Source organism: Paenibacillus zeisoli (assembly GCF_003994465.1).
Taxonomy (GTDB): domain Bacteria; phylum Bacillota; class Bacilli; order Paenibacillales; family Paenibacillaceae; genus Fontibacillus; species Fontibacillus zeisoli.
Map to the genome: position 1 here is coordinate 173,015 of NZ_RZNX01000005.1, position 57,671 is coordinate 230,685.

Genomic DNA, 57,671 nt, shown 5'->3' on the forward strand with positions numbered 1-57,671 from the left:
TTATCCGCGATCTGCCTGGCGGACTTGACACAGATGTAGGAGAACGCGGCCTCAAGCTGTCAGGTGGACAGCGTCAACGTCTGGCGATTGCCAGGGCGCTGCTAAGAGATCCTAAGATTCTTATGCTGGATGAAGCAACCTCCAGCCTGGATAGCCAGTCCGAAGTGGTGGTCCAGAAGGCTCTGCTGAATTTGATGAATGGCAGAACGACAGTTGTGATTGCACACCGTTTGTCCACAGTGGTAAGAGCAGATCAGATTCTCTTTATTGATAAAGGCAAACTTACGGGAAAAGGTACTCATGCAGAGCTGCTACAGTCCCATGAGATGTACAGGAAATTTGCCACCCAACAATTCCAGAAATCTGCTGAGGAAGAACCATTCTTAACAGAGAAGTCGGGTGATTATTGATGGCCAAAATTATGGTAGTTGATGATGACCCTCACATTCGGGAGCTGGTCACTGTTTTTCTTGATGGAGCAGGGTTAGAGAGTATTGAAGCTTCGGATGGACTTGAGGCACTGGACCTGCTTGAGAAGGAAAAAGTAGACATGGTCATTCTGGATATCATGATGCCAAATATGGACGGTTGGCAGCTCTGCAAGGAGCTGCGTGCCCACTATGACTTTCCCCTTCTCATCCTGACGGCAAAAAGCGAGACTTCACAGGTTGTCAAGGGATTTGATCTTGGAACCGACGATTACCTTGTTAAGCCGTTTGAACCTCCCGTTCTGTTAGCCAGAGTCAAGGCTCTTCTCAAGAGGTATCAGATATCCTGCTCTCAGGTTGTAACTGCAGGACAGGTTCAAATGAACCGCAGAATCTATGAAGTCACCTTGGGCTCCGAGGCGCTGAATATGCCCCTGAAAGAGTTCGAGCTGCTCTTCAAGCTGGCAAGCTATCCAGGTGCAACATTAACACGTGACCAGTTGATTGAAGAAATTTGGGGCTATGATTTTGAAGGAAACGAGCGGACGCTCGATGTTCACATCAATCGGCTGAGAGAGCGGTTCCCAGAGACTAAGTGCAAATTTAGAATCCGTACTATAAGGGGACTGGGTTACCGGCTGGAGGTTCAAGATTGAAAAAATTCAAAAGTATCATGAGGCTAGTGTTCGACATCCTTCTGTTAATTGTGGTCGCCTTTGGGGCCGCTTCAGCCGCATACGGGATTAAGTCACTATATCAAAGCCGACCAAGTTCGGTGCAGGAGTATACGGAGTATGTAATCTTTTTTGGAATGGGCATCTTTCTTTTTATTTCAACGTTTGCAATCATTAGCCTGCTGCTGCTGAGAAAAAAAGAAATTCGAAAAATTAATAATATTATCGACGCGATGAAACGGGTATCTAAAGGTGATTTCTCGGTCCGCCTGGATATAGAGCAGTACGAAGAAGGATATGAAAAAGTGGTGGCGACAATCAACGAGATGGTCAGTGAGCTCGGGACAATGGAGACCATGCGTCAGGATTTTATTTCTAACGTGTCCCACGAAATTCAATCCCCGCTCACTTCTATCGGAGGATTCGCAAGGGCTTTGCTGCAGGAAGATGAGGTTAGCCCTGAGACAAGAAGGCATTATCTGGCCATTATTGAATCAGAAAGCCAAAGGCTCTCCAAGCTGAGTGACAATCTGCTGAAGCTGACTACGCTGGAATCCGTAGTGCCGCTGTTCGAGAAGAAACATTACAGGCTAGATAAGCAAATACAGCGGGTAATCCTGTCGGCTGAAACCCAGTGGAGCGACAAGGATCTCAACATTGAACTTGAGCTGGAAGAAACGATGATTAAAGCTGAGGAAGACCTGATGAGTCAGGTATGGATTAACCTGTTCCATAATAGTATTAAATTCACGAAGCCCGGCGGTTGGATCAAGATTAGGATGAGGAAATTGGGAAGCCAGGTAGAGGTTCAGATAGCAGACAATGGAATTGGAATCTCCCCTGAGGATTTGCCTCATATCTTTGAACGATTCTTTAAAGCGGATAAATCGAGAAATCGTGAAGCTGGAGGGAGCGGACTAGGTCTCTCTTTGGTGAAGAAGATTATAGATATCCATGGAGGCGAGATTACGGCGGTCAGTGAACCCGGAGTAGGAACTACCTTTAAAGTGATTCTAAATAAATAGCAGGATAGGCGATATTTATGGGCACCGATCAGGTGCTTTTTTTATTTGGACTGATTACCCGAACTTGGTGAAAAATAGGGTTGTATTTTTTTAGGGATGAAGCTACAATGTAGTCAATACAAGTTGTACGTACAAATACTTAATTTATTAAATTACACATAGCTTGTACGTATAAGTATCAAAAGTTGAATATATGAATCTATTATTCTGGGAGGCGTTAGTAAATGAGTTTGAAACCGCATTCATTTTGGTTTGTTACAGGCAGTCAGCATTTATATGGACCCGAAACACTTCAAGAGGTGGCAGAGCACTCCCGCATTATTGCGGAGCAGCTGGATAAGGATCCGAAGTTCACCTATCCTGTTGTTTTCAAGCCAATCGTAACTACACCGGATGAAATATATAAGCTGATTCTTGAGGCTAACAGCGATGAGTCTTGTGCGGGAATTATAACCTGGATGCATACCTTCTCACCTGCAAAAATGTGGATTGCCGGGTTGTCCCAATTGCAGAAGCCTCTACTTCATTTCCATACCCAGTTCAACAGGGATATTCCTTGGGAGACGATTGATATGGATTTCATGAACCTGAATCAATCTGCTCATGGAGACCGTGAATACGGCCATATCGGCGCACGCCTTGGAATTGCCCGCAAAATTGTTGTTGGACACTGGGAGGATGGCGAAGTCCGTGATGGAATCGCCGGCTGGATGCGCACCGCAGCAGCTTATGCAGAGAGCCGCCGGTTAAAGGTTGCTCGCTTTGGTGACAACATGCGCGAAGTAGCTGTTACTGACGGCGACAAGGTGGAGGCGCAGATCAAGCTTGGCTGGTCTGTAAATGGATACGGGATTGGCGATCTCGCTACTGTGCTTCAGGAGGTTAGCGATGCTGAAGTGAAGACGCTGCTTGAGGAATATGCGGAGCAATACACGATTACCAAAGAAGGCTTAAGTGCCGGACCGGTACGTGACTCGATTGCCTATCAAGCCAAGCTAGAGATTGCGCTCAAACGGTTCCTGAAAGATGGTGGATTTGGAGCCTTTACAACGACCTTTGAAGATCTACATGGTCTTAAGCAGCTTCCGGGACTTGCGGTACAGCGATTGATGGAAGCCGGATACGGGTTCGGTGGAGAAGGCGACTGGAAGACAGCCGCGCTGACACGTGTTCTCAAAGTGCTGGCGGATAACAAGAGCACTTCCTTTATGGAAGATTACACCTATCATTTCGAGCCGGGCAATCATATGATTCTGGGTGCTCACATGCTGGAAGTATGCCCGACCATTGCAGCAACCAAGCCATCGATTCAGGTTCATCCGCTTGGGATTGGGGGCAAGGAAGACCCGGCACGGATCGTCTTTGACGGACAAGGGGGGCCAGCAGTGAATGCTTCGCTCATAGACCTTGGTCACCGGTTCCGCCTGCTTGTTAATGTTGTGGATGGCGTTCAGGTAGAGAAGCCAATGCCCAACCTGCCGGTTGCACGGGTACTGTGGAAGCCGCAGCCATCTCTTCGCGAATCCGCAGAGGCATGGATCTTGGCCGGCGGTGCTCACCATACGGTTCTCTCCTATGCAATTAGCGCAGAGAATCTGACAGATTTCGCCGAGATGGCCGGGATTGAGGCGGTCATTATTGATAAGAATACGACGATTCCAAGATTCAAGAATGAATTGTTATGGAGTGACGCAGCATACCGTCTGCAGCGATGAGATCTGCTTCGTTCACCCAGTCTGTGTTACAATAATCCGTATATAACAAGAGCGGTGGCTGAGGTGACGTATGAGTAATAGACGAATTCCTAAGTATTTACAATTGAAAGAAGAGCTTCTCTCCTGGTTGGAGTCTGGCAGGTTGCAGACCGGCAAACAGTTCCCGTCCGAGAACGAAATTTCCGAACAGTTCAAGCTAAGCCGTCAGACGGTTCGTCAGACTTTTGGTGAGCTGGAGAAGGAAGGCTGGCTGGAGCGGATTCAGGGCAAGGGGACTTTTGCTAGAAACCCCGGTAGACGTGAAGGAGAACAAGTTAAGACGATCGGCATAATTACAACCTATATTTCCGATTATATCTTTCCGCATATTGTAAGAGGAGCTGAGGCGGAGCTTCGCAGTCAAGGTTACCGGCTTCTCCTGTCCAGCACGGACAATAAGAAAGAGAAGGAAATGGAGAGCCTCCAATTAATGACAAGCCAGCCCCTCAGCGGTCTCATTATTGAACCGACCAAAAGCGCGGAGGGCAATCCCAATCTGGGTTACTTTCTGGAGCTGCAGGAGAAGAACATTCCCTACCTGATGATTAACGAGAAGTATCGTGAGCTGGAGTGTCCAAGTCTTAGAGTGGACGATGAGGCGGGTGGATATAAGGCGGCAGCGCATTTACTGGAGAACGGTCACACACAAATTGCCGGCTTCTTCAAGCGGGATGACCTTCAAGGCGTGAACCGGTTAAAAGGCTTCCTGCATGCTCATCGGGAGTCTGGGATCACCGTATCTCCGCAGCGGGTAGTTACGTATACCACGGAGCAAAAGCAGGATCTACCTTACAAGCAGGCTCTAGAGCTGCTGAAAAGTAACGAGCAGAACCGCCCGACCGCCTTTGTGTGTTATAACGATGAATTAGCGGTGCGTCTAATGGAGGCAGCTGTGTTGTGCGGTCTTCGGATCCCAGAAGACATCTCCTTCATCGGATTCGATGATTCCAGTCTGTCCTTGGGCACACGTCTGACCACATTAACTCATCCCAAGACTACGATGGGCGAGATGGCTGCAAGGCAGCTCATCAGTATGATCGAACAAGGAAGTACCTATGAGGACACCGTATTCGAGCCGGAACTCATTAAGCGTCAATCTGTTTTTAAGCGTAAATAAAGCACAAACGAAGAATTAACGAAGTCCATAAGTGGACTTTCATACGATGACTTGTACGTACAACATCTTAATGGAGAGGGAGTGTCTGTACATGCTTGAAGCACTCAAACAACAGGTGCTGGAGGCCAATCTGGAGCTGCCCAAACATAATCTGGTCACCTTTACATGGGGAAATGTCAGTGGTATTGACCGGGAGCAAGGGCTAGTTGTGATCAAACCAAGCGGGGTGCCTTACGAGGACCTCAAGGCTGAGCACATGGTTGTAGTTGATCTGGAAGGTCGGGTTGTTGAGGGGGACCTGCGTCCTTCATCCGATACACCAACGCATGTCGTATTGTATCGGTCATTTCCTGAAATCGGGGGAATTGTGCATACACACTCTCCTTGGGGAACCAGCTGGGCACAGGCAGGGCGTGCGCTCCCTGCTTATGGAACAACTCATTCGGATTATTTCTATGGCGAAATTCCGGTAACTCGTCCCATGACCAAGGCGGAGATTGAAGGAGATTATGAACGGGAGACCGGGAATGTGATTGTAGAAAGATTCAAGAACCTGGATCCTAATCAGATCCCTGGTGTACTGGTTCATGCACACGCTCCATTTGTCTGGGGCAAGGATGCTCATAATGCGGTGCATAATGCCGTCGTGCTGGAGGAAGTGGCGAAGATTGCTGGACGGATGCTCGCACTCAATCCAGAAGCCGCACCTATGGATCAAGTGCTGCTTGATCGGCATTATCTGCGGAAGCATGGTGTGAACGCTTATTACGGACAGAACTAATTACTTTTATCAAATTCGAATAGCGGGAGGAAGCCAATATGGGACAAAAATATACGATTGGTGTTGACTACGGAACCCAGTCGGGGCGTGCGGTACTTGTGGATTTATCGAGCGGTCATGAAGTTGCCGATCATGTAACTCCGTATCCTCATCATGTTATAGATGAATATTTACCGGGTTCAGGGATTAAGCTTGCGCATGACTGGGCTTTGCAGCACCCGGATGACTATCTCGAGGTGCTTAGAAGATCCATTCCTGCGGTCATCAAGGAATCGGGAGTTAACCCTGAGGATGTAATAGGGGTTGGAATTGACTTCACGGCTTGTACGATGCTGCCCGTTGATGAAGCCGGAGAGCCGCTGTGCTTCCATAAGGAGTACGTGGATGACCCTCACAGTTGGGTGAAGCTGTGGAAGCACCATGCCGCCCAGCCGGAAGCCGACAAGATTAATCAGATTGCTGCTGAACGCGGAGAAGCCTTCCTTCCCCGCTATGGCGGGAAGATTTCCTCCGAATGGATGATCGCAAAGATCTGGCAGATTCTTGACGAAGCTCCGGAGATTTATGATCGTACGGATCTTTTTCTGGAGGCTACGGACTGGGTTATTTCCCAAATGACAGGGAAAGTTGTACGGAACAGCTGTACAGCCGGATACAAAGCGATCTGGCATAAGCAGGAGGGATTCCCTAGCCGGGAATACTTCAAGGCACTTGACCCCAGACTTGAGAATCTAACGGATACGAAGCTGCGTGGAGAAGTGATTGCTCTGGGTTCATCGGCAGGCGGGCTAACGGACGCCATGGCTGAACTCACCGGTCTTAAGCCGGGTATCGCAGTGGCGGTGGGCAATGTGGATGCTCATGCTGCGGTTCCAGCCGTTGGTGTGGTAACCCCAGGGAAATTAGTCATGGCCATGGGAACCTCCATCTGCCATATGCTGCTGGGTACGGAAGAGAAGCAGGTAGAAGGTATGTGCGGTGTGGTTGAGGATGGAATAATACCGGGACTATACGGTTATGAAGCGGGGCAATCCGCCGTTGGCGATATATTTGAGTGGTTCGTCGAAGAGTCGCTCCCTTCCTATGTAAAAGAGCAGGCTGAGAAGGAAGGTCTGGGAGTTCACCAGTGGCTGGAGAGAGAAGCTGCCAAGTATCAGCCTGGAGAGACGGGATTGCTTGCTCTCGACTGGTGGAACGGCAATCGCTCCGTTCTGGTAGATACCGATCTAACCGGTATGATTCTTGGTTTGACTCTATTAACCAAGCCGCAGGAAGTGTATCGTACGCTGCTGGAGGCTACTGCATTTGGAACACGGAAAATCGTTGATGCTTTCCACTCAAATGGGGTTCCTGTAGATGCCCTGTATGCTTGCGGGGGACTGCCGCAGAAGAATCGTCTGCTTATGCAGATCTATGCCGATGTGACCAACCGCGAAATTTATATTGCTGACTCCAAGCAGACACCGGCTCTTGGGGCGGCGATGTTCGCCGCCGTTGCCGCCGGAGCGGAAGCCGGAGGATACGATTCGATCATTGATGCGGCTACAAGCATGGCCAGAGTTAAGGAAGAGACCTTCAAGCCGATTCCCGCCAATGTGGAAATTTATGAGCTCTTGTACCAGGAGTACAGCAAGCTTCATGACTATTTTGGACGTGGTGAGAATGATGTGATGAAGCGCCTGAAGGCGATTAAGAAATCTGCCGAATAGAAGACACCGCAGATTAGGAGGCTGTCTACTGATATGAGTATCTTGAACGATATCAAGGCTATCCAGCAAGTGTCGCTTAGCTCAGGCGCCATTCATGAGGTCGCTCCATTCTTGCTGGAGCGAGAGTACAGGCGAGTTCTGCTCGTTGCTGATGAGAATACGTATAAGGCCGCAGGTGAACATCTCTTCAATCTCCTTGAACACAAGGGAATCCAGGTTGGCGAAATGCGGATTAGCCCTAATCCACAGGGCGATTGTGTCGCTGATGAACAATCGATTGTTGAAGTGCTTCTAAGTTTGAACCCCGATCAGACGGATTGTCTGATTGCAGTGGGTTCCGGAACGATTCATGATATCGTCCGTTTTGTGAGTCATAAGACAAAGGTGCCCTTTGTCTCCGTACCTACTGCTCCTTCTGTGGACGGATTCACTTCTGCGGGAGCTCCCCTAATTATAAGGGGAGTGAAGACAACGATTGCGGCCGTTCCGCCCTTTGCCATATTTGCTGATCTAGATATTCTCACACGAGCACCCCAGCCTTTAGTTGCAGCAGGATTCGGGGACATGCTCGCCAAGTACACCTCGTTATTCGATTGGAAATTCTCACATCTTACCGCAGGGGAGCCTTACGATGAACAGGCCGCTGTAATTACACAGCGGGCGCTGTGGTCCTGTGTTGAACAGGTGGAGGCGATCGGGAAGCGAACCGAGGAAGGCATCCGGACACTGATGACGGCACTCATTGAATCAGGCTTGGCCATGCTTCTGTTCGGGCAGTCACATCCGGCCTCTGGTGCTGAACACCACCTTTCCCATTACTGGGAAATGGAATACCTTCGCTTAGGCAGGCGGGCGATCCTTCATGGGGCGAAAGTGGGTGCAGCCTGCGCGGAGATCTCACGTGTATATCACGAAGCCGTAGATAAGGGGATTTATCCCGGGGCAGAGCCGGAAGCCCTACGGGCACACGCGGCTGAGGTTCAGCAATGGATAGCTGAGATTCCTCCAGAATCCGCAATCCGTGATCTGCTCCGAGTTGCAGGGGGTCCTGCTGACAGAACCGAACTGGGGATTGACGATGAGCTGCTTGAGCAGAGTCTGCGCACAGCTCATCGTCTCCGCAATCGGCATACGCTTCTTCGCGCCTTGAACGAAGCTTAATACACAAAAGGATCACGTCTAAGAAGTAGACGTGATCCTTCATTCTATATACCTGTTGACGTTCTGAATAAATAAGACGTGCGTCTTATTTAACTTCTTATTATTCTTCCACGTTATATAGCACGCGTGCGGATAAATCTTGACCGTAGTTGCCAAAATGCTTGCCATAGATGGTCAAGCCCCGCTTGTTAACCGGCTTATCTGTTACTGCAATACGGAAGGTGAGTTCGCTCTTATAGTTCAGCTGGATTTGGTCCAGAGTTACATCCGAAATCCGGCAGCCATCGATAAAGCTGCCCTCATTGTTAATCCGAATTAATTTGAGCATTCCATATTGATTAAGGTGGGGCGGCCACCACTCCGGATTGAACGTGCCGCGGGTGTCCCCAAAGTCCCCTGGACTTGTCCAGAACCCAAGCTCAACCCCATTTAAGTAGAAATAAATATCTGAGGGGTAGTTGTCACAGTAGCCAGGTGCTTCTGATCCTATCTCCATGCAGAACTGAATCTCCCGGAAGGATTGATTCGGCTTGAGATAATTCGGTATCCGATATTCAAGATAGCCTTCAGACAGCCAGATAATCTCGGAATCAATACGCTGTGGATCTGCAAAATATCGAGGATCGTCAAAATCTCCGATAATACTGTCTTTGGTAGCGAGTCCGCAAGTGGGGGATACCTGATAATCGCTGTAATGTCCAACCTGAATATCTACTTCGTATAAATTCTCCATATCTTTGCTCCGCAAATCAACAATCAATTTGTCTTTATTCAAATAACAGATCTTTTGGATGCCGTGCTTGCCTACAGAGGTATTGATCTCGATAAGTCCGCTCTCTTCAAGCTTCTTAATGTGCATGGTGATGGCCCCGTTGCTTAAATTCAGCTTCGTGGCAAGTTCATTCAGGTTCAAGGCCTGGTTATTAGCCAGCAGTTCAAGGATCTGTATTCTGATCTCAGAACTTAAAGCTTTAAAAATTTCAATCCCACTCATCAAATCCTTGATGTATATCATAGGTTATGAACCTTCTTCCAAAATGAATTAGTTAATTCGAGTTTATTTTAGATAATTATAAACTAATGATACCTTTAAATAAAGGTGCGAATCAAAAATTGTATTATAATTCAAATAATCGGCAAATTTTTGTATCAATTCACAGATGGTATTTATATAAATGTGAACTAAACTGCTGAATACACAAGAAAAATCAACTAAAATGTTACTTTTAGACATTTGATTTATAAAAATATAAAAAGGTTTAAATAAATTTGTTTACAACACAGATCATATATGTTAATTTATAAATGTAAACGTATTCATTAAGTATATTATAAATCATTTTACTAATTATTAAAACGGATGGTGGACACATGTCATTAACTGCAATGAAAGCAAGAATGGTCGTGGATCAAGCATTCCGAATCGCTGAAATTGACAATCGCATCTACGGCTCCTTTATAGAGCATTTAGGCCGGGCCGTATATGGAGGCATCTATGAACCCGCACATTCGGCAGCCGACCCAGAAGGCTTTCGGGAGGATGTTAAGCAGCTGGTAAGAGAATTAAATGTACCGATTATAAGGTATCCGGGAGGAAACTTTGTATCCGGGTACAACTGGGAGGACGGAGTAGGTCCGGTAGATCAGCGTCCGAAGCGTTTGGAGCTGGCCTGGAGAACAGTTGAGCCTAACCAAGTGGGAACGAACGAGTTCATGAAGTGGGCCAAGGGAGTTGGCTCAGAGGTCATGATGGCTGTGAACCTCGGAACCCGCGGTGTGGACGCTGCAAGGAATCTGCTGGAGTACTGCAACCATCCAGGTGGCAGTTATTGGAGTGATCTGCGTCGTAAGCATGGATACGAACAGCCGCACAAGATTAAGACCTGGTGTCTTGGAAATGAGATGGATGGGCCGTGGCAGATAGGACAGAAGACGCCGGTGGAGTATGGCAGACTCGCTTATGAGACAGCCAAAGCCATGCGTCTGGTCGATCCCACGATAGAACTGGTGTCTTGTGGAAGCTCCAGCACTGGAATGCCCTCTTTCCCGGAATGGGAAGCGGTTACACTGGATCACACCTATGATGTAGCGGATTATGTCTCTCTTCACCAGTACTATGGGAACCGGGATAACGATTCGGCCAATTTCCTGGCCCGAACCATGGATATGGAGCATTTTATCCATACTGTCGCTTCGACCTGTGACTACATCAAGGCGAAGAAGCGCAGCAAGAAGACGATGATGCTCAGCTTTGATGAGTGGAATGTATGGTATCACTCCAATGATTCAGACGCGAAGCTTGAACCTTGGAGTATCGGGCCTCCGCAGCTTGAGGATGTATATAATTTCGAGGATGCGCTGCTTGTCGGAAGCATGCTGATTACCTTTCTGAGACATGCGGACAGGGTGAAGATGGCTTGCCTGGCCCAGCTTGTCAACGTTATTGCTCCAATTATGACGGAGAATGGCGGCAGGGCATGGAAGCAGACGATTTTCTATCCATATCTTCACGCTTCACAGTATGGACGGGGTGTCTCACTCATGCCTATTGTTGATTCTCCGAAGTATGACGCGCAGGATTACACCGATGTTCCTTATCTGGATAGTGCTGTTGTCTTCAACGAAGAAGCTGAGGAAGTGACGATCTTTGCGGTTAACCGTCATTTGGAGGAAGCTCTTGAACTTGAGTGTGATGTGCGAAGTTTTGAGGGTTATCGCCTTGCCGAGCACATTGTGCTTGAACACGCTGACTTGAAAGCCGTGAACACCGCGGCCGAGGAGAAGGTGAGACCTCACTCCAGGGGAACTGCCGAATGCAGTGACGGCTATGTACGGGGCCGGCTGACTAAAGCATCGTGGAACGTGATTCGTTTAAGCAAGGCAAACTTGAATTAACTGATTTAGCTCATTGATTTATGAATGCGGTTCCAACTCAGGTTTCTTGGTAGCTCGAATTGAATTATTCGCAGCCAGCCCATCCATGAACTAGCGATCTGCATATCTGGCTAGACCATCTTCAGTTCTTTCTATCTTTTATTAGATTACAGGAGGGGTTATTGTGACAAAGAAAAAAGGTTGGTTGATGCTGGTCTCATTGATTCTTGTATTCTCAACCGTATTGGCAGGCTGTGGCAAAGGCAGCTCAAGCAGTGCAGAAGGAGGGAACAAGGAGCTTACCTTTATGTTCCGTGGAGGTCCTGACGAACAGACAGCCTACAAGAATGTGGTTAAGCAATTTGAGAAGGATCATCCCAATATTAAAGTCAAGTTGGTTATCACTACAGCAGATCAATACGCAACCAAGCTAAAGGCAGCCATTACCGGGAATAAGCTTCCGGATGTGTTTTATTTCGGCTCAGGAGATCTTAAAGCATACGTGAACGGCGGCGTACTCATGAATCTCTCTCCATATATCGAGAAGAACAAGAATATTGATCTGAACAACATCTGGAAATACGGTGTAGACCTCTATCGTTATGACGGCAATATGGCAGGTCAAGGTGATAACTACGGTATGCCGAAGGACGTTGGGCCATTTGCGCTCGGTTATAACAAAACCATGTTCGAGAAGGCTGGCATTCCACTGCCAGATAAGGATAAGCCTATGACATGGGCTGAATTTCTGGATGTTCAGAAGAAGCTGACCAAAGACACAGATGGGGATGGTAAGCTCGATCAGTTCGGATCAGGCTTCAATATTACTTGGGCACTGCAGTCCTTTGCATGGAGTAATGGTGCAGATTTCATAGATTCCACCAAGACTAAGGTCACCGTGGATGATCCTAAGTTCGCTGAAGCCCTTCAATATCTGGCCGACCTGCAGAACGTAGCTAAAGTAACTCCTTCCATTGCAGATTCCCAGACTCTCGATACGTATCAGCGCTGGATGAAAGGGCAGCTCGCCTTCTTCCCTGTCGGTCCATGGGATATGTCAACTTATGAGAAGCTGCCGTTCGATTATGATCTTATTCCTTACCCAGCCGGGTCTACTGGCAAATCAGCAACATGGACGGGTTCCCTTGGTATCGGGGTATCCAAGAAAACCAAATATCCGGATGAAGCCGTGGAGCTGGTGAACTACCTGACTTCCTCCAAGGAAGGTATGGACGCGCTGGTGAAAGCCAAAGTACAAATTCCGAACATGGTCGATATGGCAAAAACATGGGCAGCCGATACCTCCACCAAGCCGGCTAACAAAGAAGAGTTCATTCAAATTGTGCAGGAATATGGCAGACCGCTGCCGGCTAACTTCACTTACAATTCCGAATGGTATGACTTGTTCTTCACGGATATTCAGCCAGTTCTTGACGGCAAGATGTCTGCGGCAGATTACGTGAAGCAGGAGCAGCCAAAAATGCAGAAGCTTCTCGACAAAGCCATCGAGCAGGAGAATAAATCCAAGAAGTAACCACGAACCGGACATGTGATGTTAGCTGCCTGATGGCTAACATCATTTGCCATTCCGGTATCCGAAGCTGAGGTGAAACCGATGGAAACCAAATCAAATCTCTATCGAAAAGAGAGAATATACGGGTATTTGTTCATACTTCCTCCCGTGCTGGGACTGCTGATTTTCACATTGTTCCCTGTCATTTATTCCTTCTACGGGTCTCTGACAGACTGGGACGGACTTGGTCAGATGAGCTTTGTCGGCTTAAGCAACTTTAAGGATCTATTCTCGGATGATTTGTTCTACAAGGCTGCTTTCAATACCATTTATCTTATGATTGGCATTCCGATCGGGTTGTTCCTGGCCCTGCTGCTGGCTCTCGGGCTTAACCGCAGAATCCCTGGAACTACAGCGTTCCGCGTTATCTATTACGTCCCGGTGATCTCGTCCCTGGCTGCCATTTCGATTCTCTGGAACTGGGCTTACAACGGGGATTATGGACTTGTGAATCAGTTCCTTGAGCTGTTCGGCATCAAAGGACCGAACTGGCTCGCCAATAAATATACCGTGAAGCCGGCAATCATTATCATGACCGTATGGAAAGGTCTCGGTTATACAATGCTCCTCTATCTGGCTGCACTTCAGAGCATTCCAAGAACGTACTATGAAGCGGCAGAGCTCGATGGGGCCACCGGCTTCAAGTCTTTCAGACATATTACCTGGCCGATGGTGAAGCCGGTGACGTTCTTCATCGTCGTGACCAGCATTATTGGCGGATCACAAATTTTCACTGAAATTAACATTATGACCTCGACCGGTGGCACAGAGTACTCCTCCGCATCCGTGGTGTTCTACATCTGGCAGAAGGCCTTCGGCAATCTGCAAATGGGATACGCCTCAGCCATGGCCGTCGTACTTGGACTGTTCATATTTGTGATTACTCTGATCCAATTCAAAATGAACGAGAAATCATCCTACGAGGCCGATTGAGCACAAGGAGAAAGGAGCGAATACGAACATGTCCCATTCACAAAAAAGACGTACGGCCAACTTCTTTATTTTTATCCTGCTGGCCATAGGCGCGATCTTCATGATTGCCCCACTACTATGGATGCTTACCACATCGGTTAAAGATCAGCAGGATGTATTTGCACTTCCGCCAAAATGGATTCCGGATATATTCCACTGGGATAAATACGCGGAAATATGGGAAAAGGGCCCTTTGCTTACCGGGATTACGAACAGCTTAATTGTAGCTTTGAGTGTAACTATAGTGGGTACTTTCACATCTAGTCTAGCAGCGTTCTCGTTCGCCAAGCTGAAGTTCCCACATAAGAATAAGATCTTCCTGCTGCTGCTGTCTGCCATCATGATTCCTTATCCGGCAGTGATGATCCCGCAGTTCATTATGTTCTCGGAGCTCGGTTGGGTCGATACGCTGCTGCCCTTGATTGTTCCGGGTTTGTTCGGAAATATCGTCATGATCTTCTTCATCCGGCAGTACCTCGTCAGCGTGCCGAACGAGATTATTGAGGCGGCCAAGATCGATGGCAGCTCTTACTTCAGACTCTTCTCGACCATCACTTTCCCGCTAATCAAGCCGGCGGTTGCTGCTCAGCTTATTCTCTGGTTCATGGGAATCTGGAACGATTATCTGGCACCCATCATCTATCTGAACTCCCCGGAGAATCAGACGCTGCAGCTCGTTATTGCCAATTATAATGCGACTTATGCCATTCAGACGGACTACCCGTTAATTATGGCAGCTTCCATCATTGCACTGCTGCCGGTCTTGATTACGTTCTTGGTGTTCCAAAAACAAATTATTGAGTCGGTGGCTATATCCGGAGTTAAGGGATGAATCCACAGGCCAAATGGAGGGCGATTATGGTTATTCCTATGCTTCTGTTATTCGGGGCAGGCGGATGTACGGCGGACAATACGGCGAAGCCCGTATTCCCTACCTCTCCCGGCGATTTCACCATGTATGATACTTCTGTAATTGACAATGAGGCTTATTGGACTAGTAACAATGCTCATGATCCAGGCATTATCAAGACGGATCAGGGATACTATGTGTTCTCGACCGATGTGAAGGTTGGCGGGGAACCGAAGCCAGGCGTCATGGTCCGCCAATCAGACGATCTCATTCATTGGAAATGGGTGCAGTACGCCCTGCCAGGTGTGCCTGCTGAAGCCAAAGCCTGGTCTGGTGCGCTCGGATTGTGGGCGCCTGATGTTGTGAAATACAAAGATTCCTATCGTATCTATTATTCAGCTTCGACCTTTGGCAGCAGACAATCTATGATCGGAATGGCTACATCCCGTTCAATAGAGGGGCCTTGGACCGATGAGGGCTCTGTCATCAAGACGAGAAATGAAGACACGCTCAATGCGATTGATCCCAATGTTATAACGGACGCGGACGGCAAGATGTGGATGGTCTATGGTTCTTTCTTCGGAGGAATTCATATCATTCAGCTGAGCCCCGAGACCGGCAAGCCTGCAGAAGCCGGGTTCGGCACCTTGATTGCCGCACGGGACCGGGTCACCGAGGACGGAGCGGTGGAAGGACCTTACATCGTATATAACGAGAAGTTCAAGAAGTATTATTTATTTGTCTCCTATGATTCCTTATTCGAGGACTATAACGTACGGGTTGCCCGTTCGGATACCCTTACAGGTCCATATGTGGATTATAACGGACGTGAAATGACGGATACATCTTACAAGCCCCAATATGAAGTGGGGAATAAAGTTCTTGGCGGTTACAGACTCGGGGATGATCCGGGATGGATTGCTCCAGGACACAATTCCGTTCTGAAGGACGGCGAGAATTACTTCATTGTCCATCATGCACGGGGGGAACAGGACAAGAATTGGTCTTACCTGCATGTCCGCAAGATCCTGTGGACCGAAGACGGCTGGCCTGTTGTGTCACCGGAGCGGTACGCGGGAGAGACCCAACAGAATATTCCCAAATCTCTGATTGCGGGAGAATGGGATTACCTCATTATGGACCCGTCTGTAGATGGTCAAGTGGAGTCAAGCCGTGTTGAACTTATGAGCGATGGGTCCATTAAGGGTTCGGCGGATCAAGGGACTTGGTCCTTTGACGGTAAATATACGCTGACTTTGACATGGGATAACCCCGAACCTGGCAAGGGGAAGGTGGAACAAGTTCAACTGCTGCCATCCTGGGATTGGGAGCAGAATCGCCAGACACTTGTTTTTACCGGAATGGATGAGAAAGGGATCTCAGTCTGGGGCAAGCAAGCCGCATCGGGTCAATAAATCTGGAGTGGAGAGGACGAGTCATAATGATAAACATAAAGCTAAATGCAGAGGAGAAGAAGGGCCAAATAAGCCGTCACTTGTACGGACATTTCGCGGAGCACCTGGGCAGATGTGTATATGAGGGACTTTGGGTGGGTGTAGATTCGCCCGTTCCCAATACGGAAGGTATCCGTAACGATGTGCTCGGAGCTCTGAAACGCCTGAATATTCCGGTTCTGCGCTGGCCGGGCGGGTGTTTCGCTGATGAATATCACTGGATGGATGGAATTGGACCGGCGTCCGGGCGGGCTAGGATGATCAATAACAATTGGGGCGGTGTGGAGGAGAATAATCACTTTGGAACACATGAATTCCTGCGTTTGTGCGAGCTTCTGAATACGGAACCTTATATCAGTGGAAATGTGGGCAGTGGTACAGTTCGCGAAATGCAGCAGTGGGTGGAATATATGACCTTTGACGGGGAATCCCCGATGGCGAACCTGCGCCGTGAGAACGGCCGTGATGAGCCATGGTCCCTGCAATTTTTTGGCGTGGGGAATGAGAATTGGGGCTGCGGCGGGAATATGCGCCCGGAATATTATGCGGACTTGTACCGGCATTATTCCACTTATGTTCGGAACTACGGCGGGAATAAGGTCTACAAAATTGCCTGCGGTCCGAATACAGATCATTTCCACTGGACCGAGGTGTTGATGCGCGAAGCGGGGGGGCTGATGGACGGACTCAGTCTTCATTACTACACAATTCCATCCGGTAACTGGTTTGGGAGCAAAGGCTCGGCTACAGAATTTGGCACAGATGAGTGGTTCGCCACATTGAAGAATACGCTCTACATGGAAGAGCTGATTGTGAAGCATTCCGAGATTATGGATAAATATGATCCCGAGAAAAGAGTCGGGCTTATCATTGACGAATGGGGCACTTGGTGCGATGTAGAGCCCGGTACGAATCCTGGTTTCCTGTACCAGCAGAATACACTGCGGGATGCGCTGGTTGCAGGCATTAACCTGAATATTTTCCACAAGTATTGTGACCGGGTAAAGATGGCCAACATTGCCCAGATGGTGAATGTTCTTCAGGCATTGATTCTAACCGAGGGTGACAAAATGCTGCTGACGCCAACCTACCATGTGTTCGATATGTACCAGGTTCATATGGATAATCAGCTGCTCGAACTTCAGTTCGACAGCCCGGAATACACCTATGGGGATGTATCCATTCCTCAGATCAGTGTCTCGGCATCCCAGGATTCCGAGGGAGCAATCCACTTGACGGCTTGTAATCTGCACCATGCAGAACGTGCCAAGTTCAGGTGTCATATTGAAGGAGCGAATAATAGACAGGTGTCAGGCCGAATTCTGACCCACACTTCCCTGAACGCACACAATACGTTCGAGCAGCCGGATCTGGTAGCTCCAGCTGCTTTTGAGGAAGCGGTTCTGAAGGATGGAGTTCTTGAATTTGAACTGCCGCCGGCCTCTGTCCTCGTGCTGTCCCTTAACTAGAGATGCGCCGGGTTATGCAGAGTGTCCAAGGCTGCAAAGGCTGCTCGGAGAGTGTTCAGGTATCACCAGAGAAGCTAGCGCGGCTGGTTGAAATGGCGACACTGAATCGTATCGCGGCAAGCGATGAAGAGTACGAGCGGCGTCTTGACCGCTGCCTTAGCTGCCCGTCTCTTCAATATGGAACCACATGCAGGCACTGTGGTTGTCTGGTGGCGGTGAGAGCGAAGCTGCTGGATTCCGAATGTCCATATCCGGGAGAGTCAAGGTGGGGAGAGTAACTGCTATCCCGGCGAAAGAGGACGGAGACTGACGAAGCTAAGCATGGTGAGAAAATATATATAGGGCAGATAATGCTTAATTTAAAGGAGACGAGAACAGTGGACGCAACCAGAGAATATAACAATCCCTTGGTGGAACAGCGAGCTGATCCCTGGGTATATAAGCATAATGATGGGTACTATTACTTCACCGCATCGGTTCCGGAGTATGACCGGATTGAAGTTCGCCGTTCTTCCACATTGGAAGGATTACGTGATACCCAGCCTGTAGTAGCATGGCGCAAATACGAGACCGGGATGCTCAGTGCGAACATCTGGGCGCCGGAGATTCATTTTATCCAAGGGAAATGGTATATCTATTTCGCTGCAGCCAGAACGACAGAGACGAAGGAAGGTCTGTTCGATCACCGGATGTATGTGCTGGAGAATACTTCTGCCAATCCGTTGGAAGGGGAGTGGGTGGAGAAGGGACAGGTGCGGACAGCTTGGGAGAGCTTCGCGCTGGATGCAACGACCTTTGAACACCAAGGCAGGCTCTATTATGTATGGGCGCAGAAGGATCCCGAGATTGAAGGGAACTCCAATCTGTATATCTCGGCCATGAGCAATCCATGGACGCTGAGCGGAGAGCAGGTCATGATCTCTACACCGGAGCATCCGTGGGAAGTGATCGGCTTTAAGGTAAATGAAGGAGCGGCATTTCTGAAGCGTAATGGACGGATCTTCATCAGCTACTCGGCAAGTGCAACAGATCATAACTACTGTATGGGTCTGCTAAGCGCCGACGAATCATCCGATCTGCTTGATCCACAGTCCTGGACCAAGTCGCCTGAACCGGTGTTCCAGACGAATGAAGAGACAGGCCAGTATGGACCAGGGCATAACAGCTTCACCGTATCTGAAGATGGACAGGATGTCCTTATCTATCATGCCCGCAATTATAAGGAGATCACCGGAGATCCGCTGTATGACCCGAACCGGCATACCCGGGCCCAGGTATTCGGTTGGAACGAGAATGGAACCCCGAATTTCGGAATTCCGGTGAGAGATGGAATCAGGCAAGGTAAATAGGGTAGAATGAGAGCCTGGCTGATCTTAGCCAGGCTTTTTTATAAGATTAGCGTTAATTGAGGACAAAGAGTCAATTTGATAGTAAAAGAAGTCTTGCTCAACTAGGTAAAGCAAGACTTCTTTTTATTATGTTGGCTAAGTTATATTCCAATATTGATAGTTTGATTACAAGATTCCGACTTGTGGGGAAGGCGGTTCATTAAGCTATTGTATCCCGTTAGCTTAGCGGTCTAGTTGAACTTAATAGTTGATTTTGTTGGTCTAGACTTCTTATTGTGTTCTAATGATTTTTCACTTGAGTCGATTATTTCATCATCAAATTCCCATGAAACCATTATGGTTACCTTAGTTCCTACAGGAAGGAAAAGGTTTCTCCTAAACCATCTCGCTCGGTTATTATCACCTACGATTTTTAACTGTTGTTTTTCCTCATCTTCAACTAACACTTCATATTCCTTTCCTCGTGTTAATGCATTTATATATGTCCCTACATAATCGCAAACTACAATTTTGTTGGTAATGTTTCCACTATTCATAGCAATTCCGCCCTCATATATTGCATTTGAAATAAGATTATCATAAACCTTCGAATTCCACTAAACTGCCCGTTAGTTGAGAAAACCGACAATCTCCCGTGGCTACCGGTTCTTTACCTTTGAGCTATAGTTTCCCGTTACTTCAATGACGCGCAGTAATCTTCAGCCAATGTTTGTCAAAAGAATTTGACACTAAATTATTTTTCTTATATCATCAAGGTGTAAAAACTTTTTTACAGGAGGGATCTGGTTGGGAATTTTAGTACAAATTTTCATATCTATATATTATGCCGGTGTCATTTTCGCTTGCATGTTCATATGCGGTCATAAATCAAGTGGTGGTGACGAACGTCAGAAAGAAATCCGGAAACGAGCAACCCAATCCAGTTGGATTGGCATGATGCTTTATAGCATAGAAAGGGGAATTAGAGAGATTCCTTTTGTAAAGGAGTTCTATAAGGAAACGGTAACCGTGGGACCTTTTATACCGCAAAGCTGGGTAAGTAATTTACAAAATGGATTCGATGTTGTTTTGGTAGGCTTTATTTTTTATATTATCTTTTATATCCAAGCCAAAAGGAAACTGTCTTAATGGAAAATCGAATCAGACAACTGAGAGAAGAACATAAATTTTCACAGAGCGATCTTGCTACAAAGTGCCGCGTTTCCCGTCAAACCATCAATGCCATTGAAAACAATAAATACGATCCAACCTTAGAGTTGGCTTTCCGTTTAGCCCGAGTGCTGGGTGTGAAGGTCGATGAGTTGTTTATATATTGAGATAAGGGCAGTTGTTATTGCTGCCCTTTGATCATATTATATTCCCCTAGTATCCTGCCCGTTAGCTTAACGAGGCTGCCATATATATTCTTGGCAGCCTAGTCAGTTTCCCTTATTTAACTATCGTTTCCCGTTAGCTTAATCTCATCTCTCTTGGTTCAAATCTTTAGTTGCCAAATCTAAAGCCACTGCAATTTTGATTTGGTGCATTTTGCTACGCCCTTTAAGTAATAATTCAACAGGATACATCTCAATAATAGGGTCAACTTGTTGATCGAAACGATCAAGCTCAATTGTAATTACGGAATGTGTATCCACTAGGAAAGTGATAATATCTTCACCTTGTTCGGGTATCCAGTAAAGAATGTATGCTATTTCATTGCTGGAAAGCTTTCTTTAATAATGCTTAAAAACCTGGACATGGATTTATCATTGAATAAGCGAATTTTCGATGCTTGTAATTCCTTTCTGTATTCCTGTTCAGTGATAGTTCCTTTAAGTTTCAACGCACCCACCTACTTTCTTGCCACCCGCTTTTGTTAATCAATCCTGCCCGTTAGCTTAATCAGAGCACAGGTTTCAGTTCTCCCATTCTTTCCAGAAAGTCCACTCCTATCTTCTCAAGGAGTACAGGTGTCCTCTTTGTATATCACAAATGCGGAATTAATTACCGTGGTTTATTCAGGTCCACCCACCGTCCTGCTCCTTAATATCTCCTTATAAACCCCGATCGCCCGCTCCCGGGAAGCCTTCAGGTCCACAATGGCATGGGGCCGCGGACGGTGAATCTCCCGTCCCTCTACATCCGCAAGCTGCGGAAGCCATCTGCGGATATATGTGCCCAGAGGATCGAACTTCTCCGACTGATTCACCGGATTCATGATCCGGAAGTAGGGGGCTGCATCGAAGCCGAGAGAGGAGCTCCACAACCAGCCCCCGCGGTTCGGGGCGTTATCGTAGTCAGCCAGCTTGAGCCGGAAGTAGGCCTCTCCCAGAGGGAAGGGGCACAGCAGGTTCTTGGTGAGGAACATGGCCGTCACCATGCGCAGCCGGTTAGGCAGCTGCCCGGTCTCGTTCAGCTGCGTCATGGCTGCATCGATAACCGGAATTCCGGTTTCGGCATTGGCCCAGGCGCTGAACAGCTTATCGTCCAGCAGGGACAGATCATAGCGCTGTTCGTAGTGGTAGAAGTCCGGGTCAAACACTGATTGATACAGATAGAAATCTCGCCAGGCGAGCTGTCTACGCCAGGCTTCGCCTTCCGGAATGCCCATCACCCGCTGGTAGACTGTCCGAATCGACAGCGCCCCGGTATTCAGTATCCCGCTGATTCGGCTTGTCCCGTCCGATCCGTATTGATCCCGTCCCTGCTCATAATTATGCAGATCGTCCTCAATGAAATCAGCGAGCCGAATGCTCGGCTCTTCGGCAACTGGGTAGTCCTCCAGAACAAATGGAAGCCGAAAGCGATCCGAGAGCTCCGGTTCTAGCTCTGCGGTACGCAAATCAGACACCAAGACAGATCCCGGCGGCCGGAAGAAAAGCTCCATATATTCTTTCCATTTGCGATAGAAGGGCGTAAATACCTTATAAGGCTCCTTACGTCCGGCAAAAGCATGGAAATCCTCTAGATCGATCAAGGTCTGATCCGGAAGTGAGGTGAACGGAACGCCATGCTGCTCGGCCTTCTTCTCAAGCTTATGATCCCGTGCGAGCGCATAGGGCGTATAATCACGTCCAACTACCAATTCGCTAACCGGATACTGACCAAGGATGGAATCCACAATCTCAGCGGGGTCCCCATATAGAATATGAAGGTTCCGTCCTGCCTGTATATATAATTCCTGCAATCTCCTTACCTGACTCAGAAAGTGAACCCCACTATGCTCATCTTTGCGTATAGAGGTAAGCAGCGCGGGATCGGCAATGAATACATGCAGGCCCTGCTCTCCTAGGCCGGCAATCCGCTCGAACGCGGCTAGATCCTGAGTGCGCAGATCTTTTCGGTGAATAAATAGAATCATGGTTCCACTCCTCCTGACTGATCCTCATTGTAACGTATTAACCCATTGCCGAATCCTTCAAAATATTAAGAACTTCTTAACTCTTTCTTAACCTTTTGTTTGAAAACGGAATTCAGAATCATGATATGATGATTCAAGCACAAATCAATGACAAAGGATGAAGAGTATGGAAAGACACATACTGATCGTAGATGATGATGACAAAATTGCGAAGCTGATCGAAATTTATCTTCTCAATGAAGGTTATGTCGTGTTCAAAGCCGAGAACGGCTTCAAGGCACTGGAGATTATGCAGAATGAAGTGATCCATCTGGTTGTTCTGGATATCATGATGCCGGGAATGGACGGGATTACGGTATGTCTCAAGATCAGGGAGACGAATATGACCCCCATTCTGATGCTGAGCGCCAAGGACGGCGATATGGATAAAATAACGGGCCTGATGACCGGAGCGGACGACTATATGGTGAAGCCATTTAATCCGCTGGAGCTGGTGGCCCGGGTTAAGTCATTATTAAGACGAGCCTTCTACAGTGCCCAGCCGGCACTGACGGCCCGAGATCATCTGATTGAGCTTGGCTCCCTGCAGATTGATAAGGAGACCCATTCGGTTAAAGTGGACGATCGTCCGGTTAAGCTTACCCCGATCGAATTCAGCATCCTCTTCCTGCTGGCCAGCCAGCCGGGCAGGGTGTTCAGTTCAGAGGATATTTTTGAGCTGATCTGGAAGGACAAGTACTTCGAGAATAACAACTCGGTCACGGTCCATATCAGCCGCCTGCGCGACAAGCTGGAGAAGGAGATGCACGGAGAGAAGCTGATTCGCACCGTATGGGGGGTAGGCTACAAAATTGAGATCTAGCTTAAGATTCTTCAAATGGTTCTTCTGGACCGTCGTGGTCTCGGCCATACTGTGCTCCTTGCTCTATATTGTGATTAATTACCTTTACTACAACTACGGATACATGGATATCGTCAGTGTTGTCCGATTCTTTTATTATGGGTTAGGTCGTCCAGAGGTTTATTACGTCGCCTCCTTTCCGGTCATCGTATTAACGGGAATCTATCTTTACCGCAGAGAGAGCCGAAGACAAGAGCAGAATTACCTGGCCCTGCTTATTGAAGAGGTGCACAATCTCGAAGAGGGACAGCTTGACCGCAAAGTAACGGTCCGTTCGGTAGGTAAGCTTGGTCAGCTCGCTGCTGACATTAACCGGATGATGGAAAGGCTCAGAATATCGCTGGAGGAAGAGCGGCGGGCGGAGCAGACCAAGAATGAACTCATAACGAATGTATCTCACGACCTTAGAACGCCACTAACTACCATTACCGGGTATCTTGGCCTTATCGATCAGGATCGGTACCGGGATGAGGTTGAGCTCAGATACTATAACAACATGGCCTATGAGGAATCATTAAGGCTGAAGCAGCTTCTGGAAGATTTATTCGAATACACACGTCTGCGTAACAGGGAGATGACCCTGAATAAGTCGAGAATTAACCTGGTGGAGATGCTTCATCAGATTACGGCGCAGTTCCAGTGGCAGCTCGGTGAGTGCGGAATGGAGTCCAGGCTGTTCTTCGAGCAGAACCAGATGATTGTGATGGCGGACGGTGACAAGCTTAGAAGAGTATATGAGAATCTAATTTCAAATGCGATCCGTTACGGCAATGAGGGCAGGTTCCTGGATATTCGCGGGAGAGTTGAAGGGCAGGAAGCGGTTATAGATGTCATCAATTATGGCGAACCGATCCCCGATTCGGATATCCCGCGCTTGTTCGAACGGTTCTACAGGGTGGAGAAGTCCCGAGATAAGAACACAGGCGGCTCGGGAATTGGACTTGCCATAGCCAAACACATTGTAGATCTTCACCAAGGTTCGATTCGGGTTACAAGTGATGAGGAGCGGACGGTGTTCACCGTACGGATCAGTCAGAATGCACCGAGTATGAACCATTAAGAACGTCAAAGCATGTTACTCCCTTGAGGAGGGGCATGCTTTTTTGTCGTTATCATACACAAGTTTAAATCCCCTAATCTACCAACTTATAGGAAATCTTAATATATTCTTAATATTTTCTTAGGCGCAGCGAAAGTTATACCCCGGATAATAGAATTATTGATGGATGCAGTAGAGGAGAATTTTAAAGTGATTAACCGAAAAATAGCGATTATGGCGGGGTTTATTGTAATCGTACTTCTGCTTGTCGAAATAAGCTCCGGGAATTTAATGCGGCACACGACCGCCCTAATGCACGAGGTCAAGATGCAGTGGAGGGATATGAATCACCCTTCTTTGCCTGGTCTGGAGGGAGAAGGACTTCTGCTTATGGATGAAGATACAGGAAATATCCTGTTCTCCATTAATGATACCGAGAGGCTGTACCCGGCAAGCACAACCAAGATTCTAACAGCGCTCATAACGCTGGAGAAAGGAAATCCGCATGATCTCATCACGGTTGGGAAGGAAGTAAACCTCCGAACGCCGGGCGAGAGTTCTGCCGGGCTCAAGCAGGGGCAGAAGTTACGGCTAAAAGACCTTGCCGCAGCGATGCTGCTGCCTTCAGGGAATGATGCGGCCCGGACCGCAGCCAGGTATATCGCAAGACTGGACTCGGGACACAGTATGTCTCCGGAGGCGTCGGAAGTATATTTTGCGAGTCTGATGAATGCCCGGGCTAAGGAACTGGGAGCGAAATCTTCTCACTTTGTGAATCCACACGGCCTGCATGACCCGAACCATTACTCTACGGCAAAAGATATGGCGATGATCGCCCGGGCAGCCATGAGAAATAAGGAGTTCCGAAGTATTACTGCTGAGCAGAAGCACACAGCTGCGCTGTCCCATGTTACATTCACCAATCGCAACAAGCTGATTCAAAGCGGCAGTGAGTATTATTTTCAGGGAGCGGATGGAATTAAGACAGGCTTCACCGATGAAGCAGGGTACTGTCTGGTGGCTTCTGCAAGCAGGCAGGGCAGAAATCTGATCAGTGTGGTTCTTCACTCCACCGCTGAGGGTGTATGGTTGGATTCCAGCAAGCTGTTGGACTACGGTTTCAAGCTGAAGCAGTAACTAATTATGAACAATCAATATCAGGGGGAGAGTCTAATGGACCATACTCAAATAGAGAAAATATATAGAGAATACAAAAAAGACGTATATCGTTATCTGCTGTATCTAGGGAAAAATCACCATCTGGCGGAGGACTTGATGCAGGAGACTTTCTCCCGGGCTTTGGTTAATCTAAAGCCTGAACACCAAGACCGGGTAAGACCGTGGCTGCTGAGGGTGGCCTACCGTGTGTTCATTGACAAAATGCGCAAAGACAACCGGATGCAATCCTATGATACAGATTACTTCAATGAGCTTCCGGAGATGGATACACCGGAGTCTCTCTTCATGATCAAGGAGAAGCAGCAGGCGGTCTCTGAAATGCTGGATTCCTTGACCGAGGTCCAGAGGCAGACTGTGCTTCTGTATGATTTCAAAGGCTTCTCGTATCAGGAATCTGCAGATATGATGGGGATCGGGTTATCAAGGTTCAAAATTCTGCTGTACCGGGCAAGACAAAAACTGCGCAATCAGCAGCTCAATGAACAGATGATGCACAGACTATACTCGGATGTAATCTAATGTCAGCGAAGCTGCTGAGCTACATAATTAAGGGCCATAATTTGACCGGAATCCGAGTGGGGTTCAGGTGAATTTATAGTTGAACGAATATAAAAGGGGCTGCCCGGTAAGTCACATTGGACTTTGCCGGGCAGCCCCTTATTCACTTTCGGGACAGACCTTTCATTATTGCTCAGAAACGCTGGAACTCGACGGCTTCACATATGGAACAACAACCAGAATACCGGCTGTAACGGTATGCCCTTTATAAGTCGCCGTGATTTGTGTAACACCTTTGCTCACACCTGTAAGGACGCCGTACTTGTCAACCGTAACCACTTTAGGATTCTTGGAAGTGTACACGGCATCTGAAGAGACATTCGTGACCTTGCCATTCTGATCCGTGAACAGAGCTACGGTCTCAAATTGTTCTCCCACTAACAGGGAATAATCATCAGAATCAAGGTTGAACACGCCCGGTTCAGGCGTTCCTGGATCTGTGCCCCCGGATTTGACAACAACTTGTACCGTATTAAGTCCAGTTACAGGGACTTGTACAGCGCCAGCTTTCACACTAGCGGTTGCGAGTGTAAGGGCGTATTGGCCCGCAGTAGCGGATTGGAAGCTTACACTAGCAAGTTGATCTGAGCCAGTAAAAGTACCGCTCTTCAAACTTACTGAATAGTTCAGCTGCTTGTCCCCGTTCGGCGCATCGACAATATTCTGCGTAACCACCGCATTCTGGGGATCAGGAACTACTGCTGAGTTCAGCTTCACGGCATTCAGGGTCAAGTTCTTCGGATAAACAAGGCTGAAGGAGGCCGAGTTGGCTTTGGCTGTAGTAGCAAATTTAATTCCAACCTGGAATTCCGTGTTCGTCTTGACTTCCTGGGTCGCTGGATCAGCGAAGATCTTGGCCTGCTCCTGGTTCTTCTTCAGGGTGGCAAGCGGAGTCAGCAGACCATTGGAGGCTGCATCATACACATACACTTCATAGCTGTTGTCGATATCCGGATAGACAGGAACATTCACGCTGAAGTGTCCTTTGTCATCGACCACACCATCGGCTTGAGTATAAGTACCGCTAGGATCTGTGGTCAATACGGCGACGCCAATTACGTCAGAATACTTCACATTTGGAAGCACATTAAGGAGGGTATCTCCCAACACCTGTCCGGAGATGGTTCCTTTAGTTCCATCAGCTTCATTGATGACAAGCCCTGGCTGATCAATCTCAGCTTTCGGAGCTTCGCGGTCGACGACGAACGGCGCCCGTTCCTGATCAAGTCGTGAGTTCGTGTCATGGATAACCGGTGTCAGCCAGTAAAGCCCATCTTTGAGTGACTTTTCTTGGCCATGATCAGTGACTTTGGCATCCCAGTCGGGAAGCGTATACGTGTCTGGATTATGAACCGGGGCATGGCTAAGTCCGCTGTACAGGATGCCTTGATCTCCTTCTGTGTCACTGTTAACAACCAAATCGAAGTCTTTAATTGGATAGTTCACATTGAAGGAAACGTCGGTTGTATCGGCCAGATAATCTTTGTTCGGTGAGAAAATATCATTCGAGAAGGCGATATTATTAATTTCGCCAAGCTTATATGCATCTCCAACATATACGCTTGCCGGAAGACGAAGGGTATGGCCGTCCCCTTGTTTGACCAGGAGGACCTGACCTTCAAATTTGCTCTCCGGTGTTCCTTTAGGAATGGTGAGCTTCACCGTAAAGGTGGTCTGCTTCTGTCCAGGCTGCAGTGTGATCTGCTGGGTGGAGGAGACGAGAGAAGGAACGTTCTTGCCATCGGCACTCCATTTCACCTGTACATCATAGGTTTGCTTGGTATCCGCAATATTCTTCAGCGTAATCTCCTTCGTTACAGTGGAGCCGCCTGCCTGCTGTCCAAAGGACAGGCTTCCGGTCTGATACTCACTGTTCGTAGATCCCTGAAGCTCAATTGGCAGCTTCTCTTTGACCGAAGCGATCGCTTCTGCTGTCAAAGCATTGCTAAGATCAATCCGTCCCGCCCCTTGAAGCTGAACCGAATAAGGCGTTCCTGAGCGGTCATGAATCTCTACCGCATTATTGGTCAGCAGTGCCTTGATCTGTTCAGGATCCAGATGCTTCTCCTTGCGTTCGGACTTGAAACGCTCAATCAGAAGGGCTGCTGCTCCTGCCACGTGAGGGGCCGCCATGCTTGTCCCTTGCAGGGATTCATAGGCATTGCTGTAATCCCCGGTCCAGGAAGGAATGGATGAAGTAATAGCTACGCCTGGTGCTGTAATATCCGGCTTGATCGAATAGTCCGGAAGTGCAGGTCCGCGAGAGCTGAAATCCGCAAGCAGATCCTGTTCATGGACAGTACCGATATGGATTTTGTAATCCGATGCTTCAGCCTTCGCTTTCAGATTAAGTCCATCTTCCTTAGTGATGGTATACGTTGGCACATAATCGCCTTCACTGCCAAGGGTGGCTTGAATTTCACCTGGAACATTGTTGAAAATGATCACACCGGCAGCGCCCGCCGCTTTAGCATTTACAGCTTTATCATGGAAGGAAATTTCGCCGCGTGAGATCAGAGCGATCTTGCCTTTAACATCCACCCCGGCGAAGTCAGCTGGCTTGCCAAGACCTGCATAAGCAACTCCCCAGCCGTCCTTGTTATCCTTAAGCTCGGGCGAGTAGGTGGTCAAGTATGCATACAGATCACCAAGCTCAGCCGATTTGAAGATAGGGGTCTCACCAGGAGGGGTAGAAGCCCCAACGGAGATCGCGAGCTGGGAACCGCCCGGACTTCCGAGTGTCTCATCTCCCGGGCCTTCATTACCTGCGGATACGGCCACTTCGACTCCAGCCTTCACTGCATTATCTACGGCCACACTGTCCGCTGTATATTGATTGTTGAAGTCAGAGCCCAGAGAAAGGTTGATTACGTCATTGCCATCGGCAACCGCTTCCTCAATGCCGGCAACGACATTCTCGGTTGATCCGTTGCCATAAGGTCCAAGTACCCGGTAGACATACAGATCAGCTTCCGGCGCAACGCCTCGTGCCCATCCTTGTGTGCCCTGCGGATCATTTGGATTCCCTCGTCCCACGATCGTTCCGGATACATGTGTGCCATGTTCGGTATCGTAAGGTTTGCCGTCAACAGGAGGTTTGGTTGGATCTGGCTTCGTCTCGAAAGGATCCTTGTCATTATCTACGAAATCGTAGCCGCCTTTATAAGCTCCTTTAAGACTTGGATGATTATAGTCAACACCCGTGTCAATAACAGCTACTTTTACACCTTTACCTTTGTAGCCTTCATTCCACCACTTCGGAGCACCGATGTAAGGAATACTGTTATCCTCGGAGGGTCCTACTTCACCACCCGTGGATTCGACCGGAGTGGCATGATAGGTCAGGTTAGGAAATACAGCCTTCACCCCTGGCAGCTTGAGCAGGCCGTCTACCTGATTCGCGGGAAGTTCGACAGAATACCCGTTGAACACTTTGGAGTACTCTCTCTTAAATGTCAGTCCGCGCAGCGCCTGGGCAGCCGACTTAAAGGTATTATGCTCAATCCGCACCTTGCTCGTATGATCTGCCAGACTGGCCCCGGCAGACTGTTTCTCGAACACTTTGATCGGATCATTCTTCAGCTGCACAATCACCGTAGTCAGACTGCTGCTGTCACTTTCAGGAACGAAGTTTTGCGGTGAGGCAGAAGATTTCAGAAGAGGTGCGGCACTTGGAGTCAGCTCACCGCTGCGGGGAATATTCAGATTGGAACTCAATCTGGATTGGACCTTTAATTTGGATGCAGTCTGGGCATCTGCTGAAGCAGCGGATGCGAGGCCAGGAGAAGCTGCGCCAAGAACTAGGGATACACTAAGAACTCCGACCAGCCATTGCTGACGTGAAATAGGCTTCAAATGGTTTCCTCCTTCTCGATTTGGATGCTTGTCTAGTAGTTAAAAATGATAGATTGATGATACTAAGAGTTTACATATTTTTGACAGGAAACATATCCTACGGTTTAACTATGTTATTTGTTGAAGTCGAACCTGCGCGGAGGCGGCGGCTTTTCTCACATGCAGTCGAAAGATAGAGGAAGATTACAATCCGGATTGGAATTTAGATACAAAAGTAACTGGTTTCTTCCAAAATTAGCAATTTGTCATTCGATAGTCTTATAGACCAGCCTAGGGGAGAGGATACATGAACAAGGTAGGTTTTAGTTCATAAGCACTCGGGTAGAGGACAGGCATACCCGGGATAGACTGATGAAATATTTACCGGGGTAAATAAATAAATGAATTCAACGCCAAAATTAGACACTGGCTTTATAGTTTTTTCACGGATTAAAAGGTAAGATAGAGGATACAACTTTTTAAGTAAGTTATTCCAAGGCGGGAGGAATACCTGTTCCAACCGGCTCAAGTCAAATTATGGAGGGATGTCAAAATGGTACCCGAGCGCGTCACCCTTGTTACTTTGGGAACATTCTCTATGCCGAAGCTGAGAGCGTTTTACCGTGGAATTGGCTGGGAAGAAACACCTACTAGCAATGATCAGTACAGTGTGTTCACCACGGCGGGTGTGCTGCTGTCCCTTTATCCTTATGAAGAGTTGTTAAAGGATGCCGGGCTTCAGCTAACGGGCATTCAGCCAGTGGAGCCTGCCTTTAGAGGGATTACGCTTGCTATTAATGTGGAAGAACCCGAGCAAGTAGACGACATTATGGAGCAGGTCAGGAAAGCAGGAGCAAAGATTCTCCGTGAGCCTCACGAAGCATCTTGGGGAGGACGAACCGCGTACTTCGCCGACCCGGAGAATCATGTCTGGGAAGTGGCCTGGAATCCTTCCGCCTTATTTGATGAAAGCGGGGCTATGATCTCTTTCTGACCCTGTTCCCTTAGAATTTAGAAGAACGTCTGCCAAACTCACAGTTTGGAGGCGTTCTTTTTGCTTTGAATTAAGGGTCTATTTAAAGTCGTTGTCTTTTAATATAGGGGGTCCTACTATGGGGGTAGAAATACCAGAGCAGGCGATTAAATGAACAGATGAGGTGATGGGTAGTGAAAACAGTATCCGAATTGGAGCAGTGTCTAAGTGAGCCGTCTGCTGCGTTGGCCGCTGATCTGGCTAAGCTGGATGGCGATATCCTGATTCTTGGCGTCGGCGGAAAGATGGGACCAAGTCTGGCTAAATTGGCAAGGCGGGGAGCCGAGGCTGCTGGTGTGAAGAAGAAGATTATTGGTGTATCCAGGTTCTCATCAGGCACTTTGCAGAAGGAGCTTGAAGATTTCGGGATTGAGACTATTAGTGCGGACCTGCTGAGTGATCAGGCGCTGCGTGCACTGCCGGATGTGCCCAATGTCATCTATATGGCCGGGAACAAGTTCGGCACCACAGGAAAAGAGTATTTCACCTGGGCCATGAATGCCTATCTTCCCGGACGTGTTGCCGAGAAGTATCGCAATTCACGAATTGTATCCTTTTCCTCCGGTAATATTTATCCGCTGACTCCAGTATCCCTTGGTGGAGCATCGGAAGAGCATCCGGTTGGACCGATTGGGGAGTATGCGCAGTCTTGTCTGGGCCGGGAGCGTGTATTTGAATATTTTTCCAGAGAGAACGGTACCCCAGTTGTGAATTTCCGTCTGAATTATGCCATAGATTTACGATATGGAATCCTGCTTGAGGTTGCCAGTGCCGTGAACGAAGGTCGTCCCATTGATCTGGGAATGGGCCAAGTGAATGTAATCTGGCAGGGAGATGCCAATGAAATGGCGATCCGATCCCTATTGATCGGTGATTCCCCGGCCGTGACGCTTAATGTAACAGGTCCTGAAACCGTTTCCATTCGTTGGTTGGCAGAAAGATTCGGAGACGGCCTTGGCAAGCAGCCGATTTTTACGGGCGAGGAGCGGGACACGGCACTTCTGAGCAATGCTTCCAAATCGCATCAACTGTTCGGCTACCCTCGGGTATCGCTCCGGGAAATGATCGACTGGACACTGGAATGGGTGGCAAGGGGAGGTGAGACCCTGGGCAAACCTACACATTTCCAAGAAAGGACAGGTGCGTTCTAAATGGGAGAATCTCGTGAGCTAAGCGCTTCGGTCCAAAGCCTGCTGGAGAGAGGGACGGTTATCCCTGCACATCCCTTGGCGCTGAATCAAGACCGTAAGCTGGATGAGCGCCGGCAGCGGGCATTAACTCGCTATTACATGGCTTCCGGTGCAGGAGGGATCGCGGTTGCCGTGCACAGCACGCAGTTTGAAATACGTGACCCGGGCGTTGACCTGTTAGAGCCGGTCCTGCGTCTTGCGGCCGAAGAGGTGGAAGCTGCCGGGCTTAACCGTCCGCTGATCAAGGTAGCAGGCATATGCGGGCCAACCGATCAGGCACTTCGGGAGGCTGAGCTTGCTGTCAAATACAATTACGATCTTGGGCTTGTAAGCGTTGGCGGTCTGGGTGACTGGACTGAAGTTCAGCTGTTAAAGCGGGCCGAGGCGATTGCGGACATTATTCCGGTATTTGGATTCTATCTCCAGCCCGCAGTAGGAGGTAAGCCGCTCAGTTATTCCTTCTGGAGGGAGTTTGCGGAGATTCCGGGTGTTAAAGCCATCAAGATGGCTCCTTTCAACAGGTATCAGACTCTGGATGTCGTGCGGGCAGTCTGCATGTCGAGCCGAAAGGATGAAATTGTGCTGTATACGGGCAATGATGATAGCATCGTAGCCGATCTGCTTACTACCTACAGGTTCGAGGAAGAGGGGAGAACCATCGAGAAAGGAATTGCCGGAGGTTTGCTTGGGCACTGGGCCGTATGGACACGGACAGCCGTAGAGCTGTTTGATGAGATTCTGGAGCTTCGGGACAAAGGAGCCGCTATCCCGGCTGAACTGCTTCAACGGGGAGCCCAGATTACCGATTCCAATGCAGCCTTCTTCGATCCTTCTCACGGATTCCACGGATGTATTCCAGGCATCCATGAGGTTCTGCGCAGGCAGGGGCTTCTGGAAGGAAGATGGTGCCTGAATCCGGAAGAGGAACTATCGGAAGGACAAATGGAAGAGATCGACCGGGTATACCGGCAGTATCCACATCTGAACGATGATGCCTTTGTGAAGGCGCATCTTGAGGAATGGTTGAACCTATGAAATTCAGATCCGTATTCGACATTATTGGTCCGGCTATGATTGGGCCATCCAGCTCCCATACCGCCGGAGCAGCGCGAATCGGAAGGATGGCCCGCATGCTGTTTGGCAGGCCGCCGAAGAAGGCCGAGTTCGTGCTCTATGGTTCGTTTGCCGAAACGTATAGAGGCCATGGAACAGATGTGGCCCTGGTTGGCGGCATCCTGCAATTTGATACTTTTGATCCACGAATCAAGGATGCTCTCCTCATGGCGAAGGATTTGGATATTGATATCCTGATCTCAAAGGCAGACGATCCCGAGGAGCATCCGAATACGGTTAGAGTTATCCTGACGGATGATCAAGGAAGCTTGGAGATCAAGGGCATTTCTATAGGAGGAGGAAAGATCGAAGTCAAAGAAGCCGGAGGGTTCGCTGTGAATCTGACGGGAGATTACTGGACGATGCTGGTCTTCCACGAGGATCATTTCGGCATGATTGCCTCCATTGCCCAGGTTCTCGCTGATCACCAAATTAATATTGGAAGTATGCATATGTCTCGTAAAGGGAAGGGGCAGGAGGCTCTACTGCTGATTGAAACCGACCAGCCTATGGATGATGACGCAATGGGAAGCAAGATCGAGGCTTTTGCCCATGTACACGGGGTCCGCATTATAGCTCCTCTATAGACCACGCGAAAGGAGTGCAGCTGCCATGGAATTCAAGACAATCGAACAGTTGGTCCAGCTAGCAGTGCATGCCGGAGTCTCGATCTCTGAAGTCATGATCCGGGAGGAGATGGCGGCTTCTGATCATACCCGCGAACATGTGATCAGCCGGATGCTGGCTCATTTGGAGACCATGGAGCAGGCAGTCGAACGCGGACTCACCGAGGATATTCGTTCGCACAGTGGTCTGACAGGCGGGGAAGGCAAGAGGCTTCACGCTTATGCTGCAGGCGGAAATACGGTATCTGGCAGAAAAATGTTAAATGCCGTTAGCCGGGCTATTGCAACCAATGAAGTCAACGCTGCGATGGGCACGATTGTAGCGACCCCGACGGCTGGTGCCTGTGGCGTGATACCCGGATGTTTATTCGGGTTAGCGCCTGAGCTTGGGGTTAGCCGGGAGGAGATGGTTCGCTTCCTGTTCACCTCAGGAGCCATCGGGATGGTCATCGCGAACCAGTCTTTTATTTCAGGTGCTGCAGGCGGGTGCCAGGCTGAGGTTGGATCAGCTTCTGCGATGGCAGCTGGTGCTGTAGTTGAATTAGCTGGCGGCACGCCGGAACAGTCGGCCGAGGCTGTTGCCATAGCCTTGAAGAATACGCTCGGATTGGTGTGCGATCCCGTCGCGGGACTGGTCGAGGTACCTTGTGTAATGCGCAATGCCATGGGTGCAGCGAACGCACTGGTGGCTGCAGATTTGGCGCTGGCAGGGGTGAGGAGCGTGATCCCTGCCGACGAGGTAATTGCAGCTATGTACCGGATTGGTCAGGCGATGCCAAATACACTGAAGGAGACCGCCATGGGCGGGCTTGCTGACACGCCAACCGGCAGGAAGATCAAGGATCGATTATTTGGTGATCCGCCGCCCTCAGGATCAATCAGAGAGGAGTAGTCGAGCCAAGTGAATACTCAGAATAAGACCCATAGCCCACGATTCTACTGGTCACAAGAAGATAAGGAGTTTATCGTGTCCACCTGTCTCAGGAACTGGCCAGAAGAAGTCAAGGAAGTGCTGCACCGATCCAATTTGGCCTGTGAGAATACGTTTATCTTCACCCATCGATGGGATATGGAACGATGTACGGAACCCGTGAGCTTCCAGGACGAGATCAATTGGAATTATCGTCATCACGATGATTTGGAGTGGCTTGTCATGCTGAATCGTGCCAGATATATGAGCGAGCTCGGGCAGGCTTACTGGCTGACGAATGAAGATCGGTATGTGTCCGCGTATATCCGGCTGATGAAGGATTGGATCAGGCAGAATCCTCTTTCTCTTGAGGAGCTCGAGGCCAGCGCCGGCAGAGCCTTTAATGTGAAGGATACCTGGCGGAAGCTGGACAGCGGAATAAGGATTACACATTGGTTAAAAGGCTATTTCTGTGTCCGCTCCTCTCCGCTCTGGACAGAGGAGGAGGAGAATCTCTTCAAGGAAGCGGTACACCTGCATGGCATATACCTAAACCGTGCATATACTACTCATGACAGACAAAGCAACTGGGGATATCTCGAGACCAATGGCTTGTTCCAGTTGGCCCTGCTGTTCCCCGAGTTTGAAGAGTCTGCGGAGTGGCTCAAAACAGCGGCACATCGATTGTCTGAAATGGCCCCCATTCAGGTATTTGGTGACGGGATGCACAATGAGCAGTGCACGATGTATCACCACGAGGTTCTTCATTGCATCTTTGAATCCGTATGGCTCAGTGAGGTGAACGGGATTCAGCTTCCAGACCCGCTTCGGCAGACCTTGGACCGAATGTACACAGCTACACTTTCCTTTGTCCAGCCTGATGGGCATCAGCCTATGCTTGGAGATAGTGATGGAACGGATGTAAGGGATGTTCTTAGCCGGGGAGCCTGTCTTTACGGGCGTGGGGATCTGAAGAGCCAGGGCTACGAGCATCTGGATTATGAAGGCATTTGGTATTTCGGCAGTGACGGTTACCACCGTTATGAAGAACTGATAGCCGCGGAGCCCGCTTTCTGCTCCACTCTGCTGGAAGACAGCGGTTATATGTTCATGCGCAGTGATTGGTCACCTGACTCCAAATACTTACTCTTCGATGCAGGCCATATGGATGTAATTCGGGCACATGGCCATGACGATCTGCTTCATTTCAGCTTATCCGCCTACGGCCAAGAATTTCTGGTTGATCCGGGTCGCTGTACGTATATGGAGAACGAGGATCGGCGGTATTTCAAAGAGTCCCTGCAGCACAACACTATCTCAGTAGACGGCAGGACGATCTCGGAATATGTGGATTCATGGAGGTGGAAAGAGGAAGCCAATCCGCTCGGCAGCGTATGGCGAAGCAGCTCTTCATTTGACTATGCTGAAGCAGGTCACGATGGATATTGGAGACTTGGGCAGCCTGTTCAGATCAAGCGGCAGATTGTATTCATGAAGCCGGATTACTGGGTTGTAGTCGATACTCTTCGTTCTCATGGCGAGCATGAGTATGAGCTTCCCCTGCATTTTGCCGAGGGAATGACACTGACCGAGCTGCAGGATCCGAAGGAGATTATTGCTTCAGCCGAGCAGCATGGTTCTTGTGCTGGCCCCTCTCTGAGAATCATTCCCGTTACGCCGGTTCAAATCAGGTTTGAATCTTCGTGGGTGTCCAGAAATTATAACGAGAAGACCCCCGCTGTGAAAGCAGTACTTCAGCAATCCGGTCAGGGTGTGACCCGGTTCGTTACACTGTTCTATCCCGAGAGACCTGATGAACAGACCAGCCTTCAAGTAAGATATGGAAGCTGCGAGGACAGTTATGGCCGGCAGGTGGATACTGATTTGGCAACTGTGGTCGAAATTGTACGGGATGATACAGTGGATACCCTCCTCATTTCCCATCAGGGTCCGAAGGGATATCAGTTCGCAGGTGTCCACCTGACGGGCGAGGTCTTGGCCGTCCGCAAGAAGTCAAATAAACCTTTAGAAAGCTTGATCTTGAAAATATAATCTATTATTCACCCGCGGATAGAAGCTAGCTGCTTCTCCCGCATTGTTTGGCTCATTTATGGAAGCGCTTCATCTAACAGAATGGATTAATCTCCCATATTCTCGGCGCAAATTCGGTCTTATTAAGGACGTTGACCAATAAGAATGAACTGGGTAGTTTTATGAATATAAAAGAAAGTAATTGCTGACATCAGATGTGATTACTTTTGTTTATAAATTTGATTAAGGGGGCTTATCATGAAACATCTGGCATTCAAAAGGGGAGCTTTGATACTTGCTGTGCTTATGTTATCTTCCATCCTTTTGTCAGCATGCTCGGGAAGTACTAAGAAGGAGGAAGGTGAAGTTTCTCCTGGAGACAAAAAACAAGAACAGGTGGAATTGAGACTCGGCTACTATTCCTCTGCTCAGACCGACGCCAAGATGCAGGAGCTGGTCAAGAAGTTCCAGGATTCCCACCCGAACATCAAAGTGAAGACCGAATCCGCACCTTACGGACAGTTTTTCCAAAAGCTGGATACCCAGATTGCGGCAGGTAACGCACCCGATGTATGGCTGTCAGATGGGGTACTTGTCCCTAAATATGCTGAACGCGGAGCCCTTAAAGATCTTACCGACCTCATCGGCAAAGACTTGAAACATGATGACTACTACGGCCTGGATTTCAATAAAGACGTGAACGGCAAGTATTGGGGCGTACCACAGGGAATCCAGATTGGAGTTCTCTATTATAACAAAGACTTGTTCGATGCGGCCAAGGTTGCTTATCCGACTACGGACTGGACTTGGGATGATCTGAAGGCCGCAGCTGAGAAGCTTACGCTAGACACCAATGGTAAATATGCTACAGATGCGGCGTTCGATGGCAAGAAAGTGAAGCAGTATGGATTAACCTTCTTCAGTATTACGGAAGGCTGGATGCCTGTCCTGAAATCTTTTGGCGGCGGAGTTCTTGATCCAACTCTGCAAAAGTCGATTATTAACTCTCCGGAGAACAAGAAGGCGCTCGACTGGATCGTGGATGGTATGAATCGTCACCTGCTTCCAACTCCAGCTGATTTGAAGAGCTTCCAGAGCAATATGGCCCCATTCCCGAGTAAGGCAGCCGCCATGCGGATCGGGATCTACGCCCGGACGATGGATGCCAATAATGCAGGTCTGAACTATGATGTTACCCTGCTGCCAAAAGGTCCTGACGGCAAACGTTTCTCCCCGGTAATCGCTAACAGCTGGGTGATTAACAAGAAGGCAGAGAACCAAATTGGTGATGCGGCTTGGGAATGGGTGAAATTCTGGGCTACTACAGATGAAGCTCAGAAGGAATGGGCTTCACTTGGGGAGGCTGTACCCGTTAAGAAATCTGTTGCCAATTCCGATCAGTTCCTGAACGGCAAGCCAGCCAACAAGAAAGCATTCCTCGATAGCTTTGATTTTGCGGGTACCCTGGATGTTAATGCAGTATGGAGTGAGTGGGTAGGTAAATTCAATGACAGTATTAACCGTGCGTTCCAGGGCGAAATTCCGGTAGATCAGGCACTCAGCACCGCTGACAAAGATGTGCAGCAGGTACTTGACGAATTCTACAAGAAGAAATAACAGCTCTCCCGGAGCGGGTATAGGCGGTCCTGTCCACTTCATGTGACAGGGCTGCCCGTATCCATTTAGAAAGAAGACGCTATAGCATTTGTCCATATAACTCCACCGGTCTTCCGGCGCTGCCATGAAAGCCGGATCTCTGGAGAAAGTGAGGGGATCGTGATGGGAAATACGGAACTTGCGCATACGGAAGTCAAGAATGTGGTCCGCAAGCGTAGAAAGAAATTAAATTCCGACGGAAAATGGGGCCTTGTGATGGTCGCCCCCTATCTTGTTCACTTTGTTGTGTTTGTTCTCGGTTCGCTGCTAGCCTCCCTGTACTTCAGCTTCTCGGAATACGATATCCTTAACCCGCCGAAATGGACGGGGCTCGAGAATTATACGAAGCTGTTCAATGAGGAGATCTTCTGGAAGGCACTTGGAAATACGTTATATTTTGCAGTCCTGTTCGTTCCGCTTCAGACGATCTTTGCCCTGATTCTGGCGACGGCGCTTAATCAGAAGCTTAGAGGACTCAAGCTGTTCAGACTGGCCCACTTCCTCCCGGTTATTTCTTCCTGGACCGTTATTCTGTATGTGTCGGATGCGTTCTTCAATACGCGGTTTGGTCTGGCGAATGATTTCCTGAACCGGATGGGCCTTGAACCGCAGACATGGCTCCAGGATCCGCATCTGGTGATCCCGCTTCTGGTGCTCATTGCGGTTTGGAAAGGGATCGGCTACATTATGGTGATTTTCCTGGCAGGGCTGCAAAATGTGCCCTCGGACGTATACGAAGCCGCAGAGATTGATGGAGCCGGAACCTTCAGGAAATTCATGAATATCACAGTTCCTCTGATCTCGGGAACCACTTTTCTGGTTGTTGTGCTCAGTACGATCTCCACCTTCCAGGCATTTGAGCAGATCTATGTCATGACGGGTGGAGCACAGGATGCTACGGCTGCGGGCGGCCCTAACAATTCAAGCCTTGTGCTCATGATCTATCTGTACCGCGAAGGCTTCTCTTTCCTGAGGATGGGTTATGCTTCCGCGATCGCCTGGGTGCTGTTCGTGCTGCTGTTTATTCTTACGATCGTACAGGTCACCCTGCAGAAGAAGTGGGTGCACTATGAATAAGCGACGAGAACATTTGTGAGGGAGGTTGCCCCAGATGAATCGATATAAGCTCCGCAAATCCGTTAGTTATATCATCATTACGATCAGCTCGCTGATCATGTTCGTGCCATTCCTGTCGACAGTCTTCAATTCACTCAAGAATTATGCCCAGTACACGGCTGTTCCTCCGAAGTGGATTCCGAATCCGGTACAGTGGAGCAACTACAGCGAGGTATGGAAGCTGGGCCCGTTCGGACAGTATACGATGAACAGCGCGATTGTCACCGTACTATCTGTCATCGGAGCGCTGATCTCCTGCTCCATGGTGGCCTATGCTTTTGCGAGAATTGAGTTCCCGTTCCGGAATTCGCTGTTCATGGTGGTGCTGGGAACGATGATGATTCCACCTGTCGTTCTGATTATTCCCCAGTTCGTTATCTTCAAAAATCTGTCGATGCTTGATACGCTGACACCTCTATGGCTGCTTGAATGGCTCGCCCAGCCTTTTGGAATCTTCCTGATGCGCCAGGCTTTCCTTGCTATTCCGAAGGACTATGAGGAATCCGCCAAGCTGGACGGCTGCAATCCGTTCCAGATTTACTGGAGAATCTTCATGCCTATGTGCAAGCCGACCTTCGCCACACTTGCGGTATTCACCTTCATGACGAAATGGAATGAGATTCTGTCGCCGGCGATCTTCCTGACCTCCAAAGAGAACTTTACTCTCCCGATCGGGATTCTGTCTCTGGGTGGTCAATATAACGGGAGCGAGCAGTACGTGGTTGCCGCTGCAATGTTGAGTCTCGTGCCGATCCTGCTGGTGTTCCTGTTCGCGGAGAAATATTTTGTCCAGGGCAGCAATTCTGCAGGGATCAAGTAGAACTGAAGGGAGGAACACCCCATGAGCTACAAGGCAGCCATAATCGGTGGAGGTATTATTTCACGGAACCATCTGGATGCCATCCGCCAGTTGCCTGAGATGACGGCCGTTGCCGTGGCGGATCCCGATCTGTCGAAAGGTACCACACTCGCTCAGGAGTATGCCATAACTCCATATACGGATTACCGTGAAATGGTGCTGGTGGAAAAGCCGGATATCGTAGTCATTGCGGTCCCGCATTACCTGCACCGGGAGATCGCAGTCTGGTGCTGCTCCAAGGGCTGTCACCTCCTTCTTGAGAAGCCGATGGCTCTTAATGTGAAGGAGTGCGACGAGATTCTGGAAGCCGCGGAATCCGCCGGGATCACCCTCCTTGTCGGCCATACCCAGCACTACCTTCCTGCGAATATACAGGCGAAGAAGCTGATCCAGAGGGGCGAGCTTGGAGAGCTTATCGCCATCCAGGATACCCGCCATCTTCATTATTACAAGGACGACCGCCCCGACTGGTTCTTTGAGAAGGCCAAGTCGGGAGGAGGAATTATGATGAATCTGGGCGCCCACTCGATCGACAAAATCCAGTTTATTACCGGAAGCCGGGTTGCCCGTATCCGTGCAGCATTAAGTTACTACGGCTCTAAAGGCGATGTGGAAGGCAGCGGAATGGTCTTCCTGCAGACAACAGATGGCCTGTCCGCCACTATTGTTCAGTCTGGTTATGAAGGTGTATCCGTAGACACTACAGACCTGATCTTCACTCAAGGAATGGCCAGGCTTATCTCTGGAAAAGGACTGTGGATCTCGCGAAATGGACAGTATGAGCAGTCCCCGCTGGAGGTACAGGAAGACCCCTTTGTTCTCCAGTTCAGAGATTTACTCGAGGGGATCAATTCCGGACAGGAGCCGGAGAGCTCCGGTGCATACGCCAGAACCGTCATTGCGGCTATAGAAGCCATATATGCTTCGGATGCGCAAGGAGGGGAACAGTTCCTTGAAACAATCTAAATCTCCGGGGTGGAAGTACAGCATCTGCTCGACCGGACTGAAATCCAAGTCATTTCTTGAAGTGCTTGATGCGGCCCAGAGTCTCTCTCTGGACGGAGTAGAGCTGTGGTCTCAGCATCTTGAAGACTTCCTTGGCCAAGGTGGAACCTTGGAGGAGGCCCGGGAGCTTCTTATGGCCCGTGGGCTTCAAGTTCCAGCCATAGCCTCTTATGCGTATTTCTCCAAGAGTGCGGAGGATATTCGCGAAGATATGAACCAGATAGGCCGGGCAGCTGAGCTCGCACAGGGAGTAGGCAGCCCGCGAATCCGTACTTTTGCCGGGCATGTACCCTCAGCCCATGCCGGCGCAGAGGAATGGATCCAGACCATGAACGGACTCGGGGAGGCCTCAGCTCGTTGTGCCGATGCAGGAATCCGGCTTGCGGTCGAAATTCATAACAACACGTATGTTGACCGTCTTGACCGGATCAGGGCACTCACCCAGGAGACCGGGTCCGCAAGTGTAGAGCTGATCTATGATCCTTTTAACCTTTATGTCGATCGGCAGGATCCCATGCCTGTGCTTACAGAGCTTTACCCCTGGATATCTCACGTGCACTTCAAGAATTACCTCTGGGATCACCAGAATTGGAACCTTAGTGAGCCTGTTCCAGTGCTTCAAGGGGATTGCGAGCATAGACACCTGATCGCTCACCTGCTTGCGTCTGGATATGATGGATACATTTCGTTTGAGTATTTTGGAGATTCATGCCTTAGTCTGGCCCGTCGTTCTCTCGCAGAAATTCAGACTTACCTGCACCATGTTCTTTCGTAAATAGGCATGGAGGTGATCAGCATGACCCTGAATTTAAAAGTCGCCGTAATTGGTCCACAGGATTTAGTACAGGCGGTAATGGAGCTTGGGTCGAAGTATGAGGGTCTAACGATGATTCCAGCAGCGTACCAGCACGAGAAGGACACCCTTCAGCTTGCTGCAGAGGTGGGAACCTTGGCGGATATTCTTCTGTTCACTGGTCCCATCCCCTATCAGATTGCCCTGGGATTAATCAAAGATAAACCGATGGTTCACGTACAATACTCGGGTACAGCGCTATACAAAGTGCTCTTCGATTTCATTCGAGATGAAGTTCTTCATCTGGGTGATAACGGGCTTAAGATCAGCGTGGATGTCCTCGATCGGGAGGAAATTGAGGAGCGGCTAACGGAAATCGGCATAACTGAATACGAGCTTTATGTAAAAACCTATTCAGTGGGCATTGAGACCGAGGAATTGGTTTCTTTTCACCATCAGCTCTGGAAAGAAGGCAAGGTAAAAGTCACGGTTACCTCGGTTACCTCGGTATATGAGCGTCTCAAGCAGCTCGGTGTTCCTGTGTACAGAGTGATTCCAACGCTTTCCTCCATCAGGGACACCCTGAACCGGGCTTTGCTTGAAGCCAAGAGCCTCAAGTTCAGCAGCTCCCAGATTGCAGTAGGAATTATGAACATTGATAATTTTATGAAGGTTTCCAAGGAAGTTGCCTCCGAATATGAGCTTCAGCGCAAAAAACTTGTGCTGCAGCAGATCCTGCTGGATTACGGAGAAGAGACACAGGCTTTAATCAAGTGGACTGATGGGGATGAAGTCTCCTTCATTACGACAAGGGGTATTATTGAGCAGACGACGAGGAAGTTCCAGGAGGCACCGCTCTTGCTGGAAATTATGGAGAAGCTTCAGTGGAAAGCCAGCATCGGAATCGGAATTGGCCGAACCGCCAATGAAGCCGAAGGCAAGGCAAGAGAGGCCCTGCTTAAAGCGAAGCTGAGCGGAGGCGGGAACTGCTTCCTGATCATGCAGGATGGTCTTGTGTATGGACCTATGGGCTCGGAGCTGATTTTGGAATATTCAGTGCGCAGCGAGGATCCGCAGCTTCTGTCCATTGCCAAGAAGGTAGGCCTCAGTGTTGGCACGATCAACAAGCTGCAGTCGTTCTGCAACCGGCTTGGGACGACCACGTTCACGGCTTCCCAGCTGGCTGAAGGCTTCGGCATAACTCTGCGCAGTGCACGCCGGATCATGGCTGTGCTGGAGAAGTTCGAGATTGCCCGTATTGTAGGGGAGGAGCAGCCGGCAGGACGCGGCAGACCCCGTCAAATTTATCACATTACCTTGGAAGGAGCCGGCCATGAATAAAGAGAGCATTTGGACAAAAGCCCTGTCACTAAGTGAAGATCTCACGGCCATTCGCCGTCATTTGCATCAATATCCGGAGCTAGGCTTTGAAGAAGTGCTGACCTCGGCCTATGTGGCAGGCGAGCTTGGCAAGCTGGGTCTGGCTGTGCAGACCGGGCTTGCCGGTACGGGCATCGTGGCGCTGCTCGAAGGAAGCAGGCCCGGCCCGGTTGTTGCGCTTCGCGCCGACATGGATGCCCTCCCACTTCAGGAGCAGACGGGACTGCCCTTCGCTTCCCTGCATGAAGGGCGGATGCATGCCTGCGGCCATGATGGGCATATGGCGATGCTGCTGGGCGCAGCCCGAATCTTGACCGGCCTTCGCGAAGAGCTGGCGGGGGCGGTGAAGTTTATTTTTCAGCCGGCAGAGGAAATGCTGGGCGGAGCCCGGCATATGATTAAAGCGGGGGCACTGGAGTCGCCCCGGGTAGATGCGATTGTCGGCCTTCACTTGTGGCCGGATCTGCCGACCGGCCATTTCGGCCTGCGGCCCGGCACCATTATGGCAAGCATGGACCATGTGAACATCACGGTCCATGGGACTGCCGGGCATGGCGCCGCTCCGCATCAGGGCGTCGACGCGATTCTGGTCGCGGCGCATGTGATGACCGCGCTGCAGTCGTTGATCAGCCGGGAGAGTGATCCGGCAGAGCCTGTGGTGCTCAGCATGGGTTCCATCCATGGTGGAAGCCTGCCGAACATTATTGCCGATCGGGTGGAGATTAAAGGCACGGTTCGTGCGGTTCGAGAAGATACGCGCCAGCGTATGGCCAAGCGAATTCAGGAGCTCGCCTGCAGCGTGGCGGCGGGAATGAATGGGCGTGCTGAGGTCAGCTACATTTATGGTTATCCGCCAACGGTGAACGATCCGAAGCTGATTCTGTGGGCAGAAGAGACATTGAGTAAAGCACCTGATGAGGTTGCGATTGTTCAGATGCAGCATTCGCAGATGACAAGTGAGGACATGGCCTATTATATGGACATGGTACCGGGGGCCTTTCTGCTCGTGGGTGCCGGAGGCAGCGGGCGAGGTGAATTTCCGCTTCATCATCCCCGAATGACGATTGACGAGAAGGCTCTAATACATGGCGCGGCGTTTCTGGCAGATTTTACACTCAGGATCATGGATGAATTACAATCGAGTCAAATTCCAGGTGAATAATTCCAATTGATAACTCTATGTAAAATTCCTCCTAAGGGACAGGAGACTGCAAGCAAAGTGTGGAATAGAGTCTTCAAGGACCTTGATCACATACAGGGGGTTGAAGATGATGAATGGGCCTATCTTACCGGCGAGGCCGCTAATCGGCAAAGAGACGGTATCCCGGATTGAAGCGGATTATGACCGTTTCCGGGAAGGCATGCCAGATCAGGTTGAACAATATATTTTGGATCGCTATGGAGTAGATGTCTCATCACGGTATGGTGCTGCGTCCATAAGGAACCCTTTTGGCAAAGCATCTGGACAGCTGTCGGTTAATTTGGAGCAAGTAAAGGCGGATACGAAAGCCGGGCTAGGATTTGTTGTCCTGAAGACCGTCATTGCCGAGAACCAGTATGGGAGCAGGTCTATGAAGGAGTGGGCGGTGAAGGAGACCCGGATGGTGGTGAATCAGATCACCGGCAAGGAGACGGGTGAGCTTGGATGGAATGTGACCTGGAGGGGAAGAGGATGGTATGGCAGCTTGAAAGCCTATCTGGATTTCTTCAGGGCCGCCCTGGCAGAAGGAAGAACCCGCGGAACCGTTATTGTTCCCTCATGTAAATATCACCTGCCAAGCCAAAGCGATCCCGGTTATCAGCTTGATGAATATCGGTATACAACTCAGATGTTATATAAAGTATGGAAGGAAGCCGGGGAGCCTGGACCGCTCCAAATGGAGAAGGATTTCAGTCCTACGGTAGCGGGTTCCGGTCTGGCCAGTCAAAAGTACACGGTGCTTGAGTGGTTAAGACAAGTCCCTTATCTAATCAAAACCTCGGTTCCCGAGAGTGATATTCAGCTTGGTATCAAGCTGATGAACACGATGTTCGATGACCGCTTTCAGCTGGAATCGGTCCGCACCCTTCTGGAAGAAGGCCGGGCCAGGCCGGATTATGTGGTGTATGCGAATCGGTTGTACGATTCACATCTTAAATTTCTCGGCAAGGAGGGAGCAGCCTATGGGGGACCGGATCTGAGTACGCGTAATCTCAGGATTCTTTCAAGGCTGCGAAAGCTGGAAATTCAGGGTAAGCTGAGAAGTCCTATCCCTCCGATATCGGGGACAGGGAATGTGCATTCCGGTAAGATGGCCGCGGAATATGCGCTTCGGGGCGCGGAAAGTGTGCAAATGCATACGATATTCCAGCGGCCGAACTCAGCCTTTGGAATGCGCACGGGAAGCAAGACGGAGCGGGCGCTTCATGAGCTCTATTTTCACCCCGCAGAGGGATTGATTACCTGGATGCTGCATCTGAAAGAACACCAGGAGATTGATTGTCCGGATGGAATTATCCGGTTTAGAGATTTGGCTTCCTGGTACAGGAACAAAGGAAGGGAATACTTTCTGTACATGGTATAGGAGGATAACAAGCATGCGGGATTATAAGCAGATCAGGGAACAGTTAACCGGAGGCATGATTCCGGCTGTTCCTGTTCCGCGTTCGGCGGATGGAACCATACATGTGGAAGCACATGAGAATTATGCAAAGTATATGGCGGCGCAGAGGATACATGGGGTTGCCCTATGGGTGCACACCGGAAGAGGTCTGCAGCTAACAAGGCCCGAAAGGGAATATGTTCTTCGGTGCTGGAGAGCTAATCTTGGGCCGGAGCAGGCCATCGTTGCTGGTTCCGGTTCTCTCATCGATCCGGCTTGGAAGGCAGAGGAGAGGGTGAAGCGCTGGTACGCGTCCAGCCATGAGATGGCTGCCGATGCCATGAACGGGGGAGCGGACGCTCTGCTCGTATTTCCCCCAGTTATCTTCCGCGATCTTCCTCCCGCTGAACGGGATGAGGCGATTGTTGCCTATCACCAGAGCCTGGCGGATCAAGGTTATCCGCTTATTCTGTTCTATCTGTACGAAGAAGCCGGCGGAGTTAATTACACGCTGAAAGTGCTTGAGCGATTGATGGAACTCTCTCAAGTAATCGGGATCAAGGTGGCCACACTCGACAGCGTTATGACGATGCAGGACATTTCCTCCCTGATGCGGATTCATTTTCCGGACAAACTGTTGTTCACCGGAGAGGACCGGATGTTCGGGTATTCTCTTATGCGCGGAGCAGAGAGCGCGCTGGTTGGGCTTGGAGCCGCCTTCCCTAATATTCAGGCCGATCTGATTCAGGCATATAGAGATAGGCGCTATGATCAATTCATGGATTTATCTGCTCGGATTGACGGATTCGCTGAAGCTGCATTTGTGGCGCCTATGGATAAGTATATTTTGCGTATGCTGTGGTGCCTAGTGCTTGCTGGCGTGATCCCAGAGGAAGCGGCTGGAGAGCTTGCCGGTTATGAGATCAGCCAGGAGGAGATCGATATTCTACGGGAAGCGATAACTTCCAACCAACTGTATTAGACAGCTGAGCCAAACCCACTCAACTTTTCTTGGCCTAGAGGGTGTCTTTCTTCTTGGGTGTTATTGCTCTTGAGCGGTCCAGGTCATCCACTATGGTGTTCATCTGCACCTTAAGCTCATCCAGGGCGGAACGGAACCGTTCCCAGTGGAAAGGATGACCGACCGTTGCTTTCTCGGCTTTGCCGATGAGCAGCAGCAGCTCTGACAGCTCGTCTTTGAATCCTTTACCATGTCCTTCACGTTCAATCCGGTACAGCTCCTTGCGATAGGCTGAAGCTCCGTACAGCTCTTGAATCGGCATGTCGTTTAGGAATTGCCGCCCCGATTCGGTCAGACTGTATACTTTCTTTCCTTCCACCGCTTCAGAAGAGATTAATTTTCTTGTCTCCAGCATATTCAGGGTCGGATAGATCGACCCCGGGCTGGGTGCATAGATCCCGCCAGATTCTTCCTCAAGTGCTTTGATCATTTGATAGCCATGTTTAGGTCCGTGGGTGAGCAGCTCTAGCAGAGCATATTTCACACCCCCACGTCCGAAAAAACGCTTTTTCCGTTCGTTCTTTCCGCTGCCTGAAGGCATATAATCGGAATTCTCCATACTCTCACAATCCCCTAGATCTTAACAATTTTCATCCTTGGATGGACGGAACTAAAGATTAGTATAATTCATAAAAAACACCTTTCATAGGGTATATTAAGCCCCGCTTGGGTAAGTATCAAATATGTGCCTTCTTTTCTTTCAGGGCGCGATTTCCTATAATGTTTATGAATTAACTAAGCTATTACATTCTAAGGAGGATTCACATCCATGCCCAACCATTTACAAGATACAGTCAAGCTAAACAACGGAGTAGAAATGCCTTGGTTTGGTCTTGGCGTTTGGCAGGTCAAAGAAGGCGATGAAGTCTTGAGCTCGGTGAAGACCGCAATTCGTCACGGCTACCGCAGTATCGACACCGCCGCAGCGTATAAGAACGAGGAAGGCGTAGGACAAGCTATCCGCGAAGCACTGGAGGAGAATGGACTCAAGCGTGAGGAGTTGTTCATCACAACCAAGGTGTGGAATGCAGATCAAGGATACGAGTCAACATTAGCGGCAATCGATGCCAGCTTAAGCAAGCTTGGTCTTGATTATGTGGATCTTTACCTGATTCATTGGCCTGTTAAAGGCAAATACAAAGAGACCTGGAAGGCACTCGAGAAAATCTACCAAGATGGCAAAGCCAAGGCCATTGGGGTATGCAACTTCCATGTGCATCATTTAGAGGATTTGATGGAGGATGCTCAAGTGGTTCCGGCCTTGAATCAGATCGAGCTTCATCCTTATTTAAGCCAGAAGGAAATTCGTGATTTCTGTGCGAAGAAGGGAATTGCGGTAGAAGCTTGGTCTCCACTTGCTCAAGGCAAAGTGGTGAAGGATGAGACAATCCAAGCGATTGGTAACAAGTACGGGAAAACGGCGGCCCAGGTTGTCCTTCGCTGGGACCTTCAGAACAACATCATCACTATCCCGAAATCGGTCCATGAAGATCGGATCACAGGCAACGCCGATGTCTTCAACTTTGAATTAAGCCCGGAGGACATGGCTGCCATAGATTCGCTTAACCTGAACGAGCGCACGGGTCCCGATCCGGACAATTTCAATTTCTAGTACAATTACACAAAAGGCTGGAGCCACTGCTCCAGCCTTTTGCTGTTACTTTGAGACTTTTGCCTCCTGCTGATTAAGTAGGATTCGTTATTTCTTGCGTAATTAATTGTAATAATTCTTCGGGAGTATGACATATAAAGTCGGGAGAGGACTGGGTAAGTAATTCTAGCGAATCAAATCCCCAAGTCACGGCGATCATTTTGGTGTTTATTTTGGTGCAAGACTCGATATCGCGCAGTTCATCTCCAATGTACAGGATATCATCTGTATTTAATCCTAGTTTTTTTGCCATGCTTGCGATGGATTTGTGTTTGCCAAATAAGTTGGTTGCTGAATGAATACAATCAAAATAATCCATATGGTGAACTTCTATAAATTTATGAATATTGTCCACCGTATTAGAAGATAAGATACCCAGAGAATATCCCAGCTCTTTCAATTCGATCAATACCTCTTTAATTCCACTAACAGGTTCCAGATTCACGACTTTTCGCTTGTATTCTCTTTTGCCTTCGATTAACAAGGCCGGAAGTTTATACATAGGCACCTTCAGCACTTTCAATCTCTCCGGGATAGACATATTCGACAACGCCGGAATTTATGCGTCTTGAATCTTTCTTCCTCCATATTTCACACCCAGCTGATTAAAAATCTGAATCGTTAATGCTTTGGACTGGGCGAGCGTCCCGTCAAAATCAAAGATTAGATAAGGCTTCATTTCCGTCTCCACCTCTAGTTTTAATGATTTCCTTTAATAAGACAAACGGTTTGATAGGAAAGTTATGTATATTTCTTCGTGAAATTTACATTTTCTCTTTTCAACGCTCCCAAAATGTGGCATGATTCCATTTAAACTATATACGAAAAGAAAGGGAGGGAGACTGGTGAGCAAAGCTGCTGCCGCTATGAGGTCCGCTGTAAACAGCACGACCGTTTTTCCAATATTATTTGCTGTAAGTATAGTTCATTTGCTGAATGATGCCATGCAGTCGGCCATTCCAGCTCTTTTTCCGGTACTGAAGGATTCGTTGTCACTGACTTATGGACAGATCGGCTGGATCACTTTTGCCATGAATATCACAGCTTCTGTTCTGCAACCGGTTGTTGGCATTTATTCAGATCTTAGGCCAAGACCCTACATACTTCCTTTCGGTGTATGCTTTACGCTGCTGGGCGTTGTCCTGGTGGCTTTCGCTCCAAGTTACTTATTTATTCTGCTCGCAGTCACGCTGATCGGTATAGGCTCATCTGTATTTCATCCTGAATCCTCCCGTGTTGCTTATCTGGCGGCAGGTCCACGGCGGGGGCTGGCCCAGTCGATCTTTCAGGTCGGCGGGAATTTCGGCAGCTCACTGGGACCTTTGATGACCGCGCTGATCTTCGTCCCGCTTGGACAGTTCAGCGTAATCTGGTTCAGTATCGCGGCGCTGATCGCTATCGCTATCCAGTACCGGGTTGCCAAGTGGTACAGCGCTCAGGAACTGAAGCCAAGAAGGAAAGCTTCTGCAGTACAGGCGGGTGGCAGACGCACCTTATCCAGAGCAAAGGTGATTGCGGCTATGACAATTCTGGTTCTGCTTGTCTTCTCCAAGAACGTGTACATGGTCAGCATTACGAACTTCTATTCGTTCTTTCTGATTGATGGGTTCGGGATCACGAAACAGACTGCACAGTGGTTCTTGTTCGCTTTTCTGGCCTCATCAGCTGTAGGAACCTTCTTCGGCGGGCCGCTTGCAGACCGTTATGGAAGAAGAAGCATTATATGGTTGTCCATTCTTGGCACAGCACCGTTCTCGCTGCTTCTGCCGTATGCCAGTCTATTCTGGTCTGGCGTTCTGGTAGTGTGCGCAGGGTTCATCCTTTCCTCGGCATTCTCGATTATTGTAGTGTATGCCCAAGAGCTATTACCAGGTAAAGTAGGTCTGGTGTCCGGCCTCTTCTTCGGCCTTGCTTTCGGACTCGGAGGAATTGGTTCAGCTGTGCTGGGACATTATGCGGACGCAACAAGCATTACCAACGTTATGAAGGTATGTGCCTTCCTGCCTTTGATTGGGCTACTCACGGTATTCCTGCCTAAAGATAAAGAGCTACAAGAAGCAGTGTAAGTCGCTGGAGAAGCTCAGCTTAAGATTTATCCATAGGGCAAGTTATATAAACACAAGGAGTAGGCCGCATTTGAGCCTAAGGAGATTCATATGTTCAAATATGGTAATCAGAAGAGCAGATCCATTCCGGTAAGACTTGGCTTCACCGAGGAAGGGGTCATCCGGCAGGCAGAGCTTAATGGGAACCGGTATATCGATCATGTGGTCTATGGTATTCTGGCCTCGGAGTGGACCTCAGCATGCGGATTGTGATGCAGTCGAAGATTAAAGGGATTTCGCCGGATAAGATGTGGGAGCATTTACAGTCACCGGCTACTTTCCAAATGGTTAGCGCTCCGTTAATGGTTTTCCGCAGCAGGGTGAGCGGTGGTTATCCTAAGAGGTGGGCCCAAGGAAGCGCGTATCCTTTACAAATGTATATGTTGGGGTGTATTCCGCTCGGTCATCATACGATTCTTTTTAAGAGAATAGATCATTCCGCGAAGCGAGTATCCACGGATGAACACGGTCTGCTCCTCAAGTTCTGGCAGCACACCATGGAAGTAATGTCGGATTCGGATCCACAGGCAGTTCTATTTAGAGATACGCTTGAGGTTAGGAATGGAATTATTACTCTGCCGACGTACCTGGGAGTTTATGCTTTCTTCACCTACAGGCACTGGAGAATGAAACGGCTTATCCGTAAAGGAAGATTCACATAAAAAAGAGAGAACGGCCTGAACGGGCTGTTCTCTCTCTTTTTGTGCTGTGCGTATGCGGGAACACTCGGAACTACTTTAGGCCACGAACTGGGTCAGGGAAATCAACCCGGTTATAGTAATCACGTTGAGCAGAGTAGAGATCAAGATCGTCTGAGCAGCAAAATCCGGTTCATTCTGATATTCCTCAGCCAGAATCGAGGTGTTAACGCCAACTGGCATACCGGAGGCAATGAGCAGGGCTTGAGCTGGAATCCCTTTAAGACCGAGAATCAGAATCAGAATAAATCCTACAGCAGGAGCGAGCAGCAGCCTCAGTCCCACACTTAAGTAGACCTCGATTCGGTCCAGCCTAAGCGGATACTTGATAATCTGTGCCCCGAGCGTCAGCAGGGCGATGGCTACCATGGACTGGTATCCATATTGTAGGGGCTGGTAGATGAACATCGGAAGCGGAACACTGAAAATATGCATCAAGAGTCCCAGCACCAAGGCATAGGGAACGGGCATCTTTAAGAAGCCTTTAATCGCATGGCGGTATAAACCTTCCGTCTTCGCTCCTTGAATGGAGATGACCCCATAAGTGAATGTAACCAGACTGTTCATCGACATAATGAGGGCCTGTATCGAACCGGCAAGAGGATCCCCCTTGAAGGCCAAAGTGTTGATCGGCAGTCCGTAATTCCCGGCATTGTCTATAATCAGACTGTTCGAGAAAGCCGCCTTCATGCCTTTTGTGAATTTACGCTGCCTTGATACGAGCGTAGCGACTCCGTACAGAATCAATACATACAAGGTATAGAACAGGGCCACATTACCGAAGAGCGCAGGCGACATTTCTGATTTGTACATGCTGATAAAGACCGCCGCGGGGGTTATGTAATAAAAGTTGATCTTGGTTAGCGTATAGAGATCCAGCCGGAAAATATACTGCATCACGGATCCAATACTGATTAGTATAAATATGGGCAGCACGACTTGAACTAGAATGTCTGCGATCATGGGTATGAATTCATCTTCTTTCCTTGGGATCTTGCTGGCAGGACTGTCGGCGCTGACCATTATACCATGCCGGGGGGTGGGCATGAATTAGATATTTCAGGAAAGAGGGTCATTGTGACTCAACAAAAAAACAAGGCTGCACTTAGTGCAGCCTTGTTGTCAAGAGAAAGCCGAATAGTTCACCCAATTACATATGAACTAATGTGAGAGATAAGAGTTAACCACCAGGACGGGTGCTGTAAATTGCTGTCCTTGATACCAAGCGGTTATTTGAGTCAGCCCCGGGTGGATTCCTGTGATGTTCCCTTGCGAGTCAACTTGAGCTATTTCGGGATTCTTACTGAAATAGATTACCTGTGACTTAATGGTTTGGACAGAATCCTGGGTACTCTTGAACAAGGCCACTGTATCGAGCGTGTCTCCGACAGTAATCGAGTACTCATTTGAATCGAGAGAGAAGCTTCCTGGCGTAGACACAAGAATAGTTGTGTAAGGAGGCGGATTATCTTTAACCCCGCCAACTATAATGGTATCTCCTGATCCAGGAGGATTAGGGAGACTGATCATCCCACCTTCACCGTGGTCCGTCGTGTATCCGCCGGATGTGTTCGGTTGGGTAGGGAAGGTAACTACGACACTCGTTTTGATGGTCACTTCATTTTCCAACTTGATGACGTTCTCCTCGGCGGCATAACTCACCCCGGATGCAGACAGGGTCAACAGGAATCCGGCAGCTAAGATGATAGATTTGTATGTCAGTCCGTATGAAGTCGATTTAGTCATGAATATAACTCCTTTCGTGTACTGATATATTACAATTATGGTATTAGAGCCCAATAAATAACAGGTACTATATCTTTAATTCTTCCGAATTACTTTCCTACTTAAGTGCGAAATCTTACGAAATGGTATAATGAGATATATGCTATTAATTCAATTTGAACCGAACAATGAATGTAAGGAGGGAACCTGAATTTCAACGATATCTATTCGAGAGCATTTGAATACCGAACCTCTGCCGATGGACCTGCTGCTCCTGGCTGATCCCGATGAACAAAGGATTGCAACCTATATACATAATGGTTCCATTTACAAGTTGCTGGAAGACGAGCAGGTCTTAGGGATATGCGTACTTGTGCCCCGCCAGGGTGACACTGCCGAGATCGCTAACCTCGCTGTAGCTGAGGATGCACAAGGCAAGGGCTTGGGAACAAGGCTGCTGCAATATACCATTGATGCTGCCCGTCAGGCTGGTTATCATTATTTGAAGGTAGGTACTGGGAACTCCAGCCTGGATCAGCTGGCCTTTTACCAGAAGAATGGATTTCGCATAGTAGGTGTCCTGCGGGATTATTTCATCAAGCATTATGATAAGCCCATAGTAGAGAACGGGATTCCTTGCAGAGATATGATCTTGCTTGAAATGGACTTACACGGAATGAAAGGATAAGAAGAGAACGTGATTAGATATAGAACAATGACGATGGAAGATGCGGAATTCATTGCACATATTGATCGCTCGGAGTATATTGAGAAGGTTTACAGGACAGAGGGAGGTCGTATCCAAGAGATCCAGGCCGGGCATGAATGTCCCACATGGGATTTGCCTGACTTGGAAGAGCTGAAGGCAAGGTTCCGGGAACAGCTGCGCGGCGGTGGGTATGCTTATGGTGCATTTGATGGAACTAGATTGGCCGGCTTTGGGGTTCTGGGCTCTAAGTTCCGTGGCAAGAATCTGAACCAGCTCCAGGTGGATCTGATGTATGTATCGAGAGTTTACCGGAGACAGGGCATTGGAAGAACAATCATGGACGAAGTGAAACGGGAAGCGATCAGCCGTCGGGCTGAATATCTGTATGTGTCTTCTACCGAAACCCAGTCCGCTGTGCAATTCTACACCCATTACGGGAGTCGGTTGACTGCTGAGGTGGAAGAGGAATTGTACCAGCTTGAACCCGAAGATATTCATATGATGATCAAGCTGTGAATTTGTAATGTGGTGGTGAAAAATGAAATTTTGGCGTAAATTATGGATTTTTGGCTGGAAAGAGGCACTCTGCTGTATTTTTCCGGTGATTATATTTGCCTCTTTGGCCATAACCAAGGTCATCCATGTACCCTACGTACCCAGGTATGATTTGATCCTGATGATCTGTATTGTAGCTCAGGTGGCTATGGTGTTATTCAGTCTGGAGACGATCGACGAGCTCAAGGTCATCTGTCTTTTCCATGTTATTGGACTGGCCTTGGAGCTGTACAAAGTACATATGGGGTCCTGGTCCTATCCTGAGCCCGGGTGGAGCAAAATTTATGGTGTGCCGCTCTACAGTGGCTTTATGTATGCGAGTGTGGCAAGTTATATCTGCCAGGCCTGGAGACGAATGGACCTGCGGATTATAGGCTGGCCGGGACCTGTTCTGCCGTGGCTGATTAGCGGGGCAATATATCTCAACTTCTTCACACATCACTTTATAGGTGATTATAGATGGGTTCTGATTGGGCTGTTATGTCTCATATTCTATAAGACACAGATCTATTTCAAGGTTGAGGAGCTAAGCTTAAGGATGCCGCTCGTTGTCTCTTTTCTGCTGGTTGGATTCTTTATCTGGGTGGCCGAGAATATCTCAACCCTGCTTGGGGCTTGGCGTTATCCGGATCAAGAGCATGCCTGGCAGATGGTCCATCTCGGCAAAATCAGTTCCTGGTTCCTGCTCGTGGTCATCAGTCTTATCATTGTCGCCCAGTTAAAGCATGTCAAAGGCCAGCGTGATCTAAGTGATCACAAGGCGGCCCTGCAGTCCGAAGCCGATATGCCTAACTGAATCTGTATTGCGGGAGAGTTGTTATGAAGAGAAAAGGCTATATGTATTATATTATCTGGATCATCGGCGCGCTTCTGCTGCTCTATTATGGTAATCATTATTTGGGGGAAGTAGCACACCAGTCGGAAGTAGATTTCAATATTAAAAGAGTGGTGTGGGTTAGTGCAGCCTTTGCGCTCATCCTGGGAATCTATTTGAGTGCTCTGTTTGGTCTGCCGGGCAGATCCAATTTCAACAAGCCGATGTTCATCGCCGTATTCCTTCCAAGCTTTATTCTGCTGATTTATGTGCTTCTGTCCAGTTACACGAAGATGCCTGAGATCCCATACTATGCGGATATTATAGGTCGTAACGGTCACTTCTTCCTAGGTGTGATCAGCGGGCTTTCGCTGATTAAGAGCTTGTTTGAACCAAGAAGATAGACACTGCGGTTGCAAGGAAAGCTGGAGGTTGTTAGTCATTCGTAACGCGAATAGGCAAGGACACGATGAAGGCAATTAACTGAACCACTGCATGGCTTATGAGCCCTGCGGTGGTTCTTTTTGTAATGATAACGGGGATGAGAATTCCCAATTTATTTTTTTATAAAATCTAGCGACAAACGGCCGTAAACACGTTAAAATAGTCACATAAATATTAGTGCAATCGTATGCACAAAGTTCGTGCACGCAAAATATGCACACGACGAATCATATAATCAAGACAACTTATAGATATAAAGGAGCTACTATGAAAAGAATTTGGTGGAAAGAAGCAACAGCATATCAGATTTATCCGCGGAGTTTTATGGACAGCAACGGAGATGGTATCGGGGATCTTCAAGGAATCATTTCCAAGCTTGATTATTTGCACGACCTCGGAATCAATGTGATCTGGATCTGCCCGATCTTTAAGTCTCCCAATGATGACAATGGGTACGATATCTCGGACTATCAGGCTATTATGGAAGAGTTCGGAAGTATGGAGGATTTCGATCAGCTGCTGCACGAGGTGCATGCACGTGGAATGAAGCTGATTCTGGACTTGGTGATTAACCACACTTCAGATGAGCATCCCTGGTTCATCGAATCCCGTTCCTCCAAGGATAACCCAAAGCGTGATTACTACATCTGGAACGATGCGAAGGAAGGTACAGAGCCGAACAACTGGGAGAGTATCTTTGGGGGGTCAGCATGGGAGTATGATGCAGGGACCGAGCAGTATTTCATGCATGTCTTCTCAACAAGACAACCGGATCTGAACTGGGAGAATCCGAACGTGCGCCGGGAATTATACGGGATGGTGAATTGGTGGCTGGATAAGGGAATTGACGGTTTCCGTGTAGACGCCATCTCCCATATTAAGAAAATAGCCGGATTCCCGGACATGCCGAACCCGGATGGACTTAAATATGTTCCGTCCTTCGAGGGTCATATGAACCGTGAAGGCATTCACGACTTCCTGATGGAATTGAAGCAGGAGACATTCGACAAATACGATATCATGACCGTTGGGGAAGCCAGCGGGGTATCGACCGAGCAGGCGGATCAATGGGTGGGAGAAGAGCGGGGCAAGTTCAACATGATCTTCCAATTTGAACATTTGGCCTTGTGGAACAAGAGTGTAACTGGAGGGCTGGATATTAAAACCTTGCAGGAGACGCTAAGCCGCTGGCAGAAAGGACTTGAAGGAAGAGGCTGGAACGCACTCTTCATCGAGAATCATGACCAGCCCCGCTCAACGTCAACTTGGGGGAATGACCAGGAGTACTGGGTGGCCTCTGCCAAATCTCTGGCTACCATGTACTTCCTTATGCAGGGCACGCCTTTTATCTATCAAGGGCAGGAGATCGGGATGACGAACGTGCAGTTCGATTCCATTGATGATTACAATGATGTGGCCATTAAGAATCTCTACCAGCTGGAGCGGGAAGCGGGGAAGAGCCATGAAGAGATCATGCAGATTATCTGGAAGAACGGCCGTGATAACTCCCGTACACCTATGCACTGGAACGATAAGGCCAACGCAGGCTTTACAACAGGGACGCCTTGGCTGAAGATGAACCCGAATTATCCTGATATCAACGTGGAGAAGCAG

At 48.9% G+C, this 57,671-nt stretch carries 53 protein-coding genes and 1 pseudogene (2 of these 54 running past the window's edge); 46 read left to right on the forward strand and 8 right to left on the reverse strand.

All coding sequences use genetic code 11. From position 1 onward, the window contains the following. The 8 genes from EJP77_RS13590 to EJP77_RS13625 all read left to right on the forward strand — a co-directional run. Positions 1-410: the end of an ABC transporter ATP-binding protein gene (locus EJP77_RS13590; RefSeq protein ID WP_127199792.1), read on the forward strand. The gene continues 1,372 nt to the left of window position 1, outside the view; only the last 410 of its 1,782 coding nucleotides appear in the window; the start codon falls outside the window, past its left edge; its stop codon occupies positions 408-410. Next, a complete protein-coding gene (locus EJP77_RS13595; protein ID WP_127199793.1) occupies positions 410-1,084 on the forward strand; it encodes a response regulator transcription factor in 675 nt (224 codons plus the stop codon). The genes EJP77_RS13590 and EJP77_RS13595 overlap by 1 nt, the downstream gene beginning before the upstream one ends. Continuing rightward, entirely contained in the window at positions 1,081-2,127 is a 1,047-nt protein-coding gene (locus EJP77_RS13600; protein ID WP_246021887.1) for a sensor histidine kinase, read from the forward strand. The genes EJP77_RS13595 and EJP77_RS13600 overlap by 4 nt, the downstream gene beginning before the upstream one ends. A 224-nt stretch (positions 2,128-2,351) precedes the next feature. Then, the gene (gene araA, locus EJP77_RS13605; RefSeq protein WP_127199794.1) at positions 2,352-3,842 is read left to right on the forward strand and encodes an L-arabinose isomerase; all 1,491 of its coding nucleotides are present in this window, start codon (positions 2,352-2,354) and stop codon (positions 3,840-3,842) included. Between the two features lie 70 nt (positions 3,843-3,912). Continuing rightward, the gene (locus tag EJP77_RS13610) at positions 3,913-4,998 is read left to right on the forward strand and encodes a GntR family transcriptional regulator (RefSeq protein WP_127199795.1); all 1,086 of its coding nucleotides are present in this window, start codon (positions 3,913-3,915) and stop codon (positions 4,996-4,998) included. Positions 4,999-5,089: 91 nt separating this feature from the next. After that, positions 5,090-5,779 carry an L-ribulose-5-phosphate 4-epimerase gene (gene araD / locus EJP77_RS13615; RefSeq protein ID WP_127199796.1) on the forward strand — a complete coding sequence of 230 codons (690 nt, stop codon included), beginning with the start codon at positions 5,090-5,092 and terminating at the stop codon, positions 5,777-5,779. Positions 5,780-5,817: 38 nt separating this feature from the next. Next, entirely contained in the window at positions 5,818-7,488 is a 1,671-nt protein-coding gene (locus tag EJP77_RS13620; RefSeq protein ID WP_127199797.1) for a ribulokinase, read from the forward strand. A gap of 33 nt (positions 7,489-7,521) precedes the next feature. Further along, the gene (locus EJP77_RS13625) at positions 7,522-8,649 is read left to right on the forward strand and encodes a sn-glycerol-1-phosphate dehydrogenase (RefSeq protein WP_127199798.1); all 1,128 of its coding nucleotides are present in this window, start codon (positions 7,522-7,524) and stop codon (positions 8,647-8,649) included. Positions 8,650-8,749: 100 nt separating this feature from the next. On the opposite strand, the gene EJP77_RS13630 is transcribed toward EJP77_RS13625, so the two are convergent. Beyond that, positions 8,750-9,664 (reverse strand): ArsR/SmtB family transcription factor, encoded by a 915-nt coding sequence (locus tag EJP77_RS13630; RefSeq protein WP_127199799.1) that lies wholly within the window; start codon positions 9,662-9,664, stop codon positions 8,750-8,752. A gap of 356 nt (positions 9,665-10,020) precedes the next feature. Here EJP77_RS13630 and arfA point away from each other — a divergent pair, with 356 nt between their 5' ends. From arfA to EJP77_RS13670, 8 genes are all read left to right on the forward strand, one after another. Further along, complete coding sequence (gene arfA / locus EJP77_RS13635; RefSeq protein WP_127199800.1) at positions 10,021-11,544, forward strand: arabinosylfuranosidase ArfA; 1,524 nt, start codon at positions 10,021-10,023, stop codon at positions 11,542-11,544. 163 nt (positions 11,545-11,707) lie between these two features. Then, positions 11,708-13,057, forward strand: coding sequence for an ABC transporter substrate-binding protein (locus EJP77_RS13640; protein WP_127199801.1), 1,350 nt, complete (start codon positions 11,708-11,710; stop codon positions 13,055-13,057). Positions 13,058-13,138: 81 nt separating this feature from the next. After that, a complete protein-coding gene (locus EJP77_RS13645) occupies positions 13,139-14,029 on the forward strand; it encodes a carbohydrate ABC transporter permease (protein WP_127199802.1) in 891 nt (296 codons plus the stop codon). A gap of 28 nt (positions 14,030-14,057) precedes the next feature. Then, positions 14,058-14,900: a carbohydrate ABC transporter permease gene (locus EJP77_RS13650; RefSeq protein WP_127199803.1), complete on the forward strand. Its 843-nt coding sequence runs from the start codon at positions 14,058-14,060 to the stop codon at positions 14,898-14,900. Positions 14,901-14,932: 32 nt separating this feature from the next. Then, positions 14,933-16,333, forward strand: a complete 1,401-nt coding sequence (locus tag EJP77_RS13655; RefSeq protein WP_127199870.1) for an arabinan endo-1,5-alpha-L-arabinosidase — start codon at positions 14,933-14,935, stop codon at positions 16,331-16,333. Between the two features lie 26 nt (positions 16,334-16,359). After that, positions 16,360-17,841, forward strand: a complete 1,482-nt coding sequence (locus tag EJP77_RS13660; protein WP_127199804.1) for an alpha-N-arabinofuranosidase — start codon at positions 16,360-16,362, stop codon at positions 17,839-17,841. Between the two features lie 14 nt (positions 17,842-17,855). After that, positions 17,856-18,119 carry a DUF6171 family protein gene (locus EJP77_RS13665; protein WP_127199805.1) on the forward strand — a complete coding sequence of 88 codons (264 nt, stop codon included), beginning with the start codon at positions 17,856-17,858 and terminating at the stop codon, positions 18,117-18,119. Positions 18,120-18,218: 99 nt separating this feature from the next. Beyond that, a complete protein-coding gene (locus tag EJP77_RS13670) occupies positions 18,219-19,190 on the forward strand; it encodes a glycoside hydrolase family 43 protein (RefSeq protein WP_425464246.1) in 972 nt (323 codons plus the stop codon). A gap of 230 nt (positions 19,191-19,420) precedes the next feature. Here EJP77_RS13670 and EJP77_RS13675 read toward each other — a convergent pair whose 3' ends face one another. Further along, positions 19,421-19,726, reverse strand: a complete 306-nt coding sequence (locus tag EJP77_RS13675) for a hypothetical protein (protein WP_127199807.1) — start codon at positions 19,724-19,726, stop codon at positions 19,421-19,423. A 250-nt stretch (positions 19,727-19,976) separates the two neighbouring features. Here EJP77_RS13675 and EJP77_RS13680 point away from each other — a divergent pair, with 250 nt between their 5' ends. Together EJP77_RS13680 and EJP77_RS13685 are read left to right on the forward strand one after the other, a co-directional pair. Then, on the forward strand, positions 19,977-20,318 hold the full coding sequence (locus EJP77_RS13680; RefSeq protein ID WP_127199808.1) for a hypothetical protein: 342 nt from the start codon (positions 19,977-19,979) through the stop codon (positions 20,316-20,318). Beyond that, the gene (locus tag EJP77_RS13685) at positions 20,318-20,506 is read left to right on the forward strand and encodes a helix-turn-helix transcriptional regulator (RefSeq protein WP_127199809.1); all 189 of its coding nucleotides are present in this window, start codon (positions 20,318-20,320) and stop codon (positions 20,504-20,506) included. The genes EJP77_RS13680 and EJP77_RS13685 overlap by 1 nt, the downstream gene beginning before the upstream one ends. Positions 20,507-21,183: 677 nt before the next feature. Here the strand turns inward: EJP77_RS13685 and EJP77_RS13690 are convergent. Further along, positions 21,184-22,530, reverse strand: coding sequence for a cryptochrome/photolyase family protein (locus tag EJP77_RS13690; protein ID WP_127199810.1), 1,347 nt, complete (start codon positions 22,528-22,530; stop codon positions 21,184-21,186). A gap of 166 nt (positions 22,531-22,696) precedes the next feature. On the opposite strand from EJP77_RS13690, the gene EJP77_RS13695 reads away from it, so the two are divergent. The 4 genes from EJP77_RS13695 (at position 22,697) to EJP77_RS13710 (ending at position 26,168) form a co-directional block, all read left to right on the forward strand. Further along, entirely contained in the window at positions 22,697-23,392 is a 696-nt protein-coding gene (locus EJP77_RS13695) for a response regulator transcription factor (protein WP_127199811.1), read from the forward strand. Beyond that, the gene (locus tag EJP77_RS13700) at positions 23,382-24,491 is read left to right on the forward strand and encodes a sensor histidine kinase (protein WP_185897343.1); all 1,110 of its coding nucleotides are present in this window, start codon (positions 23,382-23,384) and stop codon (positions 24,489-24,491) included. The genes EJP77_RS13695 and EJP77_RS13700 overlap by 11 nt, the downstream gene beginning before the upstream one ends. A 189-nt stretch (positions 24,492-24,680) precedes the next feature. Then, positions 24,681-25,607 (forward strand): D-alanyl-D-alanine carboxypeptidase family protein, encoded by a 927-nt coding sequence (locus EJP77_RS13705; RefSeq protein ID WP_246021888.1) that lies wholly within the window; start codon positions 24,681-24,683, stop codon positions 25,605-25,607. A 36-nt stretch (positions 25,608-25,643) separates the two neighbouring features. Further along, positions 25,644-26,168, forward strand: coding sequence for a sigma-70 family RNA polymerase sigma factor (locus EJP77_RS13710; protein WP_127199812.1), 525 nt, complete (start codon positions 25,644-25,646; stop codon positions 26,166-26,168). Between the two features lie 165 nt (positions 26,169-26,333). Here EJP77_RS13710 and EJP77_RS21005 read toward each other — a convergent pair whose 3' ends face one another. Then, positions 26,334-30,062 carry a S8 family serine peptidase gene (locus EJP77_RS21005; RefSeq protein ID WP_127199813.1) on the reverse strand — a complete coding sequence of 1,243 codons (3,729 nt, stop codon included), beginning with the start codon at positions 30,060-30,062 and terminating at the stop codon, positions 26,334-26,336. Positions 30,063-30,594: 532 nt separating this feature from the next. Here EJP77_RS21005 and EJP77_RS13720 point away from each other — a divergent pair. The 15 genes from EJP77_RS13720 to EJP77_RS13790 all read left to right on the forward strand — a co-directional run bounded on the left by EJP77_RS13720 (position 30,595) and on the right by EJP77_RS13790 (position 47,317). Next, complete coding sequence (locus tag EJP77_RS13720) at positions 30,595-31,035, forward strand: VOC family protein (RefSeq protein WP_127199814.1); 441 nt, start codon at positions 30,595-30,597, stop codon at positions 31,033-31,035. A gap of 173 nt (positions 31,036-31,208) precedes the next feature. After that, a complete protein-coding gene (locus tag EJP77_RS13725; protein WP_127199815.1) occupies positions 31,209-32,225 on the forward strand; it encodes an NAD-dependent epimerase/dehydratase family protein in 1,017 nt (338 codons plus the stop codon). Further along, the gene (locus EJP77_RS13730; RefSeq protein ID WP_127199816.1) at positions 32,226-33,299 is read left to right on the forward strand and encodes a dihydrodipicolinate synthase family protein; all 1,074 of its coding nucleotides are present in this window, start codon (positions 32,226-32,228) and stop codon (positions 33,297-33,299) included. Continuing rightward, positions 33,296-33,964: an L-serine ammonia-lyase, iron-sulfur-dependent subunit beta gene (sdaAB, locus tag EJP77_RS13735; protein ID WP_127199817.1), complete on the forward strand. Its 669-nt coding sequence runs from the start codon at positions 33,296-33,298 to the stop codon at positions 33,962-33,964. Before EJP77_RS13730 ends, sdaAB begins: the two co-directional genes overlap by 4 nt. 25 nt (positions 33,965-33,989) lie before the next feature. Further along, positions 33,990-34,895: an L-serine ammonia-lyase, iron-sulfur-dependent, subunit alpha gene (sdaAA, locus tag EJP77_RS13740; protein ID WP_127199818.1), complete on the forward strand. Its 906-nt coding sequence runs from the start codon at positions 33,990-33,992 to the stop codon at positions 34,893-34,895. A 9-nt stretch (positions 34,896-34,904) separates the two neighbouring features. Beyond that, positions 34,905-36,965: an alginate lyase family protein gene (locus tag EJP77_RS13745; protein ID WP_127199819.1), complete on the forward strand. Its 2,061-nt coding sequence runs from the start codon at positions 34,905-34,907 to the stop codon at positions 36,963-36,965. A 237-nt stretch (positions 36,966-37,202) separates the two neighbouring features. Beyond that, positions 37,203-38,561: an ABC transporter substrate-binding protein gene (locus tag EJP77_RS13750; protein WP_127199820.1), complete on the forward strand. Its 1,359-nt coding sequence runs from the start codon at positions 37,203-37,205 to the stop codon at positions 38,559-38,561. A gap of 162 nt (positions 38,562-38,723) precedes the next feature. Beyond that, the gene (locus tag EJP77_RS13755) at positions 38,724-39,677 is read left to right on the forward strand and encodes a carbohydrate ABC transporter permease (protein WP_127199821.1); all 954 of its coding nucleotides are present in this window, start codon (positions 38,724-38,726) and stop codon (positions 39,675-39,677) included. 34 nt (positions 39,678-39,711) lie between these two features. After that, on the forward strand, positions 39,712-40,536 hold the full coding sequence (locus EJP77_RS13760) for a carbohydrate ABC transporter permease (RefSeq protein WP_127199822.1): 825 nt from the start codon (positions 39,712-39,714) through the stop codon (positions 40,534-40,536). Positions 40,537-40,557: 21 nt separating this feature from the next. Then, complete coding sequence (locus EJP77_RS13765; RefSeq protein WP_127199823.1) at positions 40,558-41,541, forward strand: Gfo/Idh/MocA family protein; 984 nt, start codon at positions 40,558-40,560, stop codon at positions 41,539-41,541. After that, entirely contained in the window at positions 41,528-42,355 is an 828-nt protein-coding gene (locus tag EJP77_RS13770; RefSeq protein WP_185897344.1) for a sugar phosphate isomerase/epimerase family protein, read from the forward strand. The genes EJP77_RS13765 and EJP77_RS13770 overlap by 14 nt, the downstream gene beginning before the upstream one ends. A 21-nt stretch (positions 42,356-42,376) precedes the next feature. Continuing rightward, on the forward strand, positions 42,377-43,714 hold the full coding sequence (locus EJP77_RS13775; RefSeq protein WP_127199825.1) for a helix-turn-helix domain-containing protein: 1,338 nt from the start codon (positions 42,377-42,379) through the stop codon (positions 43,712-43,714). Further along, positions 43,707-44,915 carry a M20 metallopeptidase family protein gene (locus EJP77_RS13780; protein ID WP_127199826.1) on the forward strand — a complete coding sequence of 403 codons (1,209 nt, stop codon included), beginning with the start codon at positions 43,707-43,709 and terminating at the stop codon, positions 44,913-44,915. The genes EJP77_RS13775 and EJP77_RS13780 overlap by 8 nt, the downstream gene beginning before the upstream one ends. Before the next feature lie 106 nt (positions 44,916-45,021). Further along, positions 45,022-46,317 (forward strand): beta/alpha barrel domain-containing protein, encoded by a 1,296-nt coding sequence (locus EJP77_RS13785; protein ID WP_127199827.1) that lies wholly within the window; start codon positions 45,022-45,024, stop codon positions 46,315-46,317. 13 nt (positions 46,318-46,330) lie between these two features. Beyond that, positions 46,331-47,317 (forward strand): dihydrodipicolinate synthase family protein, encoded by a 987-nt coding sequence (locus EJP77_RS13790; RefSeq protein WP_185897345.1) that lies wholly within the window; start codon positions 46,331-46,333, stop codon positions 47,315-47,317. A gap of 34 nt (positions 47,318-47,351) precedes the next feature. Here the strand turns inward: EJP77_RS13790 and EJP77_RS13795 are convergent, their stop codons facing one another. Beyond that, positions 47,352-47,915 (reverse strand): PadR family transcriptional regulator, encoded by a 564-nt coding sequence (locus EJP77_RS13795; RefSeq protein ID WP_127199829.1) that lies wholly within the window; start codon positions 47,913-47,915, stop codon positions 47,352-47,354. 210 nt (positions 47,916-48,125) lie between these two features. On the opposite strand from EJP77_RS13795, the gene EJP77_RS13800 reads away from it, so the two are divergent. Next, on the forward strand, positions 48,126-48,968 hold the full coding sequence (locus EJP77_RS13800; protein ID WP_127199830.1) for an aldo/keto reductase: 843 nt from the start codon (positions 48,126-48,128) through the stop codon (positions 48,966-48,968). 73 nt (positions 48,969-49,041) lie between these two features. Here the strand turns inward: EJP77_RS13800 and EJP77_RS13805 are convergent. Further along, positions 49,042-49,686 (reverse strand): annotated as a pseudogene (locus EJP77_RS13805) (HAD-IA family hydrolase). 166 nt (positions 49,687-49,852) lie between these two features. Between EJP77_RS13805 and EJP77_RS13810 the strand changes: the two are divergent. The 3 genes from EJP77_RS13810 (at position 49,853) to EJP77_RS13820 (ending at position 51,774) form a co-directional block, all read left to right on the forward strand. After that, positions 49,853-51,073 carry an MFS transporter gene (locus tag EJP77_RS13810; protein WP_281278495.1) on the forward strand — a complete coding sequence of 407 codons (1,221 nt, stop codon included), beginning with the start codon at positions 49,853-49,855 and terminating at the stop codon, positions 51,071-51,073. 90 nt (positions 51,074-51,163) lie between these two features. Then, complete coding sequence (locus EJP77_RS13815) at positions 51,164-51,325, forward strand: GNAT family N-acetyltransferase (RefSeq protein ID WP_425464247.1); 162 nt, start codon at positions 51,164-51,166, stop codon at positions 51,323-51,325. Beyond that, positions 51,313-51,774, forward strand: a complete 462-nt coding sequence (locus tag EJP77_RS13820; protein WP_127199832.1) for a hypothetical protein — start codon at positions 51,313-51,315, stop codon at positions 51,772-51,774. The genes EJP77_RS13815 and EJP77_RS13820 overlap by 13 nt, the downstream gene beginning before the upstream one ends. A 75-nt stretch (positions 51,775-51,849) precedes the next feature. Here the strand turns inward: EJP77_RS13820 and EJP77_RS13825 are convergent, their stop codons facing one another. Then, positions 51,850-52,773: an AEC family transporter gene (locus EJP77_RS13825; RefSeq protein ID WP_127199833.1), complete on the reverse strand. Its 924-nt coding sequence runs from the start codon at positions 52,771-52,773 to the stop codon at positions 51,850-51,852. Positions 52,774-52,971: 198 nt separating this feature from the next. Then, a complete protein-coding gene (locus EJP77_RS13830; protein WP_127199834.1) occupies positions 52,972-53,556 on the reverse strand; it encodes an Ig-like domain-containing protein in 585 nt (194 codons plus the stop codon). A gap of 238 nt (positions 53,557-53,794) precedes the next feature. On the opposite strand from EJP77_RS13830, the gene EJP77_RS13835 reads away from it, so the two are divergent. From EJP77_RS13835 to EJP77_RS13855, 5 genes are all read left to right on the forward strand, one after another. Continuing rightward, entirely contained in the window at positions 53,795-54,223 is a 429-nt protein-coding gene (locus EJP77_RS13835; protein WP_127199873.1) for a GNAT family N-acetyltransferase, read from the forward strand. A 9-nt stretch (positions 54,224-54,232) separates the two neighbouring features. Next, positions 54,233-54,760: a GNAT family N-acetyltransferase gene (locus EJP77_RS13840; protein ID WP_342773015.1), complete on the forward strand. Its 528-nt coding sequence runs from the start codon at positions 54,233-54,235 to the stop codon at positions 54,758-54,760. A gap of 22 nt (positions 54,761-54,782) precedes the next feature. Continuing rightward, positions 54,783-55,595, forward strand: coding sequence for a DUF817 domain-containing protein (locus tag EJP77_RS13845; protein WP_127199835.1), 813 nt, complete (start codon positions 54,783-54,785; stop codon positions 55,593-55,595). Positions 55,596-55,618: 23 nt separating this feature from the next. Further along, entirely contained in the window at positions 55,619-56,017 is a 399-nt protein-coding gene (locus EJP77_RS13850) for a hypothetical protein (protein ID WP_127199836.1), read from the forward strand. 307 nt (positions 56,018-56,324) lie between these two features. Further along, a protein-coding gene (locus EJP77_RS13855) for a glycoside hydrolase family 13 protein (protein ID WP_127199837.1) crosses the window boundary here: on the forward strand, positions 56,325-57,671 show its 5' portion. It continues 378 nt past the right edge of the window; 1,347 of the gene's 1,725 nt are visible here — the first part of the coding sequence; the start codon lies at positions 56,325-56,327; the stop codon falls past the right edge of the window.

Bases quoted from the DNA above. Each gene is read 5' to 3' on its own strand.
- EJP77_RS13595 (WP_127199793.1), top strand. From the start codon at position 410: ATGGCCAAAATTATGGTAGTTGATGATGACCCTCACATTCGGGAGCTG.
- araA (WP_127199794.1), top strand. From the start codon at position 2,352: ATGAGTTTGAAACCGCATTCATTTTGGTTTGTTACAGGCAGTCAGCAT.
- EJP77_RS13610 (WP_127199795.1), top strand. From the start codon at position 3,913: ATGAGTAATAGACGAATTCCTAAGTATTTACAATTGAAAGAAGAGCTT.
- araD (WP_127199796.1), top strand. From the start codon at position 5,090: ATGCTTGAAGCACTCAAACAACAGGTGCTGGAGGCCAATCTGGAGCTG.
- EJP77_RS13620 (WP_127199797.1), top strand. From the start codon at position 5,818: ATGGGACAAAAATATACGATTGGTGTTGACTACGGAACCCAGTCGGGG.
- EJP77_RS13625 (WP_127199798.1), top strand. From the start codon at position 7,522: ATGAGTATCTTGAACGATATCAAGGCTATCCAGCAAGTGTCGCTTAGC.
- EJP77_RS13630 (WP_127199799.1), bottom strand. From the start codon at position 9,664: ATGATATACATCAAGGATTTGATGAGTGGGATTGAAATTTTTAAAGCT.
- arfA (WP_127199800.1), top strand. From the start codon at position 10,021: ATGTCATTAACTGCAATGAAAGCAAGAATGGTCGTGGATCAAGCATTC.
- EJP77_RS13645 (WP_127199802.1), top strand. From the start codon at position 13,139: ATGGAAACCAAATCAAATCTCTATCGAAAAGAGAGAATATACGGGTAT.
- EJP77_RS13650 (WP_127199803.1), top strand. From the start codon at position 14,058: ATGTCCCATTCACAAAAAAGACGTACGGCCAACTTCTTTATTTTTATC.
- EJP77_RS13660 (WP_127199804.1), top strand. From the start codon at position 16,360: ATGATAAACATAAAGCTAAATGCAGAGGAGAAGAAGGGCCAAATAAGC.
- EJP77_RS13665 (WP_127199805.1), top strand. From the start codon at position 17,856: ATGCAGAGTGTCCAAGGCTGCAAAGGCTGCTCGGAGAGTGTTCAGGTA.
- EJP77_RS13675 (WP_127199807.1), bottom strand. From the start codon at position 19,726: ATGAATAGTGGAAACATTACCAACAAAATTGTAGTTTGCGATTATGTA.
- EJP77_RS13685 (WP_127199809.1), top strand. From the start codon at position 20,318: ATGGAAAATCGAATCAGACAACTGAGAGAAGAACATAAATTTTCACAG.
- EJP77_RS13690 (WP_127199810.1), bottom strand. From the start codon at position 22,530: ATGATTCTATTTATTCACCGAAAAGATCTGCGCACTCAGGATCTAGCC.
- EJP77_RS13695 (WP_127199811.1), top strand. From the start codon at position 22,697: ATGGAAAGACACATACTGATCGTAGATGATGATGACAAAATTGCGAAG.
- EJP77_RS13710 (WP_127199812.1), top strand. From the start codon at position 25,644: ATGGACCATACTCAAATAGAGAAAATATATAGAGAATACAAAAAAGAC.
- EJP77_RS13720 (WP_127199814.1), top strand. From the start codon at position 30,595: ATGGTACCCGAGCGCGTCACCCTTGTTACTTTGGGAACATTCTCTATG.
- EJP77_RS13730 (WP_127199816.1), top strand. From the start codon at position 32,226: ATGGGAGAATCTCGTGAGCTAAGCGCTTCGGTCCAAAGCCTGCTGGAG.
- sdaAB (WP_127199817.1), top strand. From the start codon at position 33,296: ATGAAATTCAGATCCGTATTCGACATTATTGGTCCGGCTATGATTGGG.
- sdaAA (WP_127199818.1), top strand. From the start codon at position 33,990: ATGGAATTCAAGACAATCGAACAGTTGGTCCAGCTAGCAGTGCATGCC.
- EJP77_RS13750 (WP_127199820.1), top strand. From the start codon at position 37,203: ATGAAACATCTGGCATTCAAAAGGGGAGCTTTGATACTTGCTGTGCTT.
- EJP77_RS13755 (WP_127199821.1), top strand. From the start codon at position 38,724: ATGGGAAATACGGAACTTGCGCATACGGAAGTCAAGAATGTGGTCCGC.
- EJP77_RS13760 (WP_127199822.1), top strand. From the start codon at position 39,712: ATGAATCGATATAAGCTCCGCAAATCCGTTAGTTATATCATCATTACG.
- EJP77_RS13765 (WP_127199823.1), top strand. From the start codon at position 40,558: ATGAGCTACAAGGCAGCCATAATCGGTGGAGGTATTATTTCACGGAAC.
- EJP77_RS13775 (WP_127199825.1), top strand. From the start codon at position 42,377: ATGACCCTGAATTTAAAAGTCGCCGTAATTGGTCCACAGGATTTAGTA.
- EJP77_RS13780 (WP_127199826.1), top strand. From the start codon at position 43,707: ATGAATAAAGAGAGCATTTGGACAAAAGCCCTGTCACTAAGTGAAGAT.
- EJP77_RS13785 (WP_127199827.1), top strand. From the start codon at position 45,022: ATGATGAATGGGCCTATCTTACCGGCGAGGCCGCTAATCGGCAAAGAG.
- EJP77_RS13790 (WP_185897345.1), top strand. From the start codon at position 46,331: ATGCGGGATTATAAGCAGATCAGGGAACAGTTAACCGGAGGCATGATT.
- EJP77_RS13795 (WP_127199829.1), bottom strand. From the start codon at position 47,915: ATGGAGAATTCCGATTATATGCCTTCAGGCAGCGGAAAGAACGAACGG.
- EJP77_RS13800 (WP_127199830.1), top strand. From the start codon at position 48,126: ATGCCCAACCATTTACAAGATACAGTCAAGCTAAACAACGGAGTAGAA.
- EJP77_RS13815 (WP_425464247.1), top strand. From the start codon at position 51,164: ATGTTCAAATATGGTAATCAGAAGAGCAGATCCATTCCGGTAAGACTT.
- EJP77_RS13820 (WP_127199832.1), top strand. From the start codon at position 51,313: ATGCGGATTGTGATGCAGTCGAAGATTAAAGGGATTTCGCCGGATAAG.
- EJP77_RS13825 (WP_127199833.1), bottom strand. From the start codon at position 52,773: ATGATCGCAGACATTCTAGTTCAAGTCGTGCTGCCCATATTTATACTA.
- EJP77_RS13830 (WP_127199834.1), bottom strand. From the start codon at position 53,556: ATGACTAAATCGACTTCATACGGACTGACATACAAATCTATCATCTTA.
- EJP77_RS13835 (WP_127199873.1), top strand. From the start codon at position 53,795: ATGGACCTGCTGCTCCTGGCTGATCCCGATGAACAAAGGATTGCAACC.
- EJP77_RS13845 (WP_127199835.1), top strand. From the start codon at position 54,783: ATGAAATTTTGGCGTAAATTATGGATTTTTGGCTGGAAAGAGGCACTC.
- EJP77_RS13850 (WP_127199836.1), top strand. From the start codon at position 55,619: ATGAAGAGAAAAGGCTATATGTATTATATTATCTGGATCATCGGCGCG.